Genomic DNA, 57,671 nt, shown 5'->3' with positions numbered 1-57,671 from the left:
TAGGTCAGGTCCAGGTGTTCCGCCACGGAGATGTCCTCGGCCAGAGGACGATCCCGCCCCATGACCGTGAGGCCGGTCAGCACCGGCTTGGCCAGGTGAGCGTTGGGTGTGATGTTCTCGGGAAAGAAGTACGTCAGGCCCTTTTGCCCGCCGAAGAACATCTCGCCGTTAAAGCCCTTGTGCGCGGCGTTCATCCAGAACTCGGGCCCTTGCAGGCCGTCGCGGGCCGAGAAATTGCGGATCTCGAAGGTCACGGTGTTCAGGTGGCTCAGGCCCCGATAGGTGGACAGCCACAGGTTGCCCGTCCCGTCCAGGAGCATGCCCTGCACCGCGTCGTCGGCCAGTCCGCTGTTCTCGGCAGTGAATTGGGTGAAGCGCCCGGTGGCGGGATCGAAGAGGTTCAGGCCGTCGTCCGTGCCCACCCAAAGCCTGCCCAGGCCGTCTTCGACGATGGGCGTGGCGCGGGGGTTGGAAAGACTCGCGGGATCGCCCGGATCGTGCCCCCAGGTCTGAAATTTGCCCGTGGCCGGATCAAAGCGGCTGAGCCCCGCGTTGGTGCCGATCCACATGGTCCCGTCGCGCGTCTGCATGATGTGGCGCACGCGGTCGTGGGGCAGACTCGACGGGTCGGCCGGATCGTGCCGGTAGCGCACGACGCGTCCTGTCTCGGGATCGAAGCGGTTCAGGCCGCCACGGCTGGTGCCGATCCACAAGAAGCCTTCGCGATCTTCGTGGATCCACCATATCTTGTCCTGGCTCAGGGTTTCAGGGTCGTCGGGATCGTGGCCGAAACGGCGGAAAGTCTGTGTTTCGCGTTCGAAAAGATTCAGACCCCGGTCCACCGTGCCCACCCACAAGCGCCCCTTGCGATCCTCGTGCAGGCAACTCACCCGGTCGAAGGACAGGCTCTTGGGATCGCGCGGATTGTTGCGAAAGACAGTCACTTCCCCGGTCTGGCGGTTGACCATGTTCAAGCCGTCGTAGCTCGTGCCTACCCAGAGCACGCCGTCGCGGCCCAGGAACACGGCGCTGACGAGTTCCCCCGAAAGGCTGTTCGGATTCCAGGGCTCGTTGCGCAAGAGCCCGAAGGCCTGGTAGGCCGGGTTGAGCTTGGAGAGACCGCCCGCGTAGGTGCCCACCCAGATCACGCCGCCAGCATCCTGCATGAGGCAGTGCACGTCGTCGTGGACCAGGCTCTGGGGGTCGTAGCGGTTGTTGCGCACGATCTGGAAATGGTCGCGGCCCGGCCGCATAGTGGCCAGGCCCGAGGACGTCCCGGCGTGCAGGTATCCCCTGGCCGAGCGCATGAGAGCCTGCACGCTCGTCGTGCCCAGATACCGGCGACAGGTGCCGAATTCGACGTCGATCAGCGCGAGCCCCGCCTCCTCGTAACCTGCCACGATTCGTCCCGGAGCCTCGGCCAGCAGCGAGAGGACAGGAGCCTGCGGCAGACAGGCGCCGGCAAAGGTACGAAGATCGGTACGCGTGGCATCGAGCTTGAAGAGCCCGATTGTCGAACCGATCCACAGCACGCCGGTTTCGTCCTCGGCCAGGGAGAGGACCGGCACTCCCGCCAGCCCCAAGCCCTCCAGGGTCATGCCCGTGAAGCGGCTGAACGTCCCGCTCGACTCGTCGAAACGGGCCAGCCCTTGGGCCGTGCCCACCCAGAGCGCGCCTGAGGCGTCGCGCAAAATGGCACGCACCTCGTCGCTGGGCAGGCTCGACGGGTCGTTTGGATCATGGCGGAAGGCCGTGAAGCCGGAACGATCCGGCCCCAGGCGGTTCAGGCCGCCGGACTTGGTGCCCACCCACAGGGTGTTGTCGGGATCGGCCAATAGCGACCGGATGTTGCTGTCGGAAAGACTTTTCGGATTTTCGGGATCGGCGCGATGGACCACGAATTCCAGGCCGTCGTGGCGGTTCAGCCCGTCGTAGGTGCCGAACCACAAGAACCCCTGGGCGTCTTGAACCGCGCAGAGAACCGAGGATATGGACAGACCGTCGTCCACGCCCACGTGCTGGAAGCGGGGCCGAAGCTCGGCCTGGGCCGCGGCGAAGGCGGGCGCGGCCAGAACGAGGACGATCGCCAGCAGTATGCGCACCGCTGGCCGCACGGCGCCACGGCGTCCACCGAAGCCCCATGGCAGGCGACCTTGCCCGCCAGAAAAAAAGAAAGACTGCAGCACGATAGCTCCCAACCCCCCGTTGCCAAGCCACGCTCGCCTCGAAAACAGTCAACTTCTCTAAGCGTTTCAATTACGCCGCGCAACGCCCTGAGATGGCGGCTTGCAGAGGCTCCCCGCGTGCGCACTCTCCCGAACTCGCGCCGACGGCCTTTCTCGTAACGCAAAAACTTAATGACGACAATGCATTACTGTTTCGCTACGGTCTCGGAAACACGTTTTCCCGCATCCAGCAGATGCGCGCCGGGAGTGGTGTCTGCTGGCTCTGCGCACGCACCGCTCCACAATTTCCTAAAAAAACACGTTCGGGCACAAAAAAATCAACGCCGAAAGTATGTTGCACGCAGGCGACGCCTCAAGGCCCCGCCAAAATGAACTGGATGACGCTTTCGAGGCGCGCGGGGGTGGAAAAAACCACCGCTTTTCATGTAGTCTCCATGGTAAATCCCAAAGGAGCCTATCATGCGTCTTTGCGCCGGACACGAATACAAGAAGGGCAGTTGCTCCTTCACCTGCTGGGCACCGAAGGCGAAACGGCTCGACCTCGTCCTGCCCGGCCCCAAGGAGGCCCGTCTGCCCATGGAACACCACGGCCAAGGCGTGTGGCACGCCGCAGTCGAGGATGTGGTGCCCGGACTTCGCTACGCCTATTCCCTCGACCATGGGCCGCTCCGGCCCGATCCGACCTCGCATCTGCAACCGGATGGCGTGCACGGACCCTCGGCCGTGGTCGATCATACGGCCTTTCGCTGGAATGATGCGGCCTTCCGCCCGCCCGCCCTGGCCGAATGGGTGATCTACGAGTTGCATGTAGGCACGTTCTCACCCGAGGGCACCTTTGCAGGGGCCATCGCCAAGCTACCGCTTCTGGCCGAACTCGGCGTCACGGTCCTGGAAGTCATGCCCGTGGCCGCCTTTCCGGGGGCGCGCAACTGGGGATACGACGGCGTGGCGCCCTATGCCGTGCACGCGGCCTACGGCGGTCCCGAGGGCTTCAAGTGTTTCGTGGACGCGGCCCACGGCCTGGGAATGGCCGTGATCCTGGACGTGGTCTACAACCACCTGGGGCCGGAGGGAAACTACCTGCGCGAGTTCGGGCCTTACTTCACGGCCGAACACCACACCCCCTGGGGCGAGGCGGTGAACTACGACGGCCCAAACAGCGGGCCGGTGCGCGATTTCGTCGTCGCAAACGCCCTGCACTGGATCAGGCGCTACCACGTGGACGGCCTGCGCCTGGACGCGGTGCAGACCATCCACGACGAATCCGTGCGCCACATCCTGTCCGAGCTTTCCCTGGCAGTGAAAGACGAGGCCGAGCGCCTGGGCAGGCCGCTGCGCCTGATCGCCGAGTCCGACCGCAACGACCCGCGCCTGGTCAGGCCGCTCGCCGTGGGCGGCCTGGGCTGCCACGGCGTGTGGAGCGACGACCTGCACCACGCCCTGCACGCCCTGACGACCCGCGAGAAGCGCGGCTACTACACGGACTACGGCCGGGCCGAGCACGTGGCCCTGGCCCTCGAACACGGCTTTGCCTACCGGGGCGAGTATTCGCGCTTTCGCCGCGCGGCCCACGGCCAACCGCCCGACGGCGTGCCCTGCGAGGCCCACGTGGTGGCCCTGCAGAACCACGACCAGGTGGGCAACCGCATGCGCGGCGAGCGCATCTCGCACCTGACGAACATTGAAGCCGTGAAGACGGCGGCCGCGTGCGTTTTGCTCTCGCCCTTTACGCCGCTGCTCTTCATGGGCGAGGAGTGGGCCGCGGCCGAACCTTTCTCCTATTTCACCAGCCACGGCGATCCCGGCCTGATAAAGGCCGTGCGCGCGGGCAGGCGCAAAGAATTCAAATCCTTCGGCTGGAAGGGCGAGCCGCCCGATCCCCAGGACGAAGCCACTTTCGCGGCCTGTACGCTCGACTGGCAGGCGCGCGAAAAAGCGCCTCACGCCGGGGTCCTGGCCTGCTACCGCGCGCTTTTGGCGCTGCGCCGGGAGGAGCCATTCGCCACGCGCACGCGCGTCTCGGTGTCGGCCCGCGCGCTGCTTTCCGGCGGCAAGGAGCAGGGCGCCGTGGTCATGAACCGCACGGGCGGCGGCCGCGAGGCCGTGTGCCTGTTCCTCTTCGCCCCGAAGACGAGCCTTGATTTTTCCGCCCTGCTTCCGGCCGGGAATTTCTCCCTGGTCCTGGACACGGGCGACGACGCCTTTGGCGGACCGGGCAGGGCCTTTGCCGCCCCCCCCGCGCGGCGCGCGCGCATCCCTGGTCCGCGCGCCCTGGTCCTGGTTCGCGAAACCCACTTGGAGGGCTTATGAGCGACCTGCCTCGCTACGTCTGCGTCCATGGCCATTTCTATCAGCCGCCGCGCGAGAACCCCTGGCTCGACGAGGTGGAGGTGCAGGACTCGGCCCAGCCCTACCACGACTGGAACGAACGCATCACGGCCGAATGCTACGCGCCCAACGCCCACGCCCGCATCCTCGACGGCGAGGGATTGATCGAAAACATCGTTAACAACTACGCGCGCATCAGCTTCAACTTCGGTCCCACGCTGCTCGCCTGGCTGGAGCGCAAACGGCCCTCGATCCACGAGGCCATCGTGCATGCCGACCACATCTCACGCCGGTTGTTCTCCGGCCACGGTTCCGCCCTGGCTCAAATCTACAACCACATGATAATGCCCCTGGCCACGGAGCGCGAGCGCCGCGTGCAGCTCGCCTGGGGCCTGGAGGACTTTCGCCGTCGCTTCGGCCGCGAGGCCGAGGGCATATGGCTGCCCGAGACGGCCGTGGACCTTTTGACTCTCGATCTTCTGGCCGAGGCCGGGCTCGCCTTCACCATCCTGGCCCCGCGCCAGGCCGCGCGCGTGCGCCGCCTGGGTGAGGAGGAATGGCGCGACGTCTCGGACGGTCGCGTGGACCCCACCACGCCCTACGTGCAGCGCCTGCCCTCGGGCCGCACCATCGCCCTGTTCTTCTACGACGGCCCCATCTCCCAGGATCTGGCCTTCGCCGGGCTCCTCAAGAGTGGTGAGGCCCTGGCCGATCGCCTCATGTCCGCCTTCACCGAGCCGGGCGCAAACGGCCGCGACTGGCCGCAGCTCTCGCACATCGCCACGGACGGCGAATCCTACGGCCACCACCATTCCCAGGGCGAGATGGCCCTGGCCTACGCCCTGTCCGTCATCGAGCGCGACCCGGACGTGTCCCTGACCAACTACGGGGAGTACCTGGAGCGCCACCCGCCGACCATGGAGGTGGAAATCTTCGAGAACTCGTCCTGGAGCTGCATCCACGGCGTGGAGCGCTGGCGCGCGGACTGCGGCTGCAACTCGGGCATGAAACCGCACTGGCACCAGAAGTGGCGCGCGCCCCTGCGCGAGGCCGTGACCCGGTTGGGCGAGCGGCTTGACTCCATCCTCGAAAAGGAGGGCGGCGCGCTCTTCAAAGATCCATTCGCGGCTCGCGAGGCCATGATCGAAATCATCGAGGACCACGCGCCCGAAAACGTGGACCGCTTTTTGGCCGAACACGCGCGCCGTCCCCTGGCCGCGCACGAGGTCGTCCGGGCGCTCAAGCTCTTGGAGATGGCCCGCTTCGGTCAGCTCATCTTCACGAGCTGCGCCTGGTTCTTCGACGAGGTCTCGGGCATCGAGACCGTGCAGGTCATGCAGTACGCGGCCAGGGCCATGCAACTCGCCCAGGATCTGACCGGCCAGGACCTCGAACCCGAATTCCGGGAAATCCTGCGTGGCGCGCCCTCAAATGTCCTTGAGAACGGGGCCAGGGCCTACGACGAGTACGCCAAGCCCGCCCGCGTGAACCTGCCGCGCGTGGCCGCGCACTACGCCATGGCCGCGACCTTCGGCCTGGCCGGGGAGGAGCACCGCCTGGGGGCCTATGCCGTGCGTGCGGAGAAAGTGGACAGGCGCACAGCCGGACGCTCCAGCCTTTGCACCGGCACGGCCAGGATGACCGCCCTTGCCACGCGCGAAGAGACCGAAGTGCAGTTCGCCGTGTTGCACGCGGGCGACCACAATCTGGCCTGTGGCGTAGCCCCGCTCGTCGGCGACAAAGACTTCCTCGCTATGCGTTCCGAACTCGCCGAAACCTTCGAGCGTGGCGACCTGGCCGAATCCATCCGCCGCCTGGACGGCCACTTCGAGGGCCACGGCTATTCCGTGCGCGACCTCTTTCGCGACGGTCAGCGCGAGGTGGTGCGCGCCATGCTCAAACCCTCTTACGCCTCTGCCGAGACGGTCCTGCGCCGTATGCACGAGGACAACGTGCCGCTCCTGAACTTCCTCGGTTGGCTTTCCATCCCCCCGCCGCGCCACATGGCCGAGGCCGCGCGCTTCGTCATCAGGACGGACCTCAAGCGCCTCTTCCGGAGCAGGGAGATCGACGTGCGACGACTCGGGGAGCTTCTGGACGAGGCCCAGCGCCGCGACGTGGACCTCAGTGGCGAGAAGCTCGGCCTTCTGGCCGCAGGCTGGCTGGCGCGCAAGGTCGAGAAGTTCGCGGCCGATCCCCTGGACATGGAGCACCTCGCCAAGTTGCGCGAGGCCAGGGAGCACCTCTCGCGTCTTTCGCTGGGCCTGTTGCAGTGGCGGGCGCAAAACGTCTGGTTCGACCTCAATCAGGGGCTTCGCCCCGAGATGGGCGACAAGGCCGCGCAGGGCGACGAGACCGCTACGGCCTGGTGCGAGGCCTTCGACGACCTGGGGCGATTGCTCGGCATGAGGACGGCATGAACACGCCCCTGGCCACCTACCGCCTGCAGTTCCATCCCGGCTTCGGCTTCGCCCAGGCCCTGGTCGCGCTACCCTATCTGAAGCGCCTGGGCATAAGCCATGTCTACGCCTCGCCCATCTTCGCGGCCAGGCCGGGCTCGGAACACGGCTACGACGTCTGCGACCACCAGCGGCTGAACCCGGAACTGGGCGGCGAGGAGGAGTTCGCCAAACTGCGCGCGGCCGCGCGCGACATGGGGTTGTACTGGATACAGGACATCGTGCCCAACCACATGGCCGTGGCGGGCGAAAACCGCACGCTCGTGGACCTGCTGGAGAACGGCGAAGCCTCGCGCTTCCACCCCTTTTTCGACATCGACTGGGACCATCCCCTGGAAGGGCTCAAGGGCCGTATGCTGGCCCCGTTCCTGGGCGATCTCTACGGCCGCACCCTGGAGAAGGGTGAAATCAGCCTCGGTTTCGACGAAGACGGCTTCTTCGCGCGCTACTACTCCCTGCGCCTGCCCCTGGCCCTGGACACCTACCCGTTGCTGCTCACGCGGGGGCTCGGCGCGCTTCGCGCGCGTCTGGGTCGCGACGACCCCGACTTCTTGAAATTCACGGGCGTGCTTTACGCCATCAAGAACCTCCCGGCCGAATCGTTGGAGGAGCGCTACGACCAGATATCCTTCATCAAGCGAATGCTGCACGAACTGTACGCCCAGAGCGAGGCCGTGCGCGGCCACATGGACGCCGTGCTGCGCGAGGCCAACGACGAGGCCTCGCGCGATCTGCTCGACGACATCCTGGCCAGGCAGCGTTTCCGCCTCTCCTACTGGAAGGTCGCGGGCGAGGAGATCAATTACCGCCGCTTCTTTTCCATCAACGACCTCATTTCGCTGCGCGTGGAGAACGAGGCGGTCTTCGACCACAGCCACCGCATGATCCTCGAACGTGTGGCCTCGGGCGACTTCGACGGCCTGCGCGTGGACCATGTGGACGGCCTGTACGATCCCTCGGCCTATCTGCGCCGCCTGCGCGACAAGGCGGGCGATATCTACCTGACGGTGGAGAAAATCCTCATCGGAAACGAGCCGCTGCCCGCGTTCTGGCCCGTGCAGGGCGCCACGGGCTACGAGTTTCTGAACACGGTCACGAGCCTCCTGGTGGAGCCCTCCAACGCGCGCGCCTTCGGCCGCGCCTACGTAGGCTACGCGGGACGTCGGCCGCCACTGGCCCGCATTGTGGCGGAAAAGAAGCGCGGCATCATCGCAACCCATCTCTCGGGCGACGTGGACAACTTGGCCCGCCTGGTGAAAAACGTGGCCAGCCGCGACCGCCACGCCTTCGACATCACCCTGCCCGCGCTGCGCCAGGCCATCGCCGAACTGCTCACCGCCTTTCCGGTCTACCGCACCTATCTTTCGCGTGACTCCTTTCGCCCCGCTGACCTCGGCTACATCCGCGAGGCCGTACGTCAAAGCCGCAAGGCCTCGCCGCTGCTCGCCTCGGAATTCGACTTCCTGGAGCGCTTTCTGCTCCTCGACTTCCCCGAGCGCCTGGGCCAGGAGGAGCGCGGCCAGTGGCTGCACATCGCCATGCGTTTCCAGCAGATGACCGGCCCTCTCATGGCCAAAGGCCTGGAAGACACTGCCTTTTACGTGCACAACCGGCTCATCTGTCTGAACGAGGTCGGTGGCGAGCCCGGCCGTTTCGGCCTGCCTCTGGACGAGGCCCACGCCATTCTGGCCGAGCGCGCCCGCGACTGGCCCAAGGCCATGAACGCCACCGCGACCCACGACACCAAGCGCGGCGAGGACGCCCGCGCCCGGCTGGCCGCGCTCTCGCAATTCCCGGGCGAATGGCGGGAGCTTCTGCGCGCCCTGACCCGCGCCCTGGCCAAAAGCCGCAGGAAGGCCCAGGCCGCAAACGGCCCGCCTGGCGATCCGGACGCCGCCCAGGACGTCACCCAGGACGCGGCGCAGGACATCCCGACACGCAACGACGAATACATGATTGCCCAGGCCGCGCTCGCCGCGCTGCCGTTCGGTGGGGCGGGAAAGGACCGCTTCCGCGAACGGCTGGAAGCCTTTCTAGTCAAGGCGTTGCGCGAGGGCAAGGAGAACACCGGCTGGCTCAGGCCCGACGAGGAGTATGAGAAGACCGCGCTCGAAACGGCCCGGCGGCTTTTCAGGCCGGGCAAAAACGCCTTCGCCAAGGCCTGCCAGGCGCTGCTCGCGACCCTGACGCGGCCGGGCGTCACGGCTTCGCTCTGCCAGACGCTGCTCAAGATCGCCGCGCCGGGCATCCCCGACATCTACCAGGGCACGGAGCTGTGGGACTTTTCTTTCGTGGACCCGGACAACCGGCGACCCGTGGATTTCGCGGCGCGCGAATCCCTGCTCGCGCACATGGAGGCCGCCTTCGCGGACAACCCCGAGCGGCTCGTGCGCGAGCTTTTGGCCACGCCCGAGGACGGCCGGGTCAAACTCTTCGCTTTGTGGAGGGGGCTCTCGCTTCGTCGCTCCCAGACCGCGCTGTTCGCGGAGGGCTCATACGAACCCGTGGCCGTGGAGGGTCCGGGCGCGGCGTGCGTCTTCGCCTTTGCGCGCCGCCTGGGACCGGCCCTGGCGCTGGCGATTTTGCCCGTGCGCGCCGCGCCGCTCTTCGGAGGCGACTATCCCTTGGGCGCGCGCTGGGGTGAGACCAGACTCGTCCTGCCCGAGGAATCTCTTGACGGCCCGCCCCCGCTCATGATCAACGCCTTTACGGACAAACGGCTGCCGCGCGGGCGGATCGTTTTCGTCCGTGACGCGCTTTCCGACTTCCCCGTGTCCCTGTTGACTGGCGAGCCCGATCGGACGACTTCCTGAACGGCCGCCTCCGCGAGGTGTTCAGCGCATGCGCCACGCCCTCATGTTGCCGCTGCTTGTGGTTCTGGCGATCGTGGCCGTCTCGGCCCTTGCCCGGTCCGCGTCCGCCGCGCCCGGCCCCTCCAACCTGCCCTGCCTGGGCTCGCACGACTGTCCCTACGGCGAGTACTGCTCGGTCACGGACATGCGCGGCACGTGCCTGCCGTTCCCCAAGTCCCGTGTCCCGTGCGAGTCGCACGAGCAGTGCGGCCAGGCGGCCTACTGCGATCCCATGCACCTGATCTGCGTGCCCGACCGGGCGCGGCCGCCGTCCCTCATCGGCAAGCCCTGCGATCCGGAGATGGAGTACTACTGCGGCGACGAGGCGGCCTGCTGCGAGATCATGGGCGAGTTCTACTGTCAGGTGGACTGCCCCTAGCAGGCCGTTCCAGATACGCCCTCTGCTGTGTTTCCGTGAAAAATTCAAGGCCGACGCGTATTTCACATACGCGTTGGCCTTGAATTTTTCTTGCGCCTTGCATCCGACGCTTTTGACCGGCCTGCGAGAGAACGCTTAAAACGCCCTTTTACGTGCTCAGGGCCAGGCGGCGGACGGCCTCGGCGTCGGCCGCGCGGCCCGCGGCCTCCAGCGCCTCGGCGTGCAGCTCGTGAAAGCTCCTGCGGGGCTTGAGCGCGGCCGCCTGTCCGGCCAGCGAGACCGCGATCTCCGGATCCTGGCCCTGGTCCAGGTAGACGCGGGCCATGAGGTGGATGGAGTGGGCGTCCTGGGGGTTGTGGGTGATGGCGCGGTGCAACAGCTCGCGCGCCTCGTCGAGCCTGCCCCCGGCCAGGGCCAGCCGGGCCAGATGGCGGCTGGCCAGCCCTTCGCCGCCGGGCGCGGCCGCCGCCTTGGCGTAGTGGCCGCGCGCCTTGGCCGCCTTGCCCTGGCTCTCGGCGATCTGCCCCAGCCGGATCAGGCTGAAGACGTGCTCCGGTTCGATCTTCAGGCAGCGCCTGAAGGCCCTCTCCGCCTCCTTGGGGTCGGAGAGGCGCAGGCAGGTGGTGCCGTAGTTGTAGATGGCCGAGATGTCGCCGGGGTCCGTGGCGAAGACCTGCCGGAACAGCGGCAGGGCCTGCTCCAGGCGGCCGAGCCGCGCCAGGCACACGGCCAGCGAGTTGCGCGAGAGGGTGTTGTCCTCGTCGGCCAAAAGCGAGAGTTTGTATTCCTCGATGGCCGCGTAGGTGTCGCCCTGGGTGAAGAGCCGGTCGGCCGCGATGTTCAGGGACACGGAATCGAAGAGAGCCACCTGCGGCGCGGGCAGAAGCAGGGCGTGGTCGAGCGCCTTGCGGGCGTTGTCCAGGGCGTCGGCGCGCGAAAAGGCGAGGAACGGCCAGGGCGCGATGCCCACGGCAAGCTCCACCTCCAGCCGCTCGCGCGCCGCCCCGGCCAATTCGGCAAAGGCCGCGCGAAGCTCCCCCGGATCGCGATCCGGCACGAACCAGGCCAGGGAATCCAGACTGTAGCGCCCGCCCGTGGCGCTCTCGCCGAGCGCCTTGGCGGCCATGGCCGCAAACTTGCGCAACAGTGCGTCCGCCTGCTTGCGCGAGGCCGCCACCGAACGGCCTCCCTGCCCGGTCAGCCGGGCCAGGACCACGGCGAAACGCTCGAACCGGCCGCGCTCGGCAGCCACGAAGGCCAGAAAGTCTCGGTAGCCGTAAAGACCCGTGAGCATGTCGCGCTGGCCTGCGCCGTCGGCCGCGCCCTCGGGCGGCGGGGCGTGCTCGTCGAGCAGGGTCAGACGGTCGCCCGCCTCGATGGGCCAGGCCGCGTCGGCCAAGTGCAGCACCTCGGCGAAGGCTAGGTCGTCCTGGACCTCGATGACCACGGCCTCGCCCTTGTACATGGTGGGGTACTCCGCGATGAGGCGGCGGCCGTCCGTGGTCGTCAGCCCCCGCGCCTCGTCGAAGCGCGGCGACCAGACCAGGAAGCGCAAGCCCTCGCGGATGTCCACCTCGCGCCCCAGGTTCATGCTGAAGCGCGACAAGGGCAGCGCCTCCAGCACCCGACCGCCTTCCTCCACGATGCGCGAGAAGGCCAGCGCGCGGTCGCGGCCGAGCTCCTTGGCAGTGGACACGGCGCGCCGCGCCTTGCCCGCCAGGACACGGGCCATGTCGCGCGGCGGCAGCACGGTCTGGGGACCGCTCAAGTCCTGGGGAAAAAGCGCATAGCCCGCGCAGGCCGTAAGCGAAACCGGCTCGGGCAGCCCCTTGGGCCGAAGCCGCGCCGTGGCCGCGCGCAGATCCTCGGCCAAACCCTGGCAGTCCTTGGCCGACGCGCCGGGCCACAGGAACGCGAAGCGGTCGTCGCCAAGCCGCGCAGCCGCCACCTGCTCCGGGCACACGGCGCGAAGCGCCACGGCCACGGCCGCAAGCAGCCTGTCGGCCGTGTCCTGGCCCAGGCGCGAAAGGTGCGCGGTGTAGTGGTCCAGATCGAGCAGCACCACGCCCAGGCGGCCCGTGGAGGCCGCAAGCCCCGGATCGACGCAGCCCGAGGCGGCGGGCGAGAGGCAGCTTTGCGCGGCCTCGATCTCGCGCGCCAGGGCCTGCTCGAAGACGTGGCCGTGCAACAGTCCGGTCAGGGGGTCGAGCTCGCGCTCCTTCAAAAGCGACAGGGAGCGCAGCACGAGCCGCGCGGCAGCGGGCAAAAGCGCCAGCGTGCCCTTGGGCGCGCGGATGCGCACGCCCTTGGCCACGAACACGGCCAGCACCGCGCCGTCCTGCACCAGGGGCAGGAGCAGGCGGCGCTCCTTGGAGAGGTGCACGGGCAACCCGTCCGCGCCCGGCATGTCGGGCAGGACGGCTTTGGCCGCGTCCGGAAAGAACAGGGCCGAGGAGCCGAAGTGCAGGAAATCCGCCAGCATCTCGCGCACGCGCGCTTCGTGGCGGATCAGATCGCGGCGGGTCAGCCGCGCGCCTGTGAACGACGATTGGGCGGGCGATTGCGGGGCGGTGTTCGTCATGGCCTGTGTTAGTACCGCCACACCCCGCTCGCGGCAAGCGTCCACCCCCGCACAATCTGCCGCCGACGGCATATGCCCGCATGGTACACAAATGTAGCCTTTTTCCGCGAATGCTTCACAATTGTACGACCTCTTTATGCACCGAATACAAAAAGCCTTTAATTACAGCGCACTACGATCTGGCACGGGTCGTGCTTTATCCCTGGCAGGAGGATACCATCATGCTTGCAACTCTGCTTGTCGCCGCCGTGGCGCTCACGCTTGTGATCTGTGAGGTCGCTCTCGGCCGCCCCGAACGGTTCGCCGCGTCCGAAACCGGAGAGAATGCCGAGAGCCTCGGCTGCCTCGCGCCCCGCATGAGCCCGGCCGAGGCGGCAACCCGCGCCGTGCCGCTGCTTCTGGCCGGGCTCGGCCTGCCCCTGGCCATCGCGCACCCGCTGCCCGGCCTTTCCTGCCTGACCCTGGCCGGAGCGCTCTTCGCCCTCGGGTCTCGGCTTCGTCCCGCGCGCCCGTCCTCGCCCGCCGCAGCGACATCGAGATGACGGCCATCACGGAATTTTTCACGCCCCGCCCTACAGTGGCAATCCGGGAGGGCTTGCGTTATGTAGCCGGACATGACGAACGACGCGAAGATCATCCTGACGGCCTTGCGCGAGCGGCGCAGCATCCGCTCCTTTACCGACGAGCCCGTTGACGACGCCGCGCTGGGCGCGATCCTCGAAGCGGGCCGCTGGGCCCCAAGCGGCCTGAACAACCAGCCCTGGCGCTTTCTGGTCGTGCGGGCCGGGGACGCGCGCCAGGAGACCCTGGCTTTGCACACCAAGTACGCCCACATCGTGCGCGGCGCGGCCGCGCTGATCTGCGTCTTTTTGGAGCGCGGCAAGATGTACAACGCGCGCAAGGATTATCAGGGCGCGGGCGCCTGCATCCAGAACATGCTTCTGGCCGCACACGCGCTCGGGCTGGGCGCGGTTTGGCTGGGCGAGATCATCAACCAGGAGCCTGATGTGGTCGCGGCCATAGGCGTGAACCCCGAGGCTTACGAGATGATGGCCGTGATCGCCTGCGGCCACCCGGCCAAGAAGGGCTCGTCCGAACGTCTCCCCCTCGAATCGCTGCTGCTCGAACCCATCCGACCGTTGACGTAGAATTTTGATGAACCGACCGCTTCCCAATCGCCGCGCGCACGGCGCGAGAAAGACCCGTCCCTGGAATGCGCCCATGCGTGCTCCAGGCGCGGAGCTTTTCGCAGCCGCACGGCTGGCGCTTTGGGGACGGTCCATGAAGGAGCCAACATGCGCGTGACCACCTTCGCCCTGGGACCGCTGGAGACCAACTGCCACGTCGGCGACAACGGAAGCCAAGCCCTGGCCGTGGACCCCGGCGGCGATCCGGCCGAGGTCGTGGAGTTCTTGGAATCCCAGGGGCTCGAGCTTTCGCACATCCTGATCACCCACATGCACTTCGATCACATCTACGGCGCGGCGGCCCTGGCCAAGGCCACGGGAGCGCCCGTGCTGGCTCCGGCGGGCGATGCCTATCTGCTCGAATCCGAGCTCGGCCGGGGCGGTTTCATGGGCTTTCCCCTGGTCGACGACTTCGACTGGCAGCCCGTGACCGAGGGCGTGTACGAGTTCATCGGCCAGCCCTGCCACGTGTTGGCCACGCCGGGCCACACGCCGGGCAGCGTCTCCTACTGGTTCCCGGACGCCGGGTGCGTCTTCGCTGGCGACCTGATCTTCTACCGCAGCATCGGCCGCACGGACTTTCCCGGCGGCGACATGCAGACCCTGCTCGACTCGGTGCGCGAGAAGATATTCTCCCTGCCCGAGAACACGGTCATCTATGCCGGGCACATGCTCGACACCACGGTGGGCGCGGAAAAACTGCACAATCCGTACTTCCGGAACATGCATCTCTAACCCCGCAAACGCCGCCTGCCCATGAGCCGCACACCCCGCCTGACCGTAACCATCGCGGCCTACAACGCCGCGAAATGGCTGCCCGTGGCCCTTGAATCCTGCCTCTGGCAGAGTCTGCCCGAGATCGAGGCCGTGGTCGTGGACGACGGCTCCACGGACGACACCGCGCGCATCGCGGCCCATTACGCGGCCCGCGACGAACGGGTGCGGCTCGTGCGCCAGGAGAATGCGGGCGCGGCCAAGGCGCGCGCGGCGGGCCTTGCGCATGCGCGCGGCGAATATCTGATCTGGCTCGACGCGGACGATTTTCTGGACCGCCATGCCGCCAGGGAGATGATCGCCACGGCCGACCGCGACGGGGTGGACATGGTCTGCGGCAACGCCGTGGTCTTCTCCGAACTGACCTTCAACGCGCGGCGCTATTTTCACCACCCCCCGGACTCGGGGCTGACCTTTGACGAGCCCCGCTACTGGAAGAGCAAGGTCTGCTGGCGCTGGATGTTCCGCACGGCCTTTTTGCGCGAGCGCGAGATGGTCCACATCCCGCTTGCGCGCGGCGAGGACGTCTGCTTCATGTTCTCGGCCCTGTGCCAGGTGCGGCGTTTTTCGCAAAGCCCGCACCTGTTCTACTACTTCCGGCAGGACCACAAGGGCATGGGCTCACGTGTGGACATCGAGGTGGAGCACGACATCGGCCACTTCGTCCACGCCCGGCGCATCCTGCTTCAGGCCGGGCGCATCAAGCCGCTCATCAAATACTTGACCGAGAACTATTTCCGAAACATCAAGAAGATGATGCCGCGCATCGCCGCGGCCGGAGAGCACTGGGTACAGCGCACCGCAGACATCAGCCTGGAGATATTCGAGGGGCTCGATCCGCGCTGGTTCACGGCCGAATACCTGGCTCCGGAGCTTTCGGCCGAGCCGGAGTTCGTCCCCCTGGCCGAGGCGCTCATCGCCCGCGACAGGGAGCGCGTCCTGGCCGAGCTTCGCGCCTGGAGCGAACGCAGGGCGCACGCGCCCGAGGTGGACAAAAAGAGTACGTTGCATCTCTTGCGCCGTCGCGTGAAGGCGTTTTTGAACCCGCTTTCGCACATGGCTAGGCGGCGGTTGCGCGAGTTGGAGGCCCGGGCCTTTAAGCGATTGCGGACCATGGCCGACGCGCCCGAAGCGGCAACGCGGCCGACGACCACGGGAGGAACGGGATGAACGCACCCAAGGTGTTCATCGACCTGACGGCCAAGTGCTGAGGCGTGGGCCTGGAGGTAAGTTGGTACCTCCGTCTCGGACGCCAGGAGATACTGGAGGCGCTGGTCTCGCAGAAGGCCGCGTCGCAGGTGCGGGCGAGCTTTGCGCTGGACTGCGGCTTTCGCATGGAGGCCGAGGATCGCGGCGAGGCCGTGCTCTTCCGCTTTACCCGCTCGCGGCCGGAGAAGGAGACGCCGTGAATCCGTCCATATCAGGCGAAGCCGTTGTCTTCGCGGGCAGCCCGCGCAAGGGCGGCAACTCCGACGCGGCCGCCCAGGCCTTTGCCCAGGGCGTGCGCGAGGCAGGCGGCCAGGCCCGCGTCATCTTGCTGCGCGGGCACGATCTCATGCCCTGCCGGGGCTGCTACGGCTGCCGTCCGGACCTGGGAGGACGCTGCGTGCTGCCCGACGCCCAGGCCGTGGTGGAGTTGTATGAAACGCTTCTGCGCGCGCCGCTCTTCGCCTTTGCCGCGCCGGTCTTCTTTTACCACCTGCCCGCCCACGCCAAGGCCTTCATCGACCGCAGCCAGCCGTGGTATCTGCGCTGGGAAGCTGGCGATCCGCTCATGCGCGCCTTGCCGCGACGCACGGCCCATCCCCTGCTCGTTTCGGGCCGGGCCGAGGGTGAGCGGCTCTTCGAGGGCACCCTCCTGACGCTTAAGTATTTCTTTTTGACCTTCAACGTGCGCCTGGCCCCGGCGGCCGAGCTGCGAGGCTTCGACGGCCCGCACGACCTGGCCACGAGCCCGGCCGGGCTCGACGGATTGCGGGCCAGGGGCGCGGCCGCCTGGCAGGCCCTTTCGGCCAAGCCGTGAATCCGCGCTCGGCCATCGACACGCTGATGGCGCGGGTGGCCGAAGCTTTCGGCGCAAGCGAGACGCGCTGCCAGTGCTGCGGCGCTTTGGCCACGAAGATTCCGGGCGAGCTTCCCTTGTGCCCCGAGTGCGCCCGCGAGCTGCGCCTGCGAACGGGCGGGTATTGTCCGCGCTGCGGCGCGATCTTCGCCGACGAGACGGCCGCGCCGCACCTGTGCGCGGCCTGCCTGCGCTCGCCGCCCCCCTACGAGCGGCTGACGTTTTTCGCGGCCTACGCCCCGCCCCTGGACGAGTGCATCCTGAGCTTCAAGTTCGCGGCCGCGCTCTCGCGCCAAAACCTGCTGTGCGCCATGCTGCACGCGGCCTTCGCGCGCCTAGGACCGCCCGTGCCCGACGTCGTGGTTCCCGTGCCACTGCACGAAAGACGCCTGCGCGAGCGCGGCTTTAACCAAAGCCTGGAGCTTGCGCGCGGCCTGGCCGGGCGGACCGGGATCGGACTTGCGGCCACGGCCTTGTCGCGCCTGCGCGACACCGTGCCCCAGGCGCGGCTCGAACGGGCCGAGCGGCTTTTGAACCTCAAGGGCGCGTTCGCCGCCGATCCCAGGCAGGTCGCGGGCAGGCGCGTGCTGCTCGTGGACGACGTGAGCACCACGGGCGCGACCCTGGTCGAATGCACGGCCGCGCTGCTCGCCGCGGGCGCCGCGACCGTGGACGTGGCTGTCCTGGCGCGCACCGCCGAGCCCGACATGCGCGCGGAACCTGTCTCCCGGTAGCCGCCCCTTTCGCTGGCCGCGCAGACCTGCCCGTATCCGGGTTGTTCAAAACCACGTTTCCTGTGGAAAAAGATTCGCGCCGCGCCCTGTCACACCGCACGTTCTTTTGCCTGCGCCGGGTTTTGGCCAACAACGACCTTTGTATCTCCGACAATTTTGAAAACATTCTGCAACATGCTAATTCCGCAAGGAAAAAATTGTTGCCCCCATTGTTTCCTAACCCTATCGTGCACCCTGCAGATATGGAGGGGGATTTTCACGGCATTCAGGAGGGAGCAATGGGACATCTTTCCGTCGGTAAACGAATAGCGGGCGGCTTCGCAGTCGTCCTCGCCTTGTTGGCGGTCGTGGCGGTCCGCTCCTACGTGGTCGCCACGGACGCGAGCGAGGGCTTCGCCGCATACCGCGACCTCACGCTCGGTGCCAACGCCGCGTCGGATTTCGACAGCGAGCTTTTGCACACCCGGCTGGTGGTCAAGGACTTCCTGGTCAGCGGGGCCGAGACCGACAAAGTCAAATTCGAGGAAGAGGCAGGGGAGTTCCTTGAAGCCTTGGAGCGGGCACGAGAACAAAATCCCTCTCCCGAGCGTGCCGCCATGATCGACACGGTGGCGCGGGTCTTCGCCGACTTCCGGGCACATTTCAACGAAGCCGGGGAATACACACGCACGGTGGAAAGACTTCTCGCCCTAGTCATCGAGCCCGAAGGCACGGCCATGGAGCGCGCCCTGTTCTCGCTCATGCGCGGCGGGCGCAACGACGACGACCTGGACATGACCTATGCCGCCTCAAACGCCCTGCGCCGCCTTCTGAGCGCCCGGGGCAACGTCTTTCGTCACCTGGATACCGGCTCGTCCTCCGCGTCCGACATGGCCGAGGGCGATCTGGCCATGCTCGAAAGCGCCCTGGACAGCATCGACAGCATGCTGGCCGTCCGGGGAAGGTCCGGAGAAATCGACGCGGTGCGCCAGAGCCTCTCGCATTTCGCAGAGGCCTTCCGGGAGGCGTCGCAGGCCATCGTGCGGCGAAACGCCCTGGTCGAGGATCTGCTCGACCCGGCCGGGGACGAGATCGCGGCCGTCGCCCAGGGCCTCGTCGAGTCCGTGCAGCAGGAGCAGGACGCGCTCGGCTCGACCCTGGAGGGGGAACTCGGGCGCGGGGCCGTGATCGTGGCCGTCGTCTCCGTGGCCGCAGCGGTCGTGGGCGTGCTCTTCGCCGTGCTCATCACGGCCGGGATCGTAGGGCCGCTGACGCGCACGGCCAAGGCCGCGGAGGACGTGGCCCAAGGCAGGACCGACATCGACCTCGAACCCAAAGGGAAGGACGAAATCGCGGCCATGCAGCGCGCGCTGATCAACATGGTGGAGCAGTTGCAGACGCGCATGGCCGAGGCGAAAAAGGCCGAGGCCGAGGCCCGGGCGCAAAGCGAGGAGGCCACCCGCGCCATGCGCGAGGCCGGCGAAGCCAGAACCCGGGCCGAGGCGGCCCAGGCGCGTACCGTCGAGGCGGCCGGACTTCTTGAGGAAGTCAGCGAGCGCGTGGCCTCGGCTTGCGAGGAGATATCCGCCCAGGCCGAGCAGGGCGCGGCCGGAGCGGCTAGACAAAGCGAGCGCGTGGCCGAGACGGCCACGGCCATGGAGCAGATGAACGCCACGGTCCTCGAAGTGGCCAAGAGCGCCTCCTCGGCCGCCGAAACCTCGGGCAAGGCCAGGGCCGAGGCCGAGGGCGGAGCGGACGTGGTGCGAAGCGCGGTGCAGGCCATCCAGGAGGTGGAGACCCATACCGGGCGGCTCAAGGCCAACATGGACGCCCTGGCCTCCCAGGCCCAGGACATCGGCCGCATCATCGGGGTCATCGACGACATCGCGGACCAGACCAACCTGCTGGCGCTCAACGCGGCCATCGAGGCGGCGCGGGCCGGCGACGCGGGCCGGGGCTTCGCCGTGGTCGCGGACGAGGTGCGAAAACTCGCCGAGAAGACCATGGAGGCCACCAAGGAGGTCGGCCAGGCCATCCGCGCCATTCAGGATGTTTCGCGCCAGAACATGGCGGGCATGGACGACGCTGCGGGCGCGGTGGACAAGGCCACGGGCCTCGCGGACGAGTCGGGCCGTTCCCTGGCCCGCATCGTGGAACTGGTCGCCTCGGCCGCGGACGAGGTGCACTCCATCGCGGCCGCGAGCGAGGAGCAGTCCGCCGCGAGCGAGCAGATCACGCGCGGCATCGAGGAGATCAACCAGATTGCCGGGGAGACGAGCCAGGGCATGGGCCAGACCGCCCAGGCCATCGGCGAATTGAACGCCCAGATCGCGGAACTGCGCGAGATGGTGGGCAAGCTGAAATCAGAGTAGCCGCCCAGGCCGTTGAAAAAGCTTCATCTGCGGCGTTGCTTCGAAAGCGCCGCGTCCTCGCGTATGTCTTGATACGCGTCGGGCGCGGCGCTTTCTTGCGCCTTGCATCTGCGGCTTTTTGAACGGCCTACAGAGCAAAATAACCAACATGAGAAAGCCCCCCATGTCGCGGACACGGGGGGCTTCGCCGTTCTCATGCTGATATTGCAGACATTCTTGTTCGCAAAACTTCCCCCTTAACTCTTCCTCTGAACGAACGGATCATTTTTGTATCCACTAACATGAGGTAGGAAGCATGAAGAAAAACAAGAATCCTTATTCTAATTCAATAATTCGCTGGTTCACACGAATTTTGATAGAAATTTTCATTAGGAAATTAGTGGGCAATATTATAGACTTTGTAGTAAGCAATCACCTCCCCTATTGATCCTGGAAGCAGCAAGGCCCTATGCTTCGGGGCCCTGCTGTCATTTTTTCATCTCCGTTCTCCGGGGGCTTGAGCCGTTGCCAAACTCGTTTCCCCAGCCTTCCCAAGGCTGCTCAAAAGGGCCAGATGCAAGGCGCAAGACAAATCCAGGCCCGAAGCGTATTTGGAATACGCGAGGGACTGGATTTGTCGCGGCAACGCCGCGGATGGCGCGTTTTGAGCGGCCGAAGCAAAGGACGGCTATTTCCCGGCCATGGCCCTAAGCCGCGCGATGCGCTCGGGGATGGGCGGATGGGTGGAGAACCAGCGCGCCATGGAGCCTCCGGAGAAGGGGCTGACGATGAACATGTTCTCCGTGGCCGGGGAGGCGTCGAGCGGCACGCCCCGGCTGGTGCGGTCCAGCTTGTCCAGGGCCGAGGCCAGGGCCAGGGGCTGGTGCGAGATGCGCGCGCCCGTGGCGTCGGCCAGGTACTCGCGCGAGCGCGAAATGGCCATCTGGATGACCATGGCCGCCATGGGCGCGAGGATGGCCAGGACGATGGCCGCGATGGGGTTGCCGCCCTCGCTGTTGCTGGAGCGGCCCATGCCGAAGATCGCGCCCCACTTGATCATGCTCGAAAGCATCATGATCACGGAGCCCAGGATCGCGGCCACGGTCTGGATCAGGATGTCGCGGTTGGCCACGTGGGCGATCTCGTGCGCCAGCACGCCGCGCACCTCCTCGGGCGAGAGAATGCGCATCAGCCCCTCGGTCACGGCCACGGCCGCGTTCTCGGGATTCCTGCCGGTGGCGAAGGCGTTGGGCGATTCCTGGGGCACGATGTAGAGCTTGGGCTTGGGCACGCCCGCATTGCGGGACAGTTCCTCGACCATGGCGTGCAGGCCGGGCGCGTCGTGCGGGGCAAGCTCGCGGGCCTTGTACATGGACAATACGATCTTGTCTGAGAACCAGTAGCTGCCCACGTTCATGGCCAGCGCGAAAAAGAAGGCGATGACGAGGCCGGTCTGGCCGCCCATGGCGTTGCCGATGATCAGGATGAGCGCGGTGAGCGCGCCCAGAAGCAGCGCGGTCTTGAGTTGACTGGTCATTGTGGCCGGTCTCCTTGGAATTGCTTTTTTGACGTTTGCAGTCTGTTCGAAATCCGTTCCCTGGGCCGCGCAAAAAGCGCCGGAAGCACGCCGCGCGAGACGGATTCGCCCGGCTCGAGGCAGCGTCGCGGATGACGCCTTTTCAGCGGCCCGGCCCGGTCAGTCGCGCATGGCGACGTGAATGCGCCGACTCGATGCTGGTTTTTCACGCTTGGCGAGGACGATGGTCAGCAGACCGTCGCGCAATACGGCGCGCGCGCCGTTCGCCTCCACCTCTGTCGGCAGCGGCAGTACGCGCTCGAAAGGCCCATGGGCCCGCTCCAGGGTGTGAAAGGCCGGGCCCTTGGAATCCTTGACGAAGCGCCGCTCGCCGTACACGCGCACGTGCCCCTTCTCGACCTCCACGGCCATGTCCTCGGCCGCAAGGCCGGGCAATTCGATCTCGATGGTCACCTGGTCGGCCGTCTCGTAGACGTCTGCCCTTGGCTGCCAGACGAACGCCCCTTCGTGGCGGTTTCCGGGCCGCTCACGCGCGCCGCGCGGATCGGCAAGGTGGTCCATGAGGTCGTCCATGCGTCCGCGCATGTCCTCGATGAGCAGCCAGGGGTTCACGTTCAGCTTGGCCATGTCTTCTCGCCCGCCTTGGTCTTTCTAGATATTGGGCCGCGCCGCAAAGGGCGCCTCATGAAGCCCCATTACACATTCGTTTGCCATGCCACAAGGCGCGAAAGAGCCGTTAAAGAAGGTAATATCCCTCTGTCGAGTGTCAATGCCGCATCGCCCTCGCCTTGCCAAGGCCAAGCCGCGCGGGTAGGTTGGCGCAGGTTGAGCGAACCGAAGAGCCCACGAGGATACGCGCCATGTTTCCGGAAATCTCCTGCCTACCCGCTCCAGAACTGCCCGAAGATCTGTCCATCAGCAGCCTGGGTCCGGCCAAAATCCCCTCGAACCTGCGTTGCGGCCGTTTCATCCCGGACGATGCGCGGATCTACGTCCACGTCAGCCCGAGCGCGATTCCGCCAAACGGCGTCAATCCGACCATCGAGATGGCCGGGCCGCGCGAGCGCATCTACTTCGACCCCACCAAGACGCGTTGCGCCATCGTCACCTGCGGCGGGCTTTGCCCCGGCATCAACGACGTCATCCGGGCCATCACCCTGGAGGCGCACCACAACTACCGCGTCTCCTCGGTGCTCGGCATCCGCTACGGCCTGGAAGGTTTCATCGAGCGTCACGGCCACACGCCCCTGGACCTGACCCCGGCCGCGGTGGCCAACATCCATGAGTTCGGCGGCACCATCCTGGGCTCCTCACGCGGGCCGCAGCCCGTGGAGGAGATCGTGGACTTCCTGGAGCGCAGGAACATTTCCTGCCTTTTCGTCATCGGCGGGGACGGCACCATGCGGGCGGCCGCGCGCATCGTGGAGGAAATCACCCGGCGCAAGGTCAAGATCGCGGTCATCGGCGTGCCCAAGACCATCGACAACGACATCAATTTCATCTCCCAGACCTTCGGCTTTGACACCGCCGTGCAGGAGGCCACGCGGGCCATCCGCTGCGCCCACGCCGAGGCGCTGGGCGCGCCGAACGGCATCGGCCTGGTCAAGGTCATGGGCCGCGAATCCGGCTTCATCGCCGCGCAAAGCGCCCTGGCCCTGCGCGACGTGGATTTCGTGCTCGTGCCCGAGGACAACTTCGAACTCGACGGGCCGAAGGGCTTTCTGGCGGCGCTCACCCGCCGTCTGCGGCGGCGCGGTCATGCCGTCGTCGTGCTGGCCGAAGGCGCGGGCCAGGCTCTCCTGCGCTCCACGGGCGAGACCGACGCCTCGGGCAACATCAAGCTCGGCGACATCGCGAGCCTCATCATCAGGCGTGTGGCCGAACACATGAAAGCCGAAGGCATCGACCACACTCTGAAGTACATTGATCCGAGCTACATGGTGCGCTCCGTGCCCGCCAACTCCAACGACTGCATCTACTGCGGCTTCCTGGGGCAGAACGCCGTGCACGCGGCCATGGCGGGCAAAACCGGCATGGTCGTCTCCAAATGGAACGGCTACTACGTGCACATGCCGCTGTCCCTGGTCACGCAGGGCCGCAAGAAGATCGACGTCTGCTCCAACTACTGGCGCAGCGTGCTGGAGAGCACGGGTCAGTACGTCTATTTCAATCCCGACGGCGGCTAGGCCGACCCGACGACGACCTTGGCAGGCCCCCGCAAGGGGGCCTTGTCCGTCGCCCACCCCCGCGAAATGATTCCTGAATGAAGAAACGGAGAACGCCCATGCGCGAACGCCTCGACCAGACCATCGCCTCCATCCGCCCGGCCGACTTATCCCTGCGTGAACGCGGCCAGGCCCACCTGGACAACCTGACCAAGCCGCGCGGCAGCCTCGGCCGCCTGGAAGAGATCGCCCTGTCGCTGTGGCTCGTGGGCCAGGGCGAGCCGCCGCGCGCGGATCCCTGCCGCGTCTACACCGTGGCCGGAGACCACGGCGTGGTGGCCGAGGGTGTCTCGCTTTTCCCGCAGGAGGTCACGCGCCAGATGGTCCTGAACTTCCTGAGCGGCGGCGCCGGCATCAATGCCCTGTGCCGGGCCTCGGGCATCGGCCTGAAGGTGGTGGACGCGGGCTCGTGTGGCGGGCGCTACCCGGAGCATCCGGACCTCATCCAACGCAAGATCGCGCCGGGCACGGCCAACTTCGCGCACGGCCCGGCCATGAGCGAGGAGCAGTGCCTTGCGGCGCTTCATCTCGGCCTGGACCTGGCGAACGACTGCGCGGCCGAGGGCATACGGGCAGTGGGCACGGGCGACATGGGCATCGGCAACACCACGCCGTCCACGGCTCTTTACTGCGCCTACCTGGGTTTTTCGCCCGAGGAAGTCACGGGGCCGGGCACGGGGCTCGACGCTGCGGCCGTCAGCAAAAAGGCCGTGGTCATCCGCCGCGCCATCGAGGTCAACCACACGGCTCTCGACAAGGGGCCGCTGGCCGTACTCGCGGCGCTCGGGGGCTTCGAGATCGCTACGCTTTCCGGACTCATCCTGGGTTGCGCGGCCAGGGGCATCCCCGTGGCGGTGGACGGATTCATCTCCACAGCGGCCTACGTGGCCGCGCTTCGCCTGTGCCCCACGGCCGCGGACTACTGCTTCTTGTCCCATGCCTCGGCCGAGCCGGGCCACGCCCGCATCTGCCAAAAGCTCGGCGCGCGGCCGCTGTTCGATCTGGGCATGCGCCTGGGCGAGGGCACTGGCGCGGCGCTGGCCCTGCACCTGATGCGCTGCGCCTGCGCCATGTGGAACGAAATGGCGAGTTTCGCGGATGCGGGTGTAAGCGAAGCCGAAACCTAGCAGACCGCTCCAAAAGCACCATCTGCGGCGTTGCGGCGAAAAATCCAGTCCCTCGCGTATTCTTTGATACGCGTCGGGCCTGGATTTCCCTTGCGCCTTGCATCTGGCGCCTTTGGAGCGGTCTGCGAAGCGGTGCTTTCGGGACAGTCTGCTATCCCAACACCACGCCTGATTTCTTGAGTAGGGCATAGAGGTGGGACTTGGAGACGCCCGAGCGGGCGACCATGGTCTCGATGTCGCCGCCGGTCTCACGCGCCAGGGCGTTCAGGTAGGCGCGTTCGGCTTCGTCCTTGAAAGCCTTCAGCGGCAGGTGCACGTCCACACGCATGTGGTCAACGGGCATTTGCGGCGCGGCCGCCTCGGCGATGGCGGGCCGCTCCTCCCCGGCCTCGGACTCCATGGGCCGGGCGCGGGCCACGGCGGCCCGGGCCAGCGCGATGCGCAGGTTTTGGGGCAGGTGGCGGGCGTAGAGCATGGGCGAGGTGCCCGCGGCGTGAAAGGCCGATTCCAAGACGCCGAACAGCTCGCGCACGTTGCCCGGCCAGGAATGCGCCGCCAGGGCCTGGAAGAACTCGGGGTCGTAGCGCTTGGGCGGCATGCCGTGCTGCTCGCACAATGCGCCCATGCGATACATGGTCAAAAGCTTCAGGTCCTGGCTGCGCTCGCGGAGCGGCGGCAGCTCGATGACAAAGGTCTTGAGCCTGAAGTAGAGGTCCTGGCGGAACGTCCCCTCCTGTACCATGTCTTCGAGGTCGCGATTGGTGGCCGCGATGAGCCGAAAATCGCTCGACTCCTCACGGACCCCTCCCACGGGACGAAAGCGCCGCTCTTGGAGCACGCGCAAAAACGCCTTTTGCAGCGAGAGGGTCATCTCGCCCACCTCGTCCAGGAAGAGCGTGCCGCCGTCGGCCAGGGCCACGAGTCCGGTGCGGTCCGTGGTGGCCCCGGTGAAGGAGCCCTTCTTGTGGCCGAACAGGGCCGATTCGACCAGATTCTCGGTCAGCGAGGCGCAGTCGATGACCACAAAGGGTCCGGTCGCGCGCGGGGAGTTGGCGTGGATGGTGCGGGCCACGAGTTCCTTGCCCGTGCCCGTCTCACCCACGAGCAGCACCGGGGCGGTGGTGCTCGCAGCGCGGCCTATTTCCTCGTAGCAGCCCTTCATGCGAGGCGAGAGCCCGACCACGCCGTCCAGGACCAGTTCCGCCGGGCCTTGGCTGGCGCGCTTCTCCTGGCGGTAGAGCAGGGCCCGCTCCAAGGTCAGCATGGTCTCGCGGATGGGCGTGGGTTTGACCAGGTAGTCCCACACGCCTTCCTGGATGGCCAGCTCCGCGCCGTCCGGGTCGCCCTGCCCGGTCAGGATGATGACCTCGGGCGCGTCGTCCAGGACTTTGATCGCGGGCAGGGCAGCAAGGCCGTCGCCATCGGGCAGGCGGATGTCCAGGAACACCACGTCCACCCCGCCCGCCTCGACCCGCTTGAGTCCCTCGGCCAGGGTCGGGGCGGCGAGCGCCGTGTGCCCCATGCGCTCGATAACCCTGCGCATGGTTTCGAGGATGCGTTCATCGTCGTCGATGACCAGCACGATGGCCATGCTCACCTCCCGTTCGAAAAATCGTCGAGCATGTCGCCCAGGGCCCGGGAAAGCTCGCCCACGCTGTAGGGCTTCATGAGCACCCGGCCTATGCCCGGAGCGCGTTGCGCGGCCTCGATGGCCCCGCGCCTGCCCGAGACCATGACCACCGGCAGCCCCGGGGCGATCTGCGCCAGACTGCGGGCGAACTCCACGCCGTCCACCTCGGGCATGTCGTAATCCGTGACCACGGCGTCGAAGCGCTCGCCCGAGGCCAGGGCGTCCAGGGCTTCGAGTGCGCCTCGCGCGGGCGTGACCTGATAGCCCAGGCGTGAGAGGGCGCGCGGAACCGCGACAAGCTGATCAGGATTGTCCTCCACGAAAAGAATGCGCTCGCTGCCCTCACGCGGCGCGCTCACCTGGTCCACCTCGGCCGCGGGAGCGCATTCGGAGCAAGGCAGCCATAGTTCGAAACGCGCGCCCGCACCTTGCGCGGGAGCCAGCACCACCCGACCCTTGTGGGCCTTGGCGATGCCCTGGACCACGGCCAACCCAAGGCCCGTTCCCTCGCCCTTGTCCTTGGTGGTGAAGAAGGGGTCGAATATTTTGTCGCGGATGACTTCGGGGATGCCTGGCCCGGTGTCCTCCACGGCCAGGAGCAGATAGGTTCCCGGCGCGAGATCCGGCGCGCCGGGAGGCGGTGTATCGATGGCGCGGCGCGAAAGTCCCACCGTGAGCACCCCGCCGGTCTCGCGCATGGCCTGAAAGGCATTGGTGCAAAGGTTCATCACCACCTGGTTAATCTGCGTGGGGTTGGCCATGGTCGTGGAGGGGCCGGGCTCGATCCGTTCCACGACCTTGATGTTGCCCGGCAGCGAGACGCGCAGAAGGCCCAGGGCCTCGCGCACGGCCAGGGCGATGTCCACGGCCTTGAACCCCTCGCGCGAAGGCCGGGAGTAGGTGTGCATCTGCATGACCAGCCGCGAACCGCGCTGCGCCGCGCGCAGCGCTCGCTGGATGTCCTGGAAGGCCTCGGCGTCCTTTGGCAGGTCCAAAAGAGCCAGTTCCGCCGAATTGATGACCGTGGTCAGGATATTGTTGAAGTCGTGGGCGATGCCCGAAACGAAGGTGCCCAGGGCTTCCATTTTCTGCGACTGCAGGAGCTGGCGCTCCAGGCTGACCTTGCTGGTGATGTCCTCCGCCGTGGAGAGCACGCCAACGACCTGCCCCTTGTGGTCGGAGAGCGGCACCTTGGTGATGTCCAAGGTGGCGGCCTGGCCGTCGGGCCTGGAAAGCTCCCATATCATGCGGGTCATGCCAGTGCCCGAGACGAGCACCTCCTGATCCGCGTCGTCGCCGCGCCGGGCGTGGTCGTCGATGTGCATCAGATCGTGGTTGGTGAGCCCGATGACCTTGCGCGGGTCTCCCAGGCCGAAGAAATCGGCGAAGGACTTGTTTGCGCCCATGTAGCGGCCCTTGGCGTCCTTCCAGTAGACGAGCTGAGGGATGGTGTCGAGGAGGAGTTGCATGAAGTTGAGCTGCTCCTTGACCTGCTCCTCGGCGCGACGGCGTTTGGCGTTGGTCAGAATGAGCTGCACGAGGATCGCGCTCATGATCACCAAGGAAGCGATGATGGTCCAGAAAATCGGTTTTTGCAGTTCGTAGAAGGGCGCGGGCTGGTTGATGAAGCGGCTGCCCTCGGGCAGCGAACTCATCGGAATCAGGAAGCGCTTGACCACGGGCCAGTCGAAGACGTTCTCGTCCTGGGGCGCATGTTCCACGGGAATGTCGTGGACTTTGGCCCCGTCCAGGATGTCCAGGGCCATATACGCCGCGGCCGCGCCGTGCCGTTCGCCCGAAAGCAGCTTGCCGCCGACCATGCCGTGGCCGAGCAGAAACTCCCATCCACTATAGATCGGCGCGTTGGTGTGCGTCGAAAGCATGCGCAGCACCTCCTCGGCCGAGTAGGTATATCCTTCCTCCTCCAGGTAAATGGGCACGTAGAAGACGACGTCGTTGTCGCCAGTGGCCTGCGCGAGCGCCACGAGTTCGGCCGGAGACTCGACGTTGTGGTACTCGTAGTCGAAGCGCGCGGCGAAGCGCGGCGCAGCCTGCCTAAACTGGGCCACAATTGCCCGCGAGGTCACGGACTCGTCGGCGATGACCACCATGCGGCGGCGATCGGGGTGCAAAAGCGCGGCCAGCCTGAGGTTGGCCTCGATGTCGGGATTCTCCACGAGTCCGGTCATGGGCAGCCCCACGATCTCCTCGGGCTTGAAGTCGTTGACCCCGCAAAAGACGGTGGGAACGCCGGGGAACAGTTTTGTCCCGTATTCCCGCATGAAGTCGTAGGCGTCGTTGTCCGAGACGATGACGACCTCGAAGCGCGTCTGCGCGAACTTTGAAGCCATGAGCCTGGCCAAAAGCGCCATGTTCTCACGGCCCGGATGCTTCTTGGCGTCCACGTACTCCAGTTGCAGGTCGATGGCGTACGTGCTGTCGCGCAGGGTGCGCCGCGCGCCCGCAAGAATGTCGTCAGACCAGGAATAGCCGTTGTGATAACTGTTCAGGAACAAAACCTGGTGCTTGGGCGCGTCGGGACCCTGCACGGCGGATTCGCGTGCAACGGACGGGACCGCCCACATGGCAGCCCAGGCGAGGGCGAGGGCCAGGCAGAAGCGGAAGAATCGGACAGAGGCCATGAATATCCCGGTTGCAGGTTGCGGGACGTGCACGCCCCGGCTCGTATCCGGATACAAAAGCCCGACGCAAATGAAAAGCCCGGCGCTGCCAGGGAAGGGCGTTACCCTGGCAAACCCTCGTCCAAAGGTTGCGCAAGGTGGCGCCGTTGCCGTATGCACTCTGCGTTTCCGCCTTGGAGGAAAACACAGGAGCCCCGTGGACATCGATCTTCTGCTCGCGCTCAGGCCCCACGTGCGCCTGGTCAGCCATTTGCCAGGCCGAGTCAGGCTGCGCGCCGCGCCGACACTTTCCGTCCTACCCGAGGCCGGACGCCTGGACGAGCTTTCCGGGGCCGAAGGGCTTAGGGCCGTGCGGGTGAACCGCCTGACCGGCTCGGTGCTCATCGAATACGACGAGGCGCGGCTTTCCCCGGACCTCGTGCAGGCGCTCTTCGCCTCCCCCGATCCCGGCGAGGCCCGCCGCGCCGCGCTGCTGCTCTGGCCCGCTTGAGCGGCAACCCGTTCCCCACGCTCCGATCCGTCCTAAATCTTCCCCAGGTCGTGCGTTCATGGCGCGTCCGCCGCCACGTTTGCGCGCCGTTTCCAGCAACCGCATGACTGCGCGCCAAGACGCGGCAATCTGCCCCGACGATTCGCACGGGGGCGCATATTTTTTCGAGTGAAATTGAGATTGACTCTCTTTTTCGACACTGGTAGGCGAGAGGGGCTCCAACAGGGGCATCCTGAAATTGCGAATCACAAGATGACTACGTGTGACCGTTCGTGTAGTATTTTCCGCCATAATCCGTTTTCTCCATCAAACACCTGCCCTGCCGGGGCGAAATGTCAAAGGAGCTCACCATGAACGAAAACATGAAGATCGGCCTCTTTTTCGTATTGGGCGTTGCGGCCGGCGCGCTCGGAGCCGTAGCCGTCTCGCGCGGCAACCTGAACCTCAAGCCCGCGCTGGCCGGCCTCATGGCCGGAGGCATGGAACTTCGCGACAAGGCCGCCGCCGCCTTCGAACGAGCCCGCGAGGAAGTCGAGGACGTGGTGGCCGAGGCCGAGCATCTGCGCACGGACAAGGAGCGGCAGCCCGCGGCGAAGCCCGCTCCGAAGAAGGCCGAGGGATAGGATGACCGTGCCTGGTCCGGCCTTCGCCATCGCCCACGAATTGCCCGGCCGGATACGCTTTCGTCCGGCCCTGCCCGGCCCGGGCATCGACGGCGACACCCTGCTGGAGCGGTTGTGCTCCCTTTCCGGGGTCGGCGAGGCGACTTTCTCGCCACGCACGGGCAGTCTTCTGATCCGTTTCAGTCCGGACGCGGCAACACGCGAGGCTGTGCTGCGCACCGTGGCCGCAAGCGGTCTCGACGCGATCAGGCAGGAGGCCGCACGTCTTTCGCGCGGGCGCGATAAAACGCCCCGCGAGGCCGCCTGCGTCCTGGCCGTTCGGCCCTGCGCGGCAAAGGCCGAGCCGGGGAGCGACATCGCCCCCGTGCGCCAAGGTCGGCTCGGCGGCCTTTTGCAGGGCATCGGCATGGTCGCTCGTTTCCTGCTCATGCGCTCGTTCATGCCTCCTGCCGTGCGCGGGGCCATGACCTTTTATCGTGCCTGGCCCTATCTGAAAAAAGGCCTGGGCTCGCTCTCGCGGGGCCATCTCGGCGTGGATGTGCTCGACGCCACGGCCATCGCCATCTCCCTTGCCCGGCGTGATTACCGCTCGGCCATGACCGTGGTCGTGATGCTGGGCATCGGCGAATTCCTGGAGTCGTGGACGCGCAAGCGTTCGCGCGAGGATCTGGCCGAGGCGCTGCATCTGGACGACGGGGTGGCCTGGGTGCGCGTGGACGGGGTGGAAGTCTCCAAGCCCGCCTCCGATCTCGTGCCGGACGATCTTGTGGTCGTACGCACCGGCTCGGCCGTGCCTGTGGACGGTATCGTCGAGGAAGGCGAGGCCATGGTCAACCAGTCCACCCTCACGGGCGAGCCGCTGGCGGTGCGGCGCACGGCCGGGGCCTCGGTCTTCGCGGGCACCGTCGTCGAGGACGGCGTGATCGTGATCCGCACCCGCCAGGCCGGAGGCGAAACCAGGCTTCGTCGCATGCTCGCGGCCATCGAGGATTCAGAGCGCTCCAAGGCCATGATCCAGGGCCGGGCCGAGCGCTTGGCCGATGCCGTGGTGCCGCTCAGCCTGGGCCTTGCGGGCGGCGCCTATCTCCTGACCCGCGACCCGACGCGCGCAGCCTCGGTGCTGCTCGTGGACTATTCCTGCGCCATCAAGCTGGCCACGCCCCTGGCCGTGCTTGCGGCCATGCGCCAGGCGGCCGGAGCCGGAGCGCTCATCAAGGGCGGTCGGTTCATGGAGGTTTTGGCCACGGCCGATGTTGCCTTGTTCGACAAAACCGGCACCCTGACCGAGGCCAGACCCTCGGTGCAAGCCGTTTTGCCCGTCAAGGGCCGCGACGCCCGCGACCTCTTGCGCCTCGCGGCCTGCCTGGAGGAGCACTTCCCGCACCCCGTGGCCCGCGCCGTGGTGCGCAAGGCCGATGAGGAAGGGCTGACGCACAAGGAGGAGCACGCCGAGGTGCAGTACATCGCGGCCCACGGCATCGCCTCCATGATCCACGGCCAGCGGGTTCTTCTGGGCAGCGCCCATTTCGTGCACGAAGACGAGGGAATACCGCCTTTTCCAGCCGCCATGCTCAAGAAAGCCAAAACGAGCGGTGGCTGTTCCGTGCTGCACATGGCCATCGGCGGTGAACCCGCCGGCCTCATCCTGCTCGACGATCCCATCCGGCCCGAGGCGGCGGACGTGGTGGCGGCGCTTCGAGCGCGCGGCATCGAGCGAATCGTCATGGTCACGGGCGACGGCCAGGAAGCGGCCGAGACGGCGGCCCGGGCGGCAGGCATCGACGAGGTGCGCGCACGCATGCTGCCCGAGGACAAACGCTCCCTGGTGCGCGAGTTGAAGGCCGCGGGCCACGTGGTCGCCGTGATAGGCGACGGGGTCAACGATTCCTGGGCGCTCTCCGAAGCCGACGTCGGCGTCTCGCTCTCCCAGGCAGCGGACGTGGCCCGCGAGGTCTGCGACGTGTTGCTCACGGGGCACGATCTGCGCGCCTTGCCCGTGGCCATCGATATCTCACGCGCGGCGCTGGCCCGCATCTCGCTCAACTTCCGGCTGATCGTCGGCCTCAATTCCGGACTTTTGCTCATGGGCCTGCTCGGTCTGCTCCGACCGGCGGCCTCGGCCCTGTTGCACAACCTGGGGACGGTGCTTGCGGCCCTGAACGCAGTGCGTCCGCTGGCCCTGCCCGCGCCGCGCGCATGCACCCCCACGGAGGACACGCCATGACCCGGACACGACTGCACACCCTGCCCGGCAGAATCCGGCTGCGCCATCCCGCGCTGCGCGATCAGGCTCGGGCCGAGGACGCGCGGGCGCGGCTGGCTGCCGTGCCGCACGTCTCGCAGGTTTCGGCCTCGCCACGCACGGGCAGCCTGCTCGTGCGCCACGCCCCGGGCAAGGACGTGAAGCTTCTGGCCGCGCTGGACAAGCTTATGGCCGAGCTCGACGCCGCGCCCGGCTGCGCCGCCGTGGGCGGCAAGGGGGCCAAGCGCCCCGTCTGGCCGCGCTACGCCAAGTTCGGGATGATGGCCTCGCTGTCCACGAGTCTCTTGCTCGCCGCCCTGGGGCGGGAGCGGGCGCACATCGTGACGGGGCTCGTCTTCGCGGCCTGCCTCTCGGGCCACCTTACGCACCACCGCAAGCGGCTGACGCTGTAAGCGCCCCTGGCGCAGCCACCCTTTGAGCGCGAAGAGGCTTGCGCGATGACTGTCGCGTGCTATGCTGACAGCGCGTCGCGCCGTGCATTGTCCGACGGCGCAAAGGAGCTCCCAATGGTGCACATTCCCTGTCCCTCCTGCGGCGCGGTGAACCGCGCCGATCCCGCGCGGCTGGACTCGGCCGTCTGCGGCCGCTGCAAGGCCCCCCTTTCCCTGAACACGCCCATGGAGCTGACCTCCGGCTCCTTCGACGCCCAGGTGGGCCGCTCGGGCCTGCCCGTGCTGGTGGACTTCTGGGCTCCGTGGTGCGGCCCCTGCCGGACGATGGCTCCGGCCTTCGCCGAGGCGGCGCGGCTGCTCACGCCCGGCGTCAGGCTGGCCAAGGTCAACACCGAGGCCGAGCCGGAGCTGGGCCGGGCCTACGGCATCCAGTCCATCCCGACCATGGTGCTCTTCCGGGACGGCCGCGAGGTCTCGCGCGTTTCCGGTGCCATGAGCGCGCGGCAGATCGTGGACTTCGTGCGCTCGGCCATCGGCTGAGACCTTCCCGCCCGCCCGGGCGTCACGGGGTCGGCCAGCCCCAAACGGAATTCCAGACCCGGGTGTTGGGATTCATATCCCGGCTGATGCTTTCAGCAGGCGTGGACCCGACCGAGGGTGCGCGTTCGCAAAACGCCCAAAGCCCTCCTTTGTTCCTCCGGGGCGGACTTGCCATGATTTGGCCGGGATATTAGTGTTCAGTATGATCCGAATCCTGGCGCGGCTTTGGCCGCTTCTTCTCGCTCTGGCCATGCTGCCCGCATGTTCCGACGAACGCGATGTGGCACGAATCGACTTCACAAAGAGCATCTCCGAAACCCGGACGCCGACGGACGTCGATTCCTCGCCGCGCTTGCGATGTGCCGTGTCGGCCATGGTCTCTCCCAAGGAGACGCACACCATCTACGTGCGGCTGATGGATTACCTGGCCCGGCATCTGGACATGGACCTGGAGTTCGTGCAGCGCAAGACCTACGCCGAAGTCAACGAACTGCTCATGAGCCGCGATCTGGACGTGGCCATGCTCTGCTCCGGGCCGTTCGCCCTGGCCGAGGACCAACTCGGGGTCGAACTCGTCGTCACGCCGGTGCTCGGCGGCTCCCCGTTCTACCAGGCCTATCTCATCGTGGGAGCGGACAATCCGGCCGAAAGCCTGGCCGATCTGCGCGGCAGTGTCTTCGCCTTCACCGACCCCGACTCCAACACCGGACGCCTCGTCCCGTTGCACTGGCTTGCGGAGATCGGCGAGACCCCCGAAAATTTCTTCGCCGAAACCATCTTCACCTACAGTCACGACAACTCCGTCCTGGCCGTGGCCAGAGGGCTCGTGGACGCCGCCTCGGTGGACGGGTTGGTATGGGATTACATGGCGGCGCACGATCCGGAACTGGTCGGCCGGACCAGGATCATCAAGAAGTCTCAGGAATTTGGCGCGCCGCCCGTGGTCGCCTCCCTCGATCTGCCCGTTGAAAAACGGCAAAAGCTGCGCGAAATTCTCCTGACCATGCACGAAGACTCCGAAGGTCGGGACATTCTCGACGGGCTGCACATCGACCGCTTCACTGCTCCCGATCCCGCATGGTACGAGGCCATCCGGGAGATCAGCCGCCCGGCGCGGGTGAAGGAGTAGCATGCAGGCCCGCGCGACGCTCAAGGGCTCGCTCCTTCTGGCGATCATCATGCTCGTCGTCGGGAGCACCTTGCTCGTTGCCGTTCTGGCGTCGCAGCGCTACGGCGCGAGCCTTCGCCAGGCCATGACCGCCCAGTCGCGCATCCAGGCACATTCCCTGGCGCTCCAGGCCGCCGATCCGGCCTTGACCAACGATCTCGTGGGGCTGCAACGCCTGTTCGACCAGCAGCGCGCGGCGCACCCCGACATCGCCTACGTCTTCATGCTTCGCGACGGCCGCGTCCTGGCCCACACCTTCGCCCATGGCATTCCGGTCGGCCTGATCGCGGCCAATGCGGTGCAGGATGATGAGCAGGACAGCATCCGCGAGGTTGCGGCCCAGGATGGACGCCTGCTTCTCGACCTGGCCGTGCCGGTCTTCGAAGGCAAGGCCGGGGTGCTCCGGGTCGGATTCCACGAAGGGCTGCTGGAACACCGCATGCGCGAGTTGTGGGTCGACATCGCCCTGGTCACGAGCGGTATTTTGGCTGTGGCCGTGCTCGGCGGGCTGCTTTTCGTGCGTCGCATCACGCGACCGCTCGCGCGGCTCATCGACGGTTTTAAGGCCGTCGAGGGAGGCCAGCCCAAGGTGCGCGTCACAGCCGACGACTACGAGGAACTCCGCGCCTTGACCGACTCCTTCAACGGCATGGCGCAACGTGTGACGGAATACACGGCCCGCCTCGAACGCCAAGCGCTCGATCTCGACCGCGCGCACCATCAGATGCGCACCTCGTGCGAGATCGCCAAGCAGGCCGGATCGCTCGGCCGCTCTCAGGAGATTGCCTCCTTCCTCATCGACAAACTGCGGCAGATCCTGCCCTGCCAGGCCATGAGCCTGATCGTGGCCCCGCCTGGCGAAGCCGCCTATGTCTTGAGCGAGCGTTCAATGCTGCGCGTACACACAGCCACGACGCTGGAAAAGCTGCACCGCGCCATCGACAACCTGCCTGAGGATCGCATCAGCAAGGACGTGGATATGCTGCCGTCGAGCCTTCTGCCCATCGAATGCGGCCCGAACTGTTTGCAGTCCGCCATGCCCATGCTCAACGAAGGCCGCCGCGTGGGAGCGCTTGTTGTCGCTTGCGCGGGCGGCTGCTCCTGTACTCCGGACGAGCACCAGGTTGTCAGGCTCGTGCTTTCGCACACCTCGGGCATGCTGCTTCGTGCCGTTCGCCACGAGGAAGACATGCGGCGTCTCTCCGGAGACCGGGAACAGAAGTTTTTCCAAGGACTCATGGGCCGCTCGCCCGCCATGCAGGGCATCTACCGGCTCATCGAGAACGTGGCCGGGTCCGACGCCACGGTGCTGATCCAGGGCGAATCGGGGACTGGCAAGGAATTGGCAGCCAAGGCGGTGCATGATCTTTCGCCGCGTCGTGACAAGCCTTTCGTGGTCATCAACTGTTCAGCCTATCCCGAGACGCTTCTCGAAAGCGAGCTTTTCGGCCACGAGAAAGGGGCCTTCACCGGGGCGATCAAGCAGCGCCTGGGGCGCTTCGAGCAGGCAGACGGGGGCACGGTTTTCCTGGATGAAATCGGCGAGATCCCGGCCGCGTCCCAGGTCAAGCTGCTGCGCGTGCTGCAGTCGCAAACCTTTGAACGCCTTGGGGGCGAAAAATCTATCTCCGTGGACGTGCGGGTGCTTGCGGCCACCAATCGCGATCTGCTCGACGAGGTGCGCGAGGGACGGTTCAGGGAAGATCTCTACTACCGTCTGGATGTCGTCTCCTTGCGCATGCCGCCGCTGCGCGAGCGAGGCAATGACGTGAGCCTCCTCGCCAACCATTTTCTCGAAGTCTATACGGCTGAACACGGCAAGGCCATTGACGGGTTCAGCACAGCAGCCATGAAGCTCCTGCTGGACTACGATTGGCCAGGGAACGTCCGTGAACTGCAAAACGTAGTCGAGCAGGCCACGGTGCTTTGCTCGGGCGGGCAGATCACCCCTGAGCACCTGCCCACGCGCCTGTCCGAGGCGATGGCGGCCTCTGCCCCGCGCCGCACTCTCCAGACCCACGAGAGGGACGTTCTCGTGGAAACGCTCGAACGGTGCGGCTGGAACAAGAAGCTCGCGGCCGAGACCCTGGGCATCAGCCGTAGCGCGCTGTACGCCAAGATCAAGAGATACGCCATCGAAACCCCTGCCGCCTGACAGGCCGCTGAAAAGACGCCGTCTGCGGCGTTGCTTCGAGCCGGTCAAACCCTCGCGTATTACGAGCGCGCAGCAGAAAACTTTGCCCTCCCGCAACAGCCGGGTCCCTCCCTCCGCTTTCGCGTCGCGCTGCGGGTGTTTTCCGCATGGTTCGGACGTTCTTGGGCGGGGCAGCGTGTCTTCATGGCGGACACGAGCCACAGATGTCCTGAATCAGGACACACGTAATATCCTTGTTTCAAAAGACAATCTCCATTGCAGCTCAAGATGTGTCGCGAAAGAGCACAGGAGTGTCCGACGTTCCCGGTCGTGAACATCGTTCAGCACCTCCGGTAAGGCCGGCCGGGCGTCTCCCAACCCTCATTCTTTTCACGCAATAATCCTGAATGATTGATTTTTGAAAAATCATACCGCAACGAAGAAGTTTTCTGGCCGCCTTTTTGCTTTATCTCTCCACACAACTCGGCACTCGCGGATATGCCAATAACAACGGGGTTTTGCGTGGAGAGAGGACACGTGGCGATCTGCAGCGGCGACAAGACAGTGCGAGACGCGCTTCGCGAAGCGGCGCTCGAAATGGGCTTCGGGGTCAGGCTCGCCGACGGGTGCGGTGATCTGCCCGACCTCCTGGCTGCCACGGGAGACGGGCTGCCTTACGCCGCCGCCCTGATCGACATAGACGAAGGGTCGTTCGACATGGACTTTTTCGCGCGGCTTGGCCGCACGGCCCCAAAAACCCGGCTGATCGCCCTGTCGCGGACGCGGCATCATCCCGAACTCAGACAGGCTTTGGAAACGCACATCTTTGCCTCTCTCTCCTTGCCTGTCGCGAAGGATGAACTGGCGATCTGTCTCAAGGACCTGACCACGCCCGGCGCACAGGCGGTCGGGCACGGACCGTATAAACGTCAAGCGGAGGTTCTCGAATGAGCGAGGCGAAAGTGAACATGCACGGTGCGCACGGCGCAGAAGGATCCGGCGGCGTCTCCAGACGCGGGTTCCTCAAGGGCGCCGCGCTGGCCGCTGCGGCCGGAGCCTGTGGCGCGCCCGTCCTGCGCGCCCTGAGCGCCACGGCGGCGTCGCCCCTGGCGCCCCAGGGCGAATGGCGGCCCGCCACCTGTCAGGGTTGCACGTCTTGGTGCTCCAAGGAAGTCTACGTCGTCAACGGACGCGGCGTGAAGATCAGGGGTAACGCGCGCTCCAAAGTCAACGGCTCGGCGAGCTGCCCCAAGGCGCATCTGGCGTTGCAGCAGGTCTACGATCCGGACCGCATCAAGACGCCCATGAAGCGCACCAACCCCAATAAGGGCCGCAACGAAGACCCCAAATTCGTGCCCATCACCTGGGACGAGGCCATCGAAACCATCGCCGACAAGCTCATGGAGCTTCGCGCGGCGAACGAAACACACAAATACATGCTCATCCGCGGGCGTTACACGAACCTCAACGCGGTCCTTTACGACCGCATGACCAAAATCCTCGGCTCGCCCAACAACATCTCGCACAGCTCCATTTGCGCCGAGGCCGAGAAGTTCGGCCCGTACTATACGGAAGGCATCTGGGGCTACCGGCAGTACGACATCTTGAACACGCGCTACATCCTGTGCTGGGGCGCTGACCCGCTATCCTCCAACCGTGCCGTCTCGGCAAGCCTGCGCGACTGGGGCGATGTGCTCGATCGTGCCAAGGTGGCCGTGGTCGAGCCAAGGCTTTCCGCCACCGCGGCCAAGGCCGACGAATGGCTGCCCGTGATCCCCGGCGGAGACGGCGCGGCGGCCGTGGCCATGGCCCACGTCATCCTCACCGAAGGGCTGTGGTTCCGTGAGTTTGTCGGCGACTTCACGGACGGTGAGAATCGTTTCAAACTCGGCCAGTGGGTCGATCCCGAATCCTTTGAGGAGAAGTACACCCATGGTCTGGTCACCTGGTGGAACATGGAACTCAAGGACAAGACGCCCGAGTGGGCCGAGCCGCTGTGCGGCATCCCGGCCGAGCAGATCAGACGCGTGGCCGTGGAATTCGCCAGCGCCGCGCCGCACGTCATGTCCTGGGTGGGCGGCGGTCCCTGCATGCAGGTGCGCGGAGCCTACGCCTCCATGGCCTGCCACGCCCTGAACGGCCTTGTCGGCGCCTGCGACAACGTGGGCGGCGCGCTGGCCTACAGCAAATCCTTCAACCAGGGCATTCCCGATCCCAAGGAATATTATGACGACGCAGCCAAGGTCGGCCTGAAAAACGAGAAGATCGACCAGCGCGGCAGGCTCGAACTACCGTCGCTCAACGGCGGCAAATCCGGCGGCGGCGTGGTGACCAACAACACGGCCGACGGCATCCTTAACAGTGACCCTTACGACATCAAGGTCTGTATCGCCTATTGGAACAACTTCCCCTTCTCCTCGCCTCAGGGCGAACGGTGGGAGCGGGCGCTGACCAAGATTCCCTTCCTGGCCCACATCACGACCAACGCCTCGGAGTTCTCCTGGTTCGCGGACATCCTGCTGCCCGACACGCACAGCATGATGGAGCGATGGGGCTTCGTGAATGTTTCGGCCGGCGGATGGGGGCACTGCACCCTCATGCAGCCCATCGTGGACCGCGTGTGGGACTATAAGGCCGATGAGACCGAGATTCCCTGGCTCATCGCCGAAAAGCTCGCGGCCAAGGGATTCGATTATCTGCAGCGCTATTTCATCGAGCAGATCAAGGATCCCGAGACTGGAAAGAGCCCCACGAACGAACAGGAATTCTCCCTCTACTGCACCAAACTGATGACACAGAATTACTGGGACCCCGCCAAGTACAAGGGCGGCGACCGCTTCAACGGCTGGGAGGACTTTTGCAAGGCGGGCGTCTGGAACTCCGATCCGTACAAGTTCCGGGCCCGCTGGGGCAAGATGAAGACCAAGACCGGTATGTTCGAATTCTATTCCGAGACGCTGAAGGAAGCCCTGGCAAGCCATGCCGAGAAGCACGGCGTGAGCATCGACCGCGTGCTCGAGGTCTGCAAGTACCAGGCGCGCGGAGACATGGCCTTCCTGCCGCATTACGAGGAGCCCTACGTCCTGGGCGACCCGAACGAGTACCCCTTCGTGCTCGTGGACTACAAGTCGCGCCTGAATCGCGAGGGCAGAAGCGCCAACTGCTCCTGGTATCATGAGCTGAAGGACCTGGACCCCGGCGACGAGCAGTACCAGGACGTGGCCAAGTTCAATCCCGCAGAGGGCAGAAGGCTGGGGCTGAAAGACGGCGACCGCATCCGCCTGACTTCCCCTGTCGGCTCCATCGAGTGCACGGCCAAGCTCTGGGAGGGCGTGCGCCCCGGCACCATCTCCAAGTGTTACGGACTTGGACACTGGGCCTACGGCAGGCTGGCCTCCAAGGTCTTCGGCAAGACTCCGCTCGGCGGCAACAACAACGACCTGATCCCGGCCGACTATGACCGGTTGAGCGGTGCGTCCGTGTTCTATGGCTTGGCGCGGCTCAAGGTCGAGAAGATCAGGGGGTGATGAGACATGCCAAACTATGCGATGGTCATTGACCTGCACAGGTGCACGGGCTGCGGCGGATGCATCGTGGCCTGCAAGAACGAGAACAATCTGCCGCAGGGCATCAACTGGTCGTACAAACGGACCGAGACGCTGGGTACCTATCCCAACGTTCGCTTCTTCTACCGGCCGACCTTGTGCAACCACTGCGAGAACGCGCCCTGCGTGCGCGGTTGCCCGACGCGGGCCCTGCATAAGACAGACGGCGGCATCACCATGCACGACCCCACGAAGTGCATCGGCTGCCGCTACTGTCAGGCGAACTGTCCTTACGGCGTCGTGAAGTACAACTGGCGCAAGCCCTTCGGCGACTGGGAGAAGGAGCAGCCGCTCATTCCCGGCTGCACGTCCTCGGCGAGTGAACTGAACGCCAAACTCGGCACCACCGGCGTGCCCTGGGCCAACATGGAGCGCGGCAAGTACCGTCCCGTGCGGCCCACCGGCGTGGTCGAGAAGTGCACTTTTTGCCACCACAGGGTCGTGGAGGGGCTTTTGCCCTACTGCGTCGAGGCCTGCCCGGCGGACGCGCGCATCTTCGGCGACCTGGACGATCCGAACAGCAAGGTCAACGAACTGCTCGGCAACTACAAGGCTGAACGCCTGCGCGAGGACCTGGGCACCAGGCCCAAGGTCTACTACATCAGGTCGTTCAATGCCGGCACCTACGAAAGATCCAAGGGAGGTCTGTAATGAACAGATCGGGAATCGGCGTGCTGTGGCTCGCCGCGCTCGGGGTGGCCCTGGCGTTCGGCCTCTACAGCGCCCTCACCGTCATCATCGGGGGCGTGGGCGTGTACAACGCCAACGACGTCACCTTCTGGACGCTGCCCATGGCCGGATACCTCTTCTTCGGGCTGACCGCGGCGGGGCTTACGTTCCTCTCGTCGCTGCCCACGGTCTTCGGGCTCAAGCGCTATTACCCCATCGCCAAGCGGGCCTCGCTGCTCGCCGGCGCAACGCTCGTCACCGGCCTGATGTGCAAGGGGCTGGACCTCGGCCCCTGGACGACCCTGCTAAACATGGTCAACATCTTCCTCTCGCCCAACCTGACCTCGCCGATCTGGTGGATGGGCATGCTCTACACCTTCTACCTGGTGCTGGTCGTCTCCAAATTCTACATCATCAACAAGGGCGAGTGGCACACCCAGGGCGCGTACTCCGCAGCGCTGGGCGCGCTTTTGCTCGCACTGACCTCGTTCACGGCCCTTGGCGTGGTCTTCGGCGTGGTCGAGGCGCGGCTGGCATTCTTCGGCCAGTTCGTGTCGCTGTACTTCCTGGTCACGGCCATCGCCAGCGGTCTTGCGGCCATCATCCTGGCCAGCATGATCCACTGCATGCGCTGCAAGGTTGCCGACAGCGGCCATGAATCCCTCATGGACGAGTTGGGGAAGATTCTGGGCTGGACCTTGGCCGCCTGTCTCTTCGTCCTGCTGCTGCGCACCAAGATCAGCTTCCTGACCACCGAACCTGAATTCCTGGGCTTCCAGTACCTGGCCGCGACGCCGCTCTTCCAGATCGAACTGTGGATCGGCATCGTCATCCCCATGTTGATGATGGCCAGAAAGTCGCTGCGTCTGTCGATGAGCGCCAAGGCCGTGGCCTCGCTCATGGTCCTCGTGGGTATGTTCGCCAGCCGCATGGAGCTTCTGCTCGCCGGCCAGATCGCGCCCATCGGGCAGATGGCCGAGAACAGGCCCCCGTTCGTCAGCTACTGGCCGAGCATCTACGAGATCGGCACGGTCCTTCTGGCCCTGGCGCTGACGCTTCTGATATACACCTTCGCCGTCCGCTACCTGAACCTGGAGGCGGCGCCGGAGTAGCCTCGTTCCTCCGGCTCCGTCCGGAGCCGGGAGCCGCGGTGTCCGACCACGCCAGGGACGCCGCATCCTCCGTCGGGTCTGGTCCGGGATCACGCCCCCCGGACCAGGCCCTCTCGCAGGGCGGACAGGGCCGAAGGAAGGCAGAAAGGAGCACCACATGACCGACACCGGAAAGAACGACGCCAGGCCAGTCCTCGTCGAGGCCTTCTCCACCCTGGCCGCGTGTTTCGACATCCCGACGCCCGAACTGGCCGCGCGCCTGAGCTCGCTCGTCGAGTCGCTCTCGTCTCTGGCTCCAGAGGCCGCACGGCTGGCCGCCAGGGCGGCCGGGGCCGCTCCAGACGAAGCGGACATGGCCGAAGCACGGATAGAGTATTCACGGCTTTTCGTGGGGCCGTTCAGCCTGCCCGCGCCACCGTTCGGCTCGGTTTATCTCGAAAGCGAAGGCCGCGTAATGGGGCCTTCGACGATGGATGCCAGACGCATGTATCAGGAACTGGGCATGGATCTGGCCGATGACTTCCACAACCCGCCCGACCACGTCGTGGCCGAACTCGAATTCATGGCTTGGCTTGTGTATCGCGAGATCGAGGCCGAGACGCGCAACGATGCCGAAGCTGCGGCACGAGCCCGCGAGGCTCGTGCCCTTTTCGCGGCGCGGCATGTGAAGGCTTGGTTCGATGAATTCCTGACCCGGGTGGAGCAAAACACGGATCACCCCTTCTACGCCAGCCTCGTGCCTCTTGGCCGGGCGATCATGATGACCGACGCGAGCTAACCGCGTCTCAGCCCCTGATTCCTCCGCAATGTTTCAGGGGGTTCCGGCAGCTTGCCGGAACCCCCTTCAAACACAAGCGGATGTCCGCGATCACTATATTTGCCTGTGCCCAAAGCCTCGCCGCCTTCCTGGGGCTGCCTCAGGCATTCAGCGCCTCCCTGGATACTATCGTCATGCCGCCGAGGTGCTGGAAGCCTCCCGGCAGGCATGGCAAATGTACAATGCCGATTCCCCGAACCATCATGTGCGGCTTCATGTGGGAAAGACCAGCAAACCCTGCCCAAAATGGAACTCGATCGGCAAATCCTGTCTAAGGTGAAAAGTCTTTTAAACCATGTAACTACACATCCCAACTGAGGATTTGAAGCTCGGGGTGTTCCTTTTTCGCGGCAACGCCGCAGAGGGGATTTTTTCAGCAGCCTGCCGAAAAAAGGCCGGGGCCCCAGAGGAGCCCCGGCCGTCATGATGCGGGTGTAAGCGCGGAAGCGGTCTAGTACATGCCGCCCATGCCGCCCATGCCACCCATGCCGCCGGGCATGGGGGCGTCCTTCTTGGGCTCGGGCTTCTCGGCGATGGCGGCCTCGGTGGTCAGCAGCAGACCGGCCACGGAAGCGGCGTTCTGCAGGGCGATGCGGGTCACCTTCTTGGGGTCGATGACGCCGGCCTTGATCAGGTCCTCGTACTCGCAGGAAGCGGCGTTGAAGCCGACGGAATCCTTGGACTCCTTGACCTTCTCCACGATGATGGAGCCTTCCTCGCCCGCGTTGTTGGCGATCTGGCGCAGCGGCTCGGTGATGGCGCGGCGGACCAGCTCGATGCCGGCGGTCTCGTCGTCGTCGGCGCCCTTGACCTTGTCCAGGGCCTTGGAGCAGCGCACCAGGGCCACGCCGCCTCCGGGCACGATGCCTTCCTCGACGGCCGCGCGGGTGGCGTTCAGGGCGTCCTCGACGCGGGCCTTCTTCTCCTTCATCTCGGTCTCGGTGGCCGCGCCGACATTGATCACGGCAACGCCGCCGACCAGCTTGGCCAGGCGCTCCTGGAGCTTCTCGCGGTCGTAGTCGGAGGAGGTCTCGTCGGCCTCGCGGCGGATCTGGGCGACGCGGCCCTTGATGTCATCGGACTTGCCCGCGCCGTCGACGATGGTGGTGTTCTCCTTGTCGATGGTCACGCGCTTGGCCTTGCCCAGGGTGCTCAGGGTCACGTTCTCAAGCTTCACGCCCACGTCCTCGGACACCACCTGACCGCCGGTCAGGATGGCGATGTCCTGGAGCATGGCCTTGCGGCGCTCGCCAAAGCCGGGGGCCTTGACGGCCACGGCCTGCAGGGTGCCGCGCAGCTTGTTGACCACCAGGGTGGCCAGGGCCTCGCCCTCGACGTCCTCGGCGATGATGACCAGCGGACGGCCCATCTTGGCGACCTGCTCCAGCACCGGGAGCATGTCCTTCATGTTGGAGATCTTCTTCTCGTTGATGAGGATGAGCGGCTCTTCCATCTCGCAGACCATCTTTTCGGGATCGGTCACGAAGTAGGGGGAGAGGTAGCCGCGGTCGAACTGCATGCCCTCGACGACGTCCAGGGTGGTCTCCAGGCCCTTGGCCTCCTCGACCGTGATCACGCCTTCCTTGCCGACCTTGGCCATGGCGTCGGCGATGATGTTGCCGATGGTGGCGTCGTTGTTGGCGGAAATGGTGCCGACCTGGGCGATTTCCTTCTGGTCGCGGGTGGGCTTGGCCAGCTTGCCCAGCTCTTCCACGATCTTCTCAACGGCCTTGTCGATGCCGCGCTTGATGGCCATGGGGTTGCGGCCGGCGGCCACGAGCTTCACGCCGTCGTTGAAGATGGCCTGGGCCAGGATGGTGGCCGTGGTGGTGCCGTCGCCGGCGATGTCGGAGGTCTTGGAGGCGACTTCCTTGACCATCTGGGCGCCCATGTTCTCGAACTTGTCGTCGAGCTCGATCTCCTTGGCCACGGTCACGCCGTCCTTGGTGATGGTCGGGGAGCCGAAGCTCTTCTCGATGACCACGTTGCGGCCCTTGGGTCCGAGGGTCACCTTCACGGCGTTGGCCAACTTGTCCACGCCCCTCTTGAGCTTCTCACGGGCCTTGGTGTCAAAAAGAATTTCTTTTGCGGGCATGTTGTATTCCTCCTTGGGAAGTGCCGGTCTGGAAATGTTCGCTGGGTTGTCGAGGGACCGTTAGTCCAGGATCGCCAGGATGTCGTCCTCGCGCATGACGAGGTACTCGACGCCGTCGATCTTGACCTCGGTGCCCGCGTACTTGTTGAAGAGCACCTTGTCGCCCTTCTTCACGGACATCTCGATCTTCTTGCCCTCGGCGCTGACCTTGCCGGGACCGGCGGCCACGACTTCGCCCTTGATGGGCTTTTCCTTCGCGGAATCGGGGATGATGATGCCGCCAGCGGTCTTTTCCTCTTCTTCGAGGCGCTTGACCAGGACACGATCGTGCAAGGGTTTGAGCTTCATGTACTTCCTCCGTCTTGTGGTGTCGTTGAGTAGTTGTTGGTATTGGCACTCATCGTCGTCGAGTGCCAACAAGGCGACGCATCGTCGTATAGGTACGGCACTGCCCTTTGTCAACACCGTCCCGAGAAAAAACCTCCGTCCTTTTTCGCTCCCCCCTCGTTCGTGGGCTCGTGATGGAACGCACGAGCGCTCCTCGGGACTGGCGCGGCCGGTTCGACTGGTATATTGTCGAAACAATCATGAACGCCCCAGAGAACGACGACCACCACGGCGAGCCCGCGAGAGAGAGGAAGCCGGATGAGTCCGGGCGCGCCGAGCCCCGCCGCGTTCGGCGGGCCTCGGACCAGGCCAGGGGCGAGACGGGTCGTCTGGCGCTTCTGCTCGCGCCTATCCTGGCCCTTTTCGCAGCCCTGGCCCTGGCCATCCTGGTGGGCGCCCTCGGGGGAGACGAAGACGCGGTGTACATCGACTTCGACCGCCGCGTGGACGTGACCGTGGCCGAGGCCACGCGCGGCATAACCTACGCCTACCTGCCCCAATATTCCCACACCGCGTCCTACGAACGCCACCACAAGCTCGTGGACTATCTGCGCAAGGAAACGGGGCTGTCCATCCGGCAGGTCTATCCCGACACTTTCGAGGACCACATCAAGATGGTCGGCGACGGAGCCATCGACATCTCTTTCGTCAACCCCTTCGTCTACGTGCAGATCAACGAGCGCTACGGCGCGCAGGCCTTCGCGCGCATCGTGGGCAGCGAGGAGGACGGCGGATTCTGGGGCGAGATACTGGTGCGCGCCGACAACAAGACCATCCGCACCCTGGACGACGTGCGCGGCAAGCGCTGGATCGCCGTGGACCCGTCCTCGGCCGGCGGCTACCTTTTCCCGCTCGGCCACTTCCTGGAGAACGGCCTGCGCAAGCGCGACTTCGCCGAGGTGGCTTTCGCGCCCGGTCCCGGCGGCAAGCAGGAGAAGGTCGTGCTCGGCGTACTTTCCGGCAAGTATGACGTGGGCACGGTGCGCGACGGTACCCGCGCCTTGCTGGCGGATCGCATCGACATGGGGCAAATCCGCGTCCTGGCCGTCACGCGCGAGTATCCCAACTGGCTCTTCGCCGCGCGTCGGGGGTTGAACCCCGAGATCCTCATGGACGTGAAGAAGGCGCTCTTGTCCCTGGACCGCGACAATCCGGGGCATCGCGAGATTTTGGACGCGGCCCGCTTCGAGGCCATTCACGCGGCCGTGGACGCCGATTTCGACCCGGTGCGCGAACTCGTCGCACGGCTCGCGGCCGAGGGCGAGGTCGCGCCGTGAAAAACCCGGCCATCGCCCTGCGCCATGCCTTGGAGCGTCTGCCCTTCGCGGCCAAGATGTACCTGGTCATCGGCAGCCTCCTGGCCGCAACGGGCCTTGCGGCCATGCTCCTGACCACGGCCATCGCGGGTGAGGCCCTGACCGACGAGGCCAAGCGTCGGGCCGAGTCGCTGGCCATGAGTCTGGCCGCGCGCTCGGTCGATCCGCTGCTGGCCGTGGATTTTTTGCGCCTGAAGAACATGGTTGACGAGACCGTGAACACGGGCGCGGACATCATCTACGCCTTTGTGATCGATCCCCAGGATCAGGTCATGGCCCACTCCTTTTCGGGTGGTTTCCCCATCGAACTGTTGCGCATCAACCTGCCACCCGATCCGGCCGCGCCCATGGAGCCGGGCGCGCGCCGTACCTCGGCGCGGCTGCTCGACACGGGCACGGAGCTCATCTACGACTTCGCCGCGCCCGTGAGCCTGGGCGGCAATCTTCTGGGCGTGGCCCGCGTGGGCCTTTCGCAGACCTCGGTGCAGGCCGCGCGGCGCGAACTGGCCTTGGCCATCGTCGTGGCCGTGGGACTGGTGGCCGTTTTGGCCGTTGGGCTTGGCTCGCTCTTCGCGCGCACCGTGACCCGACGCATCGCGGTCCTGCGCGAGTCCGCCGAGGAGATCATGCACGGCAATCTCGACGTGCACGCCGGGCCGCGTCTGGCCGAGGCCTGCTGGGAGATAATGGATTGCGACCGCACTGATTGCCCGGCCTACGGCGACCGTTCGCGCCGCTGCTGGCACTTGGCCGGGACGCTCTGCGAGAATTGCGGCGAAGCCGAGTTTCCGGCCAAGCTCGACAGTTGCCTGGATTGCCGGGTTTATCGCCAGAACCGGGGCGACGAGATCCAGGATCTGGCCGAGGCCTTCGACGTCATGGCCGTGTCGCTGCGCGACCATATCCGCGAACTCAAGAGCGCCCAGACAGATCTGGCGCGACAGCAGCAGCTTTTGCGCACCATTTTCGACGTCACCCCCGATCTGGTCAGCCTGCAAGACGAGAAGGGGGCGTACCGCGCCGTGAACAAGGCGTTTCGCCGCTACTTCGGCTGCCGCGACCAGGACGTCATCGGCCGGGCCGACCCCGCGCTGTTCGCCATTCAGGGCGCGGAGGTCAACGCGGCCGAGGACGCCTCCCTGCTGGAAACCGGCAGGCCCGTATCCAAGGAGATCATGGTCGATCACGAGACCAGCAAGCGCTGGTTCCACGTGGTCAAGGTGCCGGTCACGGACAGCGGGGGGAGGATCATCGGTCTGCTCATGACCGCGCGCGACATCTCGGCCCTGAAGAACTACCAGGACCAACTCATCCAGTCGCAGAAGATGGAGGATTTGGGCAGGCTCGCGGGCGGCGTGGCGCACGAGATCAACACCCCGCTGGGCATCATCCTGGGCTATGCCCAGATGCTGCTGGAAGACCTGCCCGAGGGCTCGCAGCCGCGCGAGGACGTGGCCATCATCGAGAAGCAAACCAAGGTCTGCAAGAAAATCGTGGCCGACCTCCTGGGCTTCTCCCGCCAGTCCGCCAACGTCATCCGGGAGATGGACCTCAACGAGTCCATCGAGGAGGTCGTCTCGCTGGTGCGCACCATCTTCCGCCAGGAGCGCGTGGAGATCGAAACCGACCTCGACCCGACCATCCCGCCCATCTGGGGCGACAAGGAAAAGCTCAAGTCTGTGTGGCTGAATCTGGTGAACAACGCCTTCGACTCCATCGGCCAGGACGGGGCGATATTCATCCGTTCCAAGCTCTGCCGCCATCGCAGGCGTGTGGTCCTCTTTTTCGCGGACACCGGGGCGGGCATCAGCCAGGAGAATCTGAAGAAGATTTTCGACCCCTTCTTCACCACCAAGCAGGTGGGCAAGGGAACCGGCCTTGGCCTGTCCATTTCGTTCGGCGTCATCAAGGACCACCAGGGCCGCATCTCCGCCGTTTCGCCCGCGCCTGTGGAATACCTGGGCAACGGCCCCTCGGAGCACACCAAGCCCGGGCCGGGCACGGTCTTCGTCATCGAACTGCCCTTGAGCCGCGAAGGGCTGCCCGACGAGGAATGCGAGGAGACGGCCTCCATGCGCGCGGGCGTGAGCGTCTGATCGCCGGGGCGGGCCGGGAGGCGTTTGTGGTTAGAGGGCGAATCCCGCCCTGGGCGGCTGAAAGTGATTGACGTATTTTCCCTTGCCCCGCACTCCCGGCATGGGTATGGGAAGGGCGTCCAAATGACGCCGACGCGACGAGGGGGGAGCGCCGGGCGGTTGGGCGCCGACACGCCGTGCGCCGCCGTCGCCGCTTACGCATACACATGTTGCTGAAGTCCCTGTCCACCATTCACGGCCGCATCCGGGCCTATTCCCTGCTTCTGGTGGCGCTGCCCATCGCCATTTCATTGCTCGTCTTCGTGTTTTTCATGCGCACCGGGATCATCGACGACAAGGAAGCCGAGATCGAGGAGCGCCTGACGGTTCAGGCGGCCGTCATCGACCGCTGGATGCGCTCCCGCCTGCAGGATGCGATGCTCGTGGCCTCGCTCCCGGCCGTGCGGCGCGTGGACATGGAGGCCATGATGGAGGCCTTCGCCGCCTTCGCGAGCACCAGGGTCGACGTTTCCGGCGTTATATTCGTCGGGCCCGACGGCCGCACGCGCATGGATACGGCCGCCTCGCCTGGGCTCGACGTCTCGGACCGCGCCTATTTCAAGGAGGGGCGCGAAGGCAGGCCGTTCATTTCGGACGTGCTCATCGGCCGTGTCTCGGACCAGCCCATCATCATGTTCTCCGCGCCGGTGTTCGACAACCAGGGGGTATTTCAGGGCGTGATCGTGACGCCCGTGCGCATGACCACGGTCAGCAGCCTTTTGTCGCGCATGCGTCTCGGCAAGACGGGCGAGTCCTTTCTCGTCACCGGCGACGGAAGCCTCCTGACCGAGCTTTCTGGCAATGGCCCCGCCTCGCAGGGCGCCAATGCGCCGCCGCTGCTTTCACCGCTGAACACACCCATACTCGGTGCCGTGGCCAGGGGCGTGGAGATGCACGGCCCATACCGCAACCACGCCGGAAAGCGAGTTGTGGGCGCGTATGCGCCGCTCACGGTCAAGCCGTGGATACTTGTGGGCGAGATTCCCGAAAGCGAAGTCATGGGCGGCGCCAGGACGGCCGTTGCCGTGGCCATGGGCGCGGGACTTTTGACCATCCTTTTGCTCACGCCGCTGCTCATCCGGCTCGCGCGCTCCATCGAACGGCCCATCGAGCGGCTGGTGGATTTCTCCGAGTCCATGCGCGAAGGCGAGTACGCCGCAAGCTGCCTGCCGAAAAAGATGCAGGGTGCGCCAGACGAGGTCTCGCGACTGCACGATTCGTTTTGCACCCTGGGCGAGACGTTGCGCGAGACCATCGGCGAGTTGGAGAGCATCTCGGTCACTGATTCGCTCACGGGGCTTCGCAACCGCCGCTATCTGATGCAGGAGGGGGAGCGGCTGGTGGCGCGGCACATGCGCAGCGGGCAGCCGCTCGCGGCCCTGATGCTCGACATCGACCACTTCAAGAAGGTCAACGACACGCATGGCCATCAGACGGGCGACGCCCTGCTCAGGCACGTGTCCGGTATCATGGCCGAGACGGTGCGCGGCTCCGACGTTCTGGCCCGCATCGGCGGCGAGGAGTTCTGCATTCTCGCGCCGAGCGCGGACGAGGCGCAGGCGGTGCTTCTGGCCGAGCGCATTCGGGAGCGCGTGCAGATGTGCCCGCTGCCGCTTGGCCGCGAGACGCTTGCCTGCACGCTGTCCATCGGCGTGGCGCGGCTGGCCGAGGACGTGGAGTTCGGCTCCTCGCCGCTTGAGGACGCGCTCGCGCGCGCCGACGCGGCACTCTACGAGGCCAAGCGGACCGGGCGCAACCGCGTCGCGGCCGCAAGCGTCCTGCCGCCGTCTTCCGACCAGACCGCCTGATTCTTTCCCCGTCGCGTCTTATTCGGTCCGCAGGGCCGCGATCAGTTCTCCGAGCACCCGGTCCGCGTCGCCGTTCCCCACCTGGCAGGTGCCTGCCTGGCGATGCCCGCCGCCGCCGTAGCGCAGCATCAGCGCGCCCACGTCCGTTTCGCAGGTCCGGTTCAGGATCGAGTGGCCCACGCTGAACACGGTGTTCTTGTCCTTTTTGCCGGGCGTCACCTGGATGGAGACGTCGGGCTCGGGGAAGAGGGCGTACATCAGGAAGCGGTTGCCCGGATGGATGGGGTCCTGGCCGCGCAGGTCCAGGACCAGCACGTTTCCCTCCCGCCGCGCCCGGGCCAGAAGCATCTCCCGAAACCGCTCCTGGAGCGCGAAATAATGCTCCACGCGCTCGCGCACGTCGCGCTGGGCGAGGATCTCCTCGATGGGCATCTCGCGGCAGTAGTCGATGAGATCTTCCATGAGCTGGTAGTTGGAGATGGTGAACTGCTTGTGGTAGGCGAGGCCGGTGCGGGGGTCCATGATGAAGCCGAGCAGAATCCAGCCTTGGGGCCGCTCGATCTCCTCGCGGGTCAGTTCGCCCGAATCCACGCGGTCCACATGCTCAAGCATCTCGTCGAACTTGCCGCCGAAACGGGCGTGGCCGCCGAAATACTCCCAGACGATGCGCGCGCAGCTTTTTGCGGGCCTGGACGCGCCTCTGAAGACCAGCCCCTTGGGCAGGCGCAGATCCTCGCTTGAATGATGGTCGAACCAGTAGCCGCAGCCGGGGATGTAGGGCACGTTGGCCACAATGTCGTCCGGATCGCCTGGATACCGGCCGTCCTGCACGTCCTTTGGGTGCACGGAGAGCCAGTTGTCCACCAGGCCGATCTCCTTGAGGAGAACGCCGCAGGCCAGGCCGTCGAAATCCGCTCTGGTCACGAGTCTCATGCGGAACAACTCCTTTCGCGCGCAGGGCGCGGCCTGGAGGGTGCGGCAACGGCTCGGGTGGGACGGCGAAAGGAGGGTTTCGCCGCATTTCAGGACAATCTTTACCGCATGCGCCAGTCTAGCCAAGTTGCGGAATACCTTGTTCTCTTCTCAATATTTTAATCTCTTGTATTTGCATTACAAACGTAGGGTTCTTTAGCATATGAGGGTGATGGGGCTGCTTGGAGTGGCAGTCTGTGCAGAGAACGCTAAGGTTGGAGTTGTTGTTATTGTTTCCATCTCCGTCTTTGTGGTGAAGGTGAATGCAAAAGCGCTTTGAGCTTCCGTCAACCCCACAAATTTGGCATATGAAATTCGCTTGCTCTTTGTATCGATCTGCAATTTCTCGGTGGTTTGGGGCATAAGGCTCTTTGACAATAACTTGCTCTGTTTTTCTTATTTTTGAAGGAATCTCAGGCTGAAATCTATCAAAAAAAACTTTTAAAGAATAAGGCTTTGGCATCATCCCTTTGCTTTCTAGTAAAATTTTGCAATTCTTGCATAACTCAAGTGTGACTTCGATCTCACAGGCGGGGTAAACAGATTGATCGATGACGGGAAACGTTCCATCGCTTCGCGTCGTAGAAACATATCTATCTTTTCTCCCGCTAGCAATCATGCCTTCGATTGTTTGACATTTGCACAGGTGATAGCGGTATGTAGACGTTTTATTGTAGCGGTTCACGCCTTGTTTTTGTTTCTTAATGTAAGCACACGCTTTTATGCCGTTGACTTCAATTATTCCATCTTTTCCGATGGCGACATCAACTTGATCAAGCGCGACAGCTTCAAGTTTGAGTTTTTCTGCAAAAGCAAGTTGAGGATTTTGTATTTCCACAGTTTTAGTCGAAGATACTTCTCGTTCAAAAACTACAGGCTTAAGATCTGGAATACTATGTATTCCCATTTTCAAAAGGAGTTCTTTTATTTCTACGCACCTAAGGTAGTCAGGAAGATTCATTTTTCAAACTGCTCTAGTATCTCTACAATTTTCTGTTCTGCGTTTGTACGCGTACGGAATTCTACTCGACGCGAGAGTTGTTTCTGCTCGCGCCCTTCACTGTCTAGGACCAAGCGACTTGAAGACAAACCGTTTGCTGTAATATGCTTGCGCATCTTTGCTTCTAATCCAGCGTCATCAATTATGCTGAAGCAATACTGAAGAACAGACCGAGTTCTGTCTTGAGATAGGTTCATATTATTAAAATATGCAATATGCTGTGGCGTTTCGCCGTTTCCCCATTCTGATGATGTGTGTCCCTCTATCCTGATTTCATCAATACTTTCTTCATATTCTTTGGCAAATATTATACGGAGGTAGCGAGGAAAAAAGTCGTCAAGGATTGCTTTGAAGGAGTCTGTAACTTCAAAGCTGCCTGTGTGAAACAGGACTTCCGGCTCCATAAATTGGACAGACAGTGTTTCTTTATCGATCCGAGCCTTCCATTTTGGAAGGTCTTTGTCAAATTCTTCCATAAGTTTGTTATATAAGCTAACTTGCGTCTCCTGATACGCCACAGCAACTTTTTTTATGCGCTTTTGCCCTTCTTCGACGTTGTGCATGTATGCAATAGCTATCAATAAAAATACAAGCATCAAACCTGACATTAGGTCAGAGATAGAGGGCCAATACTCCTCTGTCTTGTCGCTAGTTCCGGTTAGCATTGCTGTTCTCCGCGAGCTTGATCACTTCACGGAGGCGTTCCGTGAGAGGTGTGTAGTCGGAAACAAACTGGTTTGATAACGCGGTCAGCGCTCCGGCAAGCGAATTCAAAGATTTGGTCAACTCTTCTTCAAGAGATTTTTCGATGGCCTGTATATTGTCTTTCGTATGGATCGACAGAGTTTCAAAATTATTCTTCAACTCATTTGTTGTTGATGAGACAAAGTCATTGGTCGCCTTGTGCAAGGTTTCTTGGTTGTCTGACAAGGTAGCAATTATCAATCTGATACTATCCTCAAGGTTTTTTGTTGTTCTGTCAACAAAGCTGGTTGTGTTGTTTTGAAGAATTTTTATCTCATCGATAAGCAGGTTCATCTTGGATGAAATCTCGGGTACAACTTTTGATGCTTCAACACCAATATCACGAATAGAACGCATAGAAGACTCAAGAAGCATGTTATTGCTGGAAATCATCTTTGTGTGCTCGTCAAGTTCTGTGCTCGAAGTAGAGATTGTAGAAAGGCTTGAGTCAATGCTTTTAAGGGTAACATCGAACTCCTTGATTCTTGCAACCGAATCTTCAAGCAACGATATCAATTTGTCGACATGCGTGATTGTGTCAGCTAGCTGTGACTGGTTTTTCTCGATTACACCTTTGTAGTCATGCTGCCATTGATTTAGGCGAGTTGTTGATTCTGAAAGATCTTTGAATGATTCGCTCACCAAATCGTTAAGCATGGCGTTGAATTTATCAACGACCTGCTGTAGCTCTTTAACAAGAGATTCAGATGCCATTTTAGAAAAATGATCTGCAAAGTCCTGGAAGGCAGCTTTCGTCTCCCGGCGACTGTCTATAAGCTCTTGCCGAATTAGTTTTACTTGAGAGACAAGAGAGTATTCTTCTTCAGATTTAAAGCACGAAACAATTGCTTTTTCAATGTTCCTAAGGCAGTCAATTGGGTTTTCAGAGCCACCAATGTTTTTATCATCCTGCCTTGAGTAATATGCCTTTAGGGATATCGAGGCAAACATGCCGAGTAGCGATGTTGCAAATGCGGTCTTCATACCTCCAATAAGTTGGGGAATGCTATTTGATATGTCGCTCTCATCGAACTTCATAAGTCCTATCGATATTCCATAAAATGTTCCAAGGATGCCAATTGATATGGCAATGCTGGGGAGCGATGACACGAGACGTCCCCTAGACTTTCCTCCATGTAAGAGTCCGCCCCCAAGACAGACTAAAATTAAGATAAAAAAAACGTTGTTCACAGGAGTAAACAGTGAAGTCCAGTCATTGGGCACAGCACGCTCCTCAAAAGACGCTTTCGATGAAACAAGATCGCTGCTTCAACATTTGCACGTTGGCTTTTTATCAGCAAACGCGTTGGCATTCAATAGAAAGAGGAGGGTGCTATTGCCGCTGAATCGTTGAACTAATATGTTTTATCTTTTCGCTCGCGAAGTGTCGCGCTGAGAGCGTCCCCATCCGTTGGATTGGTTGGTAGCCCAAATAAGGTGTGGTCCTGTTGCTGTCTTCGCTGCCTGCGGGTGCTCAACACCACAACACGACTGTGGAGGGCGGTCTCGAAGACGGAAAAAGCAGTTCCGAGGGCTGGTCTCGGGCCAAAGGGGCGCTTCTTGCCCCCTGTCGCGTCGTGCTTTGCGGTTCTCGGGCCGTCCGGGGGGAAGACAGGACCGAAAAAAAAACGTAGAACACGGGCGCGAGGATTCAGGCGACGGGAACCCCGCGGCGAGAACGGCACTCGGAGGAAACTATGGCTGGGCTGTATGTGGGCGCGACCGCCGGATATTCCGGCAAGAACATGATCGCCCTGGGCATAGGGCTGTGGCTGCAGAAGAACAACCGCAAGGTCGGCTACCTCAAGCCCGTGGGCGCCATGCCCGTGGAGCGTAACGGGGCCTGGGGCGACGAGGACGCGTTCTTCATGCAGGAAGTGCTCGGTCTCGACCAGGACCCGGCGCTGGTCACTCCCGTGCTCGTCACCGAGGAGTTCAAGGCCAAGGCTTTCAGCGGCCAGTGCCAGGATCTCATGTCCTCCATCCGCCACTCCTACGAGACGCTTTCCAAAGGCAAGGACGTGACCCTGGTGGCCGGCTCGGGCAGCATGTATTCGGGCAAGTACTGCAACGTGGACGGCGTCTCCGTGGTCAAGGACCTCGGTATTCAGGCCATCGTCATCGACCGCTTCGAAAAGGAGCTGAAGTACGACTATCTGGCCGTGATGCGCGAACGGCTGGGCGACCAACTGCTCGGCGTGGTGCTGAACGACGTGCCCAAGACCTACATGGACGAGTTGAAGACACTGCTCGTGCCGTTCTTGGAGCGCATCGGGGTCAAGGTCCTGGGCGTCATCCCGCGCGACCCGCTGCTTGGGGCCATCAAGGTCGTCGACCTGGCCCACCGCCTGGGCGGCAAGGTCATCTCGGCCCACGCCAAGGCCGACCGCGTGGTCGAAAATTTCCTCATCGGCACCATGCAGGTCGAAAACTTCCTGACCCACTTCAAGAAGCACCGCAATTCGGCGATCATCGTCGGCGGCGACCGCTCCGACGTGCAGCTCGTGGCCCTGGAAGGCGACTGTCCCTGCCTCATCCTCACGGGCAACCTTTATCCCAACGAGATCATCCTCACGCGCTCCGAGGTCTTGGAGATTCCGATCATCATCGTGCGCGAGGACACCTTCTCCGTGGCCAAGAAGATGGAGACGCTGCTCTCGCGCCACAAGTTCCGCGACGCCGTGAAGATCAAGCAGGGCGCGGAGGTCGTGGCGGCCAACGTCGATCTGGCCTACATCCGCGAAAAGCTCGGAATCTGACAGGCCGTCCCAAAAGCCCCATCGGCCGCGTTGGCGCGGAAAGTTCAAATCCCCGCGTATCCTTCGATGCGCGGCGGCCTTGAACTTTTCTTGCGCCGTGCATCTGGAGCTTTGCAAACGGCCTGGAAAGCGAAATCCGTCAGCACGCGAAAGCCCCTCGCGGCCGAAGGCCGGGAGGGGCTTGCAACGCGCGCGGCCGAAAAGCCGTCATCCGCCATACTCTGGCGCCGGGCCGCGCGTGGCTGTGCGGCGGAAAGCCTACTTCGCCAGGGGGAAGCCCGCGCCCTTCCAGGCGTAGAGCCCGCCCGGATGGCGGTAGACGTTGGTGTAGCCGAGCTTCTTGGCCCACAGCGCGCCGTTGTGCGAGCGGGTGCACTTCACGAACCCGCAGTAGAAGACGATCAGCGCGTCCTTGTCCGCGCCGAGCATGGCCACGAAATCCTCCTGGGATTTGCCCTCGGTCTCGGCGTTGTCCCAGGCGGTCATGGTCGGGATGGGGAACAGGAACTGCTTGGCGCCGGGGAAGTGTCCTTTCTGGTAGCTCGCCTCGAAGGGCATGGTGTCCACGAGAACCATGGGCTTCTTCTCATCCATCCACTGCTTGAGGGTCGCGGTGTCCACGTACTTGTAGCCGCCCTCGACGGCCAGCAGGGCCAGGTTCGCGCCGAGCAGGGCGTACTTCTCGTTGACCACCTCTTCCTCGAAGATGTTCTGGGCCAGGGCGGCCGGAGCCAGGCAGAGGATCAGGGCCAGGGTCAGGGCCAAACGTTTCAACGACATGCGGGGCACTCCTTGGGGGTTTTGGTGAAAGGGGACAGCGGGTTTCTCGGGGAGAAGCCGCGCGCCGCGCGCGCGACGTAAAGCCAGACGACAGCCGCGAGCATGCCCAGGTCGCGGTACAGCGATGTCCACAGGCTGCCGAAGGCCTTGGCCTGCGGTTCGGCCGGGCCGTAGCAGCCGCAGTCAATGTCCAGGCCCATGCGCAGGGCGTAGACAATGATGGCGATGAAGAGCAGCAGCATGGCCGCGATGCCGCCGAGGCTGCCGCGCACGTCCAGGGCCAGGGCCGCGCCGAGCGCGATCTCGGCCACGGGCAGCCAGCGCGAGGCCGGACCCACGAGCCAGGCGGGCACGAGGCCGAAGGCCTCGATGGTCACGGCGAAGACGCGCGGGTCCTGCAGCTTGATGACTCCGGCCACGATGAACAGCGCGGCCAGGGCGAGGCGTACGGCCAGATAAAGGAGCTTGGGGAAGAACACGCGCCGCATACAGAGCGTCCCAGGGTTTCGAGGCAGGCAAGGGATGGGATGATGAGTAGCCTGCCTGGGAAGGCCGGGACAAATCGTTTGTTTCGATTGTGTCTTTGAGATGTATCGGAAAAATCAATGCAGCACGGCCGGAACGCGTGCATCGCCGCCGCACCGGCGTCGGATTTGCCAGCGATGGTTTCGAAGCGAATCGTGGGGTCCAGGGGCCCAGCCCCCTGGCGGTGGAGGCGTAGAGGAGGCAGCGCCTCCTCCACAAAGATGGTCGACTTGAAGCAACGCGGCAGATGGCGTCTTTTCAGCCCTTGATGGCGTTAATCTTCTCCAAGAGGAATTTTTCCAGG

Annotated in this window: 44 protein-coding genes (1 of these 44 running past the window's edge); 30 read left to right on the top strand and 14 right to left on the bottom strand. The window is 64.5% G+C overall.

What is annotated here, in order from left to right:
• A protein-coding gene (locus tag DSAT_RS14910) for a two-component regulator propeller domain-containing protein (RefSeq protein ID WP_152490295.1) crosses the window boundary here: on the bottom strand, window positions 1–2,102 show its 5' portion. The gene continues 1,636 nt to the left of window position 1, outside the view; only the first 2,102 of its 3,738 coding nucleotides appear in the window; its start codon is at window positions 2,100–2,102; its stop codon lies beyond the left edge, outside the window.
• A 543-nt stretch (window positions 2,103–2,645) separates the two neighbouring features.
• Here DSAT_RS14910 and treZ point away from each other — a divergent pair.
• Genes treZ through DSAT_RS09845 form a run of 4 tightly spaced genes read left to right on the top strand, consistent with a single transcriptional unit; the run spans window position 2,646 to window position 10,204 of the window.
• The gene (gene treZ / locus DSAT_RS09860; protein ID WP_020887364.1) at window positions 2,646–4,496 is read left to right on the top strand and encodes a malto-oligosyltrehalose trehalohydrolase; all 1,851 of its coding nucleotides are present in this window, start codon (window positions 2,646–2,648) and stop codon (window positions 4,494–4,496) included.
• Window positions 4,493–6,934, top strand: a complete 2,442-nt coding sequence (locus DSAT_RS09855) for a DUF3536 domain-containing protein (protein WP_020887363.1) — start codon at window positions 4,493–4,495, stop codon at window positions 6,932–6,934. The genes treZ and DSAT_RS09855 overlap by 4 nt, the downstream gene beginning before the upstream one ends.
• Entirely contained in the window at window positions 6,931–9,786 is a 2,856-nt protein-coding gene (treY, locus tag DSAT_RS09850) for a malto-oligosyltrehalose synthase (protein ID WP_020887362.1), read from the top strand. The genes DSAT_RS09855 and treY overlap by 4 nt, the downstream gene beginning before the upstream one ends.
• A 28-nt stretch (window positions 9,787–9,814) precedes the next feature.
• Window positions 9,815–10,204, top strand: coding sequence for a Dickkopf N-terminal cysteine-rich domain-containing protein (locus DSAT_RS09845; protein WP_020887361.1), 390 nt, complete (start codon window positions 9,815–9,817; stop codon window positions 10,202–10,204).
• 148 nt (window positions 10,205–10,352) lie between these two features.
• Here the strand turns inward: DSAT_RS09845 and DSAT_RS09840 are convergent, their stop codons facing one another.
• Complete coding sequence (locus tag DSAT_RS09840; protein WP_020887360.1) at window positions 10,353–12,785, bottom strand: tetratricopeptide repeat protein; 2,433 nt, start codon at window positions 12,783–12,785, stop codon at window positions 10,353–10,355.
• A 221-nt stretch (window positions 12,786–13,006) separates the two neighbouring features.
• On the opposite strand from DSAT_RS09840, the gene DSAT_RS14905 reads away from it, so the two are divergent.
• From DSAT_RS14905 to DSAT_RS14895, 8 genes are all read left to right on the top strand, one after another.
• A complete protein-coding gene (locus DSAT_RS14905) occupies window positions 13,007–13,327 on the top strand; it encodes a hypothetical protein (protein ID WP_020887359.1) in 321 nt (106 codons plus the stop codon).
• Between the two features lie 72 nt (window positions 13,328–13,399).
• Window positions 13,400–13,933 carry a nitroreductase family protein gene (locus tag DSAT_RS09830; RefSeq protein ID WP_020887358.1) on the top strand — a complete coding sequence of 178 codons (534 nt, stop codon included), beginning with the start codon at window positions 13,400–13,402 and terminating at the stop codon, window positions 13,931–13,933.
• Window positions 13,934–14,080: 147 nt separating this feature from the next.
• Window positions 14,081–14,707: an MBL fold metallo-hydrolase gene (locus tag DSAT_RS09825; protein ID WP_020887357.1), complete on the top strand. Its 627-nt coding sequence runs from the start codon at window positions 14,081–14,083 to the stop codon at window positions 14,705–14,707.
• Window positions 14,708–14,728: 21 nt separating this feature from the next.
• A complete protein-coding gene (locus tag DSAT_RS14900) occupies window positions 14,729–15,916 on the top strand; it encodes a glycosyltransferase family 2 protein (RefSeq protein WP_020887356.1) in 1,188 nt (395 codons plus the stop codon).
• A 44-nt stretch (window positions 15,917–15,960) separates the two neighbouring features.
• Window positions 15,961–16,155 carry a hypothetical protein gene (locus tag DSAT_RS09815; protein ID WP_020887355.1) on the top strand — a complete coding sequence of 65 codons (195 nt, stop codon included), beginning with the start codon at window positions 15,961–15,963 and terminating at the stop codon, window positions 16,153–16,155.
• Window positions 16,152–16,769: a flavodoxin family protein gene (locus tag DSAT_RS09810; protein ID WP_020887354.1), complete on the top strand. Its 618-nt coding sequence runs from the start codon at window positions 16,152–16,154 to the stop codon at window positions 16,767–16,769. The genes DSAT_RS09815 and DSAT_RS09810 overlap by 4 nt, the downstream gene beginning before the upstream one ends.
• Window positions 16,766–17,542 carry a ComFC family protein gene (locus tag DSAT_RS09805; RefSeq protein WP_020887353.1) on the top strand — a complete coding sequence of 259 codons (777 nt, stop codon included), beginning with the start codon at window positions 16,766–16,768 and terminating at the stop codon, window positions 17,540–17,542. The genes DSAT_RS09810 and DSAT_RS09805 overlap by 4 nt, the downstream gene beginning before the upstream one ends.
• Before the next feature lie 278 nt (window positions 17,543–17,820).
• Window positions 17,821–19,893 carry a methyl-accepting chemotaxis protein gene (locus tag DSAT_RS14895; protein ID WP_020887352.1) on the top strand — a complete coding sequence of 691 codons (2,073 nt, stop codon included), beginning with the start codon at window positions 17,821–17,823 and terminating at the stop codon, window positions 19,891–19,893.
• A 667-nt stretch (window positions 19,894–20,560) separates the two neighbouring features.
• Here the strand turns inward: DSAT_RS14895 and DSAT_RS09795 are convergent.
• A complete protein-coding gene (locus DSAT_RS09795; RefSeq protein WP_020887350.1) occupies window positions 20,561–21,409 on the bottom strand; it encodes a zinc metalloprotease HtpX in 849 nt (282 codons plus the stop codon).
• Window positions 21,410–21,568: 159 nt separating this feature from the next.
• Window positions 21,569–22,036, bottom strand: a complete 468-nt coding sequence (locus DSAT_RS09790) for an Hsp20/alpha crystallin family protein (RefSeq protein ID WP_020887349.1) — start codon at window positions 22,034–22,036, stop codon at window positions 21,569–21,571.
• A 233-nt stretch (window positions 22,037–22,269) separates the two neighbouring features.
• Between DSAT_RS09790 and DSAT_RS09785 the strand changes: the two genes are divergently transcribed.
• Window positions 22,270–23,595 carry an ATP-dependent 6-phosphofructokinase gene (locus DSAT_RS09785; RefSeq protein WP_020887348.1) on the top strand — a complete coding sequence of 442 codons (1,326 nt, stop codon included), beginning with the start codon at window positions 22,270–22,272 and terminating at the stop codon, window positions 23,593–23,595.
• A gap of 98 nt (window positions 23,596–23,693) precedes the next feature.
• A complete protein-coding gene (cobT, locus tag DSAT_RS09780) occupies window positions 23,694–24,761 on the top strand; it encodes a nicotinate-nucleotide--dimethylbenzimidazole phosphoribosyltransferase (RefSeq protein ID WP_020887347.1) in 1,068 nt (355 codons plus the stop codon).
• Between the two features lie 151 nt (window positions 24,762–24,912).
• Here the strand turns inward: cobT and DSAT_RS09775 are convergent, their stop codons facing one another.
• Both DSAT_RS09775 and DSAT_RS09770 read right to left on the bottom strand, forming a co-directional pair.
• On the bottom strand, window positions 24,913–26,352 hold the full coding sequence (locus tag DSAT_RS09775) for a sigma-54-dependent transcriptional regulator (RefSeq protein WP_020887346.1): 1,440 nt from the start codon (window positions 26,350–26,352) through the stop codon (window positions 24,913–24,915).
• Between the two features lie 2 nt (window positions 26,353–26,354).
• Window positions 26,355–29,033 (bottom strand): ATP-binding protein, encoded by a 2,679-nt coding sequence (locus DSAT_RS09770; protein ID WP_020887345.1) that lies wholly within the window; start codon window positions 29,031–29,033, stop codon window positions 26,355–26,357.
• Between the two features lie 196 nt (window positions 29,034–29,229).
• On the opposite strand from DSAT_RS09770, the gene DSAT_RS09765 reads away from it, so the two are divergent.
• The 12 genes from DSAT_RS09765 to DSAT_RS14890 all read left to right on the top strand — a co-directional run bounded on the left by DSAT_RS09765 (window position 29,230) and on the right by DSAT_RS14890 (window position 42,807).
• Window positions 29,230–29,523 (top strand): HMA2 domain-containing protein, encoded by a 294-nt coding sequence (locus tag DSAT_RS09765; protein WP_020887344.1) that lies wholly within the window; start codon window positions 29,230–29,232, stop codon window positions 29,521–29,523.
• A gap of 350 nt (window positions 29,524–29,873) precedes the next feature.
• Window positions 29,874–30,146 carry a hypothetical protein gene (locus DSAT_RS09760; RefSeq protein ID WP_020887343.1) on the top strand — a complete coding sequence of 91 codons (273 nt, stop codon included), beginning with the start codon at window positions 29,874–29,876 and terminating at the stop codon, window positions 30,144–30,146.
• A gap of 1 nt (window position 30,147) precedes the next feature.
• Entirely contained in the window at window positions 30,148–32,370 is a 2,223-nt protein-coding gene (locus DSAT_RS09755; protein ID WP_020887342.1) for a heavy metal translocating P-type ATPase, read from the top strand.
• Window positions 32,367–32,801 (top strand): HMA2 domain-containing protein, encoded by a 435-nt coding sequence (locus tag DSAT_RS09750; RefSeq protein WP_020887341.1) that lies wholly within the window; start codon window positions 32,367–32,369, stop codon window positions 32,799–32,801. Before DSAT_RS09755 ends, DSAT_RS09750 begins: the two co-directional genes overlap by 4 nt.
• A gap of 114 nt (window positions 32,802–32,915) precedes the next feature.
• Window positions 32,916–33,341 carry a thioredoxin TrxC gene (gene trxC / locus DSAT_RS09745; RefSeq protein ID WP_020887340.1) on the top strand — a complete coding sequence of 142 codons (426 nt, stop codon included), beginning with the start codon at window positions 32,916–32,918 and terminating at the stop codon, window positions 33,339–33,341.
• Between the two features lie 202 nt (window positions 33,342–33,543).
• Window positions 33,544–34,470, top strand: coding sequence for a substrate-binding domain-containing protein (locus DSAT_RS09740; RefSeq protein WP_020887339.1), 927 nt, complete (start codon window positions 33,544–33,546; stop codon window positions 34,468–34,470).
• 1 nt (window position 34,471) lies between these two features.
• Window positions 34,472–36,664: a sigma 54-interacting transcriptional regulator gene (locus DSAT_RS09735; protein WP_020887338.1), complete on the top strand. Its 2,193-nt coding sequence runs from the start codon at window positions 34,472–34,474 to the stop codon at window positions 36,662–36,664.
• A 516-nt stretch (window positions 36,665–37,180) separates the two neighbouring features.
• Entirely contained in the window at window positions 37,181–37,594 is a 414-nt protein-coding gene (locus tag DSAT_RS09730) for a hypothetical protein (protein ID WP_020887337.1), read from the top strand.
• Window positions 37,591–40,170, top strand: coding sequence for a molybdopterin-dependent oxidoreductase (locus DSAT_RS09725; protein ID WP_020887336.1), 2,580 nt, complete (start codon window positions 37,591–37,593; stop codon window positions 40,168–40,170). Before DSAT_RS09730 ends, DSAT_RS09725 begins: the two co-directional genes overlap by 4 nt.
• Before the next feature lie 6 nt (window positions 40,171–40,176).
• On the top strand, window positions 40,177–40,899 hold the full coding sequence (locus DSAT_RS09720) for a 4Fe-4S dicluster domain-containing protein (RefSeq protein WP_020887335.1): 723 nt from the start codon (window positions 40,177–40,179) through the stop codon (window positions 40,897–40,899).
• Window positions 40,899–42,029, top strand: coding sequence for an NrfD/PsrC family molybdoenzyme membrane anchor subunit (gene nrfD / locus DSAT_RS09715; RefSeq protein WP_020887334.1), 1,131 nt, complete (start codon window positions 40,899–40,901; stop codon window positions 42,027–42,029). Before DSAT_RS09720 ends, nrfD begins: the two co-directional genes overlap by 1 nt.
• A 157-nt stretch (window positions 42,030–42,186) precedes the next feature.
• On the top strand, window positions 42,187–42,807 hold the full coding sequence (locus DSAT_RS14890) for a TorD/DmsD family molecular chaperone (RefSeq protein WP_020887333.1): 621 nt from the start codon (window positions 42,187–42,189) through the stop codon (window positions 42,805–42,807).
• Between the two features lie 490 nt (window positions 42,808–43,297).
• On the opposite strand, the gene groL is transcribed toward DSAT_RS14890, so the two are convergent.
• Together groL and groES are read right to left on the bottom strand one after the other, a co-directional pair.
• Complete coding sequence (groL, locus tag DSAT_RS09705) at window positions 43,298–44,941, bottom strand: chaperonin GroEL (RefSeq protein WP_020887332.1); 1,644 nt, start codon at window positions 44,939–44,941, stop codon at window positions 43,298–43,300.
• Window positions 44,942–45,001: 60 nt separating this feature from the next.
• Entirely contained in the window at window positions 45,002–45,289 is a 288-nt protein-coding gene (gene groES / locus DSAT_RS09700) for a co-chaperone GroES (RefSeq protein ID WP_020887331.1), read from the bottom strand.
• A gap of 173 nt (window positions 45,290–45,462) precedes the next feature.
• Between groES and DSAT_RS09695 the strand changes: the two genes are divergently transcribed.
• The 3 genes from DSAT_RS09695 (at window position 45,463) to DSAT_RS09685 (ending at window position 50,587) form a co-directional block, all read left to right on the top strand.
• A complete protein-coding gene (locus DSAT_RS09695; protein WP_020887330.1) occupies window positions 45,463–46,605 on the top strand; it encodes a phosphate/phosphite/phosphonate ABC transporter substrate-binding protein in 1,143 nt (380 codons plus the stop codon).
• 56 nt (window positions 46,606–46,661) lie between these two features.
• Window positions 46,662–48,740: an ATP-binding protein gene (locus DSAT_RS09690; RefSeq protein WP_052167383.1), complete on the top strand. Its 2,079-nt coding sequence runs from the start codon at window positions 46,662–46,664 to the stop codon at window positions 48,738–48,740.
• 206 nt (window positions 48,741–48,946) lie between these two features.
• Window positions 48,947–50,587, top strand: a complete 1,641-nt coding sequence (locus DSAT_RS09685) for a sensor domain-containing diguanylate cyclase (protein WP_020887328.1) — start codon at window positions 48,947–48,949, stop codon at window positions 50,585–50,587.
• 18 nt (window positions 50,588–50,605) lie between these two features.
• Here the strand turns inward: DSAT_RS09685 and DSAT_RS09680 are convergent, their stop codons facing one another.
• The 4 genes from DSAT_RS09680 to DSAT_RS09670 form a co-directional block, all read right to left on the bottom strand.
• Window positions 50,606–51,520 carry a DHH family phosphoesterase gene (locus tag DSAT_RS09680; protein WP_020887327.1) on the bottom strand — a complete coding sequence of 305 codons (915 nt, stop codon included), beginning with the start codon at window positions 51,518–51,520 and terminating at the stop codon, window positions 50,606–50,608.
• A gap of 118 nt (window positions 51,521–51,638) precedes the next feature.
• A complete protein-coding gene (locus DSAT_RS15185) occupies window positions 51,639–52,520 on the bottom strand; it encodes an HNH nuclease (protein WP_020887326.1) in 882 nt (293 codons plus the stop codon).
• Window positions 52,517–53,224, bottom strand: coding sequence for an OmpA family protein (locus DSAT_RS09675; RefSeq protein ID WP_020887325.1), 708 nt, complete (start codon window positions 53,222–53,224; stop codon window positions 52,517–52,519). Before DSAT_RS09675 ends, DSAT_RS15185 begins: the two co-directional genes overlap by 4 nt.
• Window positions 53,208–54,527, bottom strand: a complete 1,320-nt coding sequence (locus DSAT_RS09670; RefSeq protein ID WP_020887324.1) for a MotA/TolQ/ExbB proton channel family protein — start codon at window positions 54,525–54,527, stop codon at window positions 53,208–53,210. Before DSAT_RS09670 ends, DSAT_RS09675 begins: the two co-directional genes overlap by 17 nt.
• A 473-nt stretch (window positions 54,528–55,000) precedes the next feature.
• Here DSAT_RS09670 and DSAT_RS09665 point away from each other — a divergent pair, with 473 nt between their 5' ends.
• Entirely contained in the window at window positions 55,001–56,062 is a 1,062-nt protein-coding gene (locus DSAT_RS09665; RefSeq protein WP_020887323.1) for a phosphotransacetylase family protein, read from the top strand.
• A 258-nt stretch (window positions 56,063–56,320) separates the two neighbouring features.
• Here DSAT_RS09665 and DSAT_RS09660 read toward each other — a convergent pair whose 3' ends face one another.
• Both DSAT_RS09660 and DSAT_RS09655 read right to left on the bottom strand, forming a co-directional pair.
• Complete coding sequence (locus DSAT_RS09660; protein ID WP_020887322.1) at window positions 56,321–56,842, bottom strand: rhodanese-like domain-containing protein; 522 nt, start codon at window positions 56,840–56,842, stop codon at window positions 56,321–56,323.
• The gene (locus tag DSAT_RS09655) at window positions 56,833–57,330 is read right to left on the bottom strand and encodes a MauE/DoxX family redox-associated membrane protein (RefSeq protein ID WP_020887321.1); all 498 of its coding nucleotides are present in this window, start codon (window positions 57,328–57,330) and stop codon (window positions 56,833–56,835) included. Before DSAT_RS09655 ends, DSAT_RS09660 begins: the two co-directional genes overlap by 10 nt.
• Window positions 57,331–57,671: the final 341 nt, after the last annotated feature.

The organism is Alkalidesulfovibrio alkalitolerans DSM 16529 (assembly GCF_000422245.1).
Lineage (GTDB): Bacteria > Desulfobacterota > Desulfovibrionia > Desulfovibrionales > Desulfovibrionaceae > Alkalidesulfovibrio > Alkalidesulfovibrio alkalitolerans.
Note: the sequence above shows the minus strand (reverse complement) of the source record. Positions and strands in the feature narration are given on the sequence as shown.

Coding starts and splice junctions, on each gene's coding strand:
- treZ (WP_020887364.1), top strand. CDS start 2,646: ATGCGTCTTTGCGCCGGACACGAATACAAGAAGGGCAGTTGCTCCTTC.
- DSAT_RS09855 (WP_020887363.1), top strand. CDS start 4,493: ATGAGCGACCTGCCTCGCTACGTCTGCGTCCATGGCCATTTCTATCAG.
- treY (WP_020887362.1), top strand. CDS start 6,931: ATGAACACGCCCCTGGCCACCTACCGCCTGCAGTTCCATCCCGGCTTC.
- DSAT_RS09845 (WP_020887361.1), top strand. CDS start 9,815: ATGCGCCACGCCCTCATGTTGCCGCTGCTTGTGGTTCTGGCGATCGTG.
- DSAT_RS09840 (WP_020887360.1), bottom strand. CDS start 12,785: ATGACGAACACCGCCCCGCAATCGCCCGCCCAATCGTCGTTCACAGGC.
- DSAT_RS14905 (WP_020887359.1), top strand. CDS start 13,007: ATGCTTGCAACTCTGCTTGTCGCCGCCGTGGCGCTCACGCTTGTGATC.
- DSAT_RS09830 (WP_020887358.1), top strand. CDS start 13,400: ATGACGAACGACGCGAAGATCATCCTGACGGCCTTGCGCGAGCGGCGC.
- DSAT_RS09825 (WP_020887357.1), top strand. CDS start 14,081: ATGCGCGTGACCACCTTCGCCCTGGGACCGCTGGAGACCAACTGCCAC.
- DSAT_RS14900 (WP_020887356.1), top strand. CDS start 14,729: ATGAGCCGCACACCCCGCCTGACCGTAACCATCGCGGCCTACAACGCC.
- DSAT_RS14895 (WP_020887352.1), top strand. CDS start 17,821: ATGGGACATCTTTCCGTCGGTAAACGAATAGCGGGCGGCTTCGCAGTC.
- DSAT_RS09795 (WP_020887350.1), bottom strand. CDS start 21,409: ATGACCAGTCAACTCAAGACCGCGCTGCTTCTGGGCGCGCTCACCGCG.
- DSAT_RS09790 (WP_020887349.1), bottom strand. CDS start 22,036: ATGGCCAAGCTGAACGTGAACCCCTGGCTGCTCATCGAGGACATGCGC.
- DSAT_RS09785 (WP_020887348.1), top strand. CDS start 22,270: ATGTTTCCGGAAATCTCCTGCCTACCCGCTCCAGAACTGCCCGAAGAT.
- cobT (WP_020887347.1), top strand. CDS start 23,694: ATGCGCGAACGCCTCGACCAGACCATCGCCTCCATCCGCCCGGCCGAC.
- DSAT_RS09775 (WP_020887346.1), bottom strand. CDS start 26,352: ATGGCCATCGTGCTGGTCATCGACGACGATGAACGCATCCTCGAAACC.
- DSAT_RS09770 (WP_020887345.1), bottom strand. CDS start 29,033: ATGGCCTCTGTCCGATTCTTCCGCTTCTGCCTGGCCCTCGCCCTCGCC.
- DSAT_RS09760 (WP_020887343.1), top strand. CDS start 29,874: ATGAACGAAAACATGAAGATCGGCCTCTTTTTCGTATTGGGCGTTGCG.
- DSAT_RS09755 (WP_020887342.1), top strand. CDS start 30,148: ATGACCGTGCCTGGTCCGGCCTTCGCCATCGCCCACGAATTGCCCGGC.
- DSAT_RS09750 (WP_020887341.1), top strand. CDS start 32,367: ATGACCCGGACACGACTGCACACCCTGCCCGGCAGAATCCGGCTGCGC.
- trxC (WP_020887340.1), top strand. CDS start 32,916: ATGGTGCACATTCCCTGTCCCTCCTGCGGCGCGGTGAACCGCGCCGAT.
- DSAT_RS09740 (WP_020887339.1), top strand. CDS start 33,544: ATGATCCGAATCCTGGCGCGGCTTTGGCCGCTTCTTCTCGCTCTGGCC.
- DSAT_RS09735 (WP_020887338.1), top strand. CDS start 34,472: ATGCAGGCCCGCGCGACGCTCAAGGGCTCGCTCCTTCTGGCGATCATC.
- DSAT_RS09725 (WP_020887336.1), top strand. CDS start 37,591: ATGAGCGAGGCGAAAGTGAACATGCACGGTGCGCACGGCGCAGAAGGA.
- DSAT_RS09720 (WP_020887335.1), top strand. CDS start 40,177: ATGCCAAACTATGCGATGGTCATTGACCTGCACAGGTGCACGGGCTGC.
- nrfD (WP_020887334.1), top strand. CDS start 40,899: ATGAACAGATCGGGAATCGGCGTGCTGTGGCTCGCCGCGCTCGGGGTG.
- DSAT_RS14890 (WP_020887333.1), top strand. CDS start 42,187: ATGACCGACACCGGAAAGAACGACGCCAGGCCAGTCCTCGTCGAGGCC.
- groL (WP_020887332.1), bottom strand. CDS start 44,941: ATGCCCGCAAAAGAAATTCTTTTTGACACCAAGGCCCGTGAGAAGCTC.
- groES (WP_020887331.1), bottom strand. CDS start 45,289: ATGAAGCTCAAACCCTTGCACGATCGTGTCCTGGTCAAGCGCCTCGAA.
- DSAT_RS09695 (WP_020887330.1), top strand. CDS start 45,463: ATGGAACGCACGAGCGCTCCTCGGGACTGGCGCGGCCGGTTCGACTGG.
- DSAT_RS09690 (WP_052167383.1), top strand. CDS start 46,662: ATGTACCTGGTCATCGGCAGCCTCCTGGCCGCAACGGGCCTTGCGGCC.
- DSAT_RS09685 (WP_020887328.1), top strand. CDS start 48,947: ATGTTGCTGAAGTCCCTGTCCACCATTCACGGCCGCATCCGGGCCTAT.
- DSAT_RS09680 (WP_020887327.1), bottom strand. CDS start 51,520: ATGAGACTCGTGACCAGAGCGGATTTCGACGGCCTGGCCTGCGGCGTT.
- DSAT_RS15185 (WP_020887326.1), bottom strand. CDS start 52,520: ATGAATCTTCCTGACTACCTTAGGTGCGTAGAAATAAAAGAACTCCTT.
- DSAT_RS09675 (WP_020887325.1), bottom strand. CDS start 53,224: ATGCTAACCGGAACTAGCGACAAGACAGAGGAGTATTGGCCCTCTATC.
- DSAT_RS09665 (WP_020887323.1), top strand. CDS start 55,001: ATGGCTGGGCTGTATGTGGGCGCGACCGCCGGATATTCCGGCAAGAAC.
- DSAT_RS09660 (WP_020887322.1), bottom strand. CDS start 56,842: ATGTCGTTGAAACGTTTGGCCCTGACCCTGGCCCTGATCCTCTGCCTG.
- DSAT_RS09655 (WP_020887321.1), bottom strand. CDS start 57,330: ATGCGGCGCGTGTTCTTCCCCAAGCTCCTTTATCTGGCCGTACGCCTC.